The 55,698-nt window shown below is 63.9% G+C and carries 55 protein-coding genes, 3 tRNA genes and 1 pseudogene (1 of these 59 only partly in view); 36 read left to right on the top strand and 23 right to left on the bottom strand.

From position 1 onward, the window contains the following. The first annotated feature begins 116 nt into the window (after positions 1–116). Positions 117–1,292 carry a DUF2336 domain-containing protein gene (locus XH88_RS24540; protein WP_271670828.1) on the top strand — a complete coding sequence of 392 codons (1,176 nt, stop codon included), beginning with the start codon at positions 117–119 and terminating at the stop codon, positions 1,290–1,292. 121 nt (positions 1,293–1,413) lie between these two features. Here the strand turns inward: XH88_RS24540 and XH88_RS24535 are convergent, their stop codons facing one another. The 3 genes from XH88_RS24535 to XH88_RS24525 all read right to left on the bottom strand — a co-directional run bounded on the left by XH88_RS24535 (position 1,414) and on the right by XH88_RS24525 (position 3,445). After that, positions 1,414–1,992, bottom strand: a complete 579-nt coding sequence (locus XH88_RS24535; RefSeq protein WP_271670827.1) for an Hpt domain-containing protein — start codon at positions 1,990–1,992, stop codon at positions 1,414–1,416. Between the two features lie 30 nt (positions 1,993–2,022). Continuing rightward, positions 2,023–2,568: a response regulator gene (locus tag XH88_RS24530; protein WP_008133731.1), complete on the bottom strand. Its 546-nt coding sequence runs from the start codon at positions 2,566–2,568 to the stop codon at positions 2,023–2,025. A gap of 97 nt (positions 2,569–2,665) precedes the next feature. Further along, on the bottom strand, positions 2,666–3,445 hold the full coding sequence (locus XH88_RS24525) for an NAD kinase (protein ID WP_271670826.1): 780 nt from the start codon (positions 3,443–3,445) through the stop codon (positions 2,666–2,668). 246 nt (positions 3,446–3,691) lie between these two features. On the opposite strand from XH88_RS24525, the gene XH88_RS24520 reads away from it, so the two are divergent. Continuing rightward, positions 3,692–5,251, top strand: a complete 1,560-nt coding sequence (locus XH88_RS24520) for a S10 family peptidase (RefSeq protein ID WP_271670825.1) — start codon at positions 3,692–3,694, stop codon at positions 5,249–5,251. Here XH88_RS24520 and XH88_RS24515 read toward each other — a convergent pair. Together XH88_RS24515 and XH88_RS24510 are read right to left on the bottom strand one after the other, a co-directional pair. Continuing rightward, positions 5,238–6,626, bottom strand: a complete 1,389-nt coding sequence (locus tag XH88_RS24515) for a serine hydrolase domain-containing protein (protein ID WP_271670824.1) — start codon at positions 6,624–6,626, stop codon at positions 5,238–5,240. The two genes, XH88_RS24520 and XH88_RS24515, sit on opposite strands and share 14 nt — an antisense overlap. Before the next feature lie 109 nt (positions 6,627–6,735). Next, positions 6,736–7,278, bottom strand: a complete 543-nt coding sequence (locus XH88_RS24510) for a tetratricopeptide repeat protein (protein WP_271670823.1) — start codon at positions 7,276–7,278, stop codon at positions 6,736–6,738. Positions 7,279–7,533: 255 nt separating this feature from the next. On the opposite strand from XH88_RS24510, the gene XH88_RS24505 reads away from it, so the two are divergent. The 4 genes from XH88_RS24505 (at position 7,534) to XH88_RS24490 (ending at position 9,990) form a co-directional block, all read left to right on the top strand. Then, positions 7,534–7,893, top strand: a complete 360-nt coding sequence (locus XH88_RS24505) for a His-rich protein BRANT (RefSeq protein ID WP_271670822.1) — start codon at positions 7,534–7,536, stop codon at positions 7,891–7,893. Between the two features lie 194 nt (positions 7,894–8,087). Next, positions 8,088–8,510, top strand: a complete 423-nt coding sequence (locus XH88_RS24500; protein WP_271670821.1) for a hypothetical protein — start codon at positions 8,088–8,090, stop codon at positions 8,508–8,510. A 284-nt stretch (positions 8,511–8,794) separates the two neighbouring features. Continuing rightward, positions 8,795–9,502 carry an outer membrane protein gene (locus tag XH88_RS24495; protein WP_271670820.1) on the top strand — a complete coding sequence of 236 codons (708 nt, stop codon included), beginning with the start codon at positions 8,795–8,797 and terminating at the stop codon, positions 9,500–9,502. Positions 9,503–9,747: 245 nt separating this feature from the next. Further along, positions 9,748–9,990: a DUF6719 family protein gene (locus XH88_RS24490; RefSeq protein ID WP_271670819.1), complete on the top strand. Its 243-nt coding sequence runs from the start codon at positions 9,748–9,750 to the stop codon at positions 9,988–9,990. A gap of 74 nt (positions 9,991–10,064) precedes the next feature. Here XH88_RS24490 and XH88_RS24485 read toward each other — a convergent pair whose 3' ends face one another. Further along, positions 10,065–10,319: a hypothetical protein gene (locus tag XH88_RS24485; protein ID WP_271670818.1), complete on the bottom strand. Its 255-nt coding sequence runs from the start codon at positions 10,317–10,319 to the stop codon at positions 10,065–10,067. Between the two features lie 297 nt (positions 10,320–10,616). Continuing rightward, a complete protein-coding gene (locus XH88_RS24480) occupies positions 10,617–10,985 on the bottom strand; it encodes a hypothetical protein (protein ID WP_271670817.1) in 369 nt (122 codons plus the stop codon). A gap of 105 nt (positions 10,986–11,090) precedes the next feature. Between XH88_RS24480 and XH88_RS24475 the strand changes: the two genes are divergently transcribed. Both XH88_RS24475 and XH88_RS24470 read left to right on the top strand, forming a co-directional pair. Then, on the top strand, positions 11,091–11,255 hold the full coding sequence (locus tag XH88_RS24475; RefSeq protein WP_271670816.1) for a hypothetical protein: 165 nt from the start codon (positions 11,091–11,093) through the stop codon (positions 11,253–11,255). A 214-nt stretch (positions 11,256–11,469) separates the two neighbouring features. After that, the gene (locus XH88_RS24470) at positions 11,470–12,189 is read left to right on the top strand and encodes a class I SAM-dependent methyltransferase (RefSeq protein ID WP_271670815.1); all 720 of its coding nucleotides are present in this window, start codon (positions 11,470–11,472) and stop codon (positions 12,187–12,189) included. 11 nt (positions 12,190–12,200) lie between these two features. On the opposite strand, the gene XH88_RS24465 is transcribed toward XH88_RS24470, so the two are convergent. Further along, the gene (locus XH88_RS24465; protein WP_271670814.1) at positions 12,201–12,644 is read right to left on the bottom strand and encodes a dienelactone hydrolase family protein; all 444 of its coding nucleotides are present in this window, start codon (positions 12,642–12,644) and stop codon (positions 12,201–12,203) included. A gap of 88 nt (positions 12,645–12,732) precedes the next feature. On the opposite strand from XH88_RS24465, the pseudogene XH88_RS24460 reads away from it, so the two are divergent. Further along, positions 12,733–13,421, top strand: a pseudogene (locus XH88_RS24460) (class I SAM-dependent methyltransferase). 133 nt (positions 13,422–13,554) lie between these two features. Here XH88_RS24460 and XH88_RS24455 read toward each other — a convergent pair. Then, positions 13,555–13,629 (bottom strand) — tRNA-Thr (locus XH88_RS24455). A 154-nt stretch (positions 13,630–13,783) separates the two neighbouring features. Further along, entirely contained in the window at positions 13,784–14,233 is a 450-nt protein-coding gene (locus tag XH88_RS24450; RefSeq protein WP_271670813.1) for a hypothetical protein, read from the bottom strand. 277 nt (positions 14,234–14,510) lie between these two features. Here XH88_RS24450 and XH88_RS24445 point away from each other — a divergent pair, with 277 nt between their 5' ends. Both XH88_RS24445 and XH88_RS24440 read left to right on the top strand, forming a co-directional pair. Further along, a complete protein-coding gene (locus tag XH88_RS24445) occupies positions 14,511–14,990 on the top strand; it encodes a hypothetical protein (protein WP_271670812.1) in 480 nt (159 codons plus the stop codon). 44 nt (positions 14,991–15,034) lie between these two features. Next, positions 15,035–15,532: a hypothetical protein gene (locus tag XH88_RS24440; protein WP_271670811.1), complete on the top strand. Its 498-nt coding sequence runs from the start codon at positions 15,035–15,037 to the stop codon at positions 15,530–15,532. A 62-nt stretch (positions 15,533–15,594) separates the two neighbouring features. On the opposite strand, the gene rlmB is transcribed toward XH88_RS24440, so the two are convergent. Further along, the gene (gene rlmB / locus XH88_RS24435) at positions 15,595–16,425 is read right to left on the bottom strand and encodes a 23S rRNA (guanosine(2251)-2'-O)-methyltransferase RlmB (protein ID WP_271670810.1); all 831 of its coding nucleotides are present in this window, start codon (positions 16,423–16,425) and stop codon (positions 15,595–15,597) included. A gap of 207 nt (positions 16,426–16,632) precedes the next feature. On the opposite strand from rlmB, the gene XH88_RS24430 reads away from it, so the two are divergent. After that, a tRNA-Tyr gene (locus XH88_RS24430) sits at positions 16,633–16,718 on the top strand. An 898-nt stretch (positions 16,719–17,616) separates the two neighbouring features. On the opposite strand, the gene XH88_RS24425 is transcribed toward XH88_RS24430, so the two are convergent. Beyond that, positions 17,617–18,135, bottom strand: coding sequence for a hypothetical protein (locus tag XH88_RS24425; RefSeq protein ID WP_271670809.1), 519 nt, complete (start codon positions 18,133–18,135; stop codon positions 17,617–17,619). 723 nt (positions 18,136–18,858) lie between these two features. Here XH88_RS24425 and XH88_RS24420 point away from each other — a divergent pair. After that, entirely contained in the window at positions 18,859–19,242 is a 384-nt protein-coding gene (locus tag XH88_RS24420) for a DUF1330 domain-containing protein (protein ID WP_271670808.1), read from the top strand. Positions 19,243–19,697: 455 nt separating this feature from the next. Here XH88_RS24420 and XH88_RS24415 read toward each other — a convergent pair whose 3' ends face one another. The 3 genes from XH88_RS24415 to XH88_RS24405 form a co-directional block, all read right to left on the bottom strand. Continuing rightward, positions 19,698–20,729: an LLM class flavin-dependent oxidoreductase gene (locus tag XH88_RS24415; protein ID WP_271670807.1), complete on the bottom strand. Its 1,032-nt coding sequence runs from the start codon at positions 20,727–20,729 to the stop codon at positions 19,698–19,700. A 97-nt stretch (positions 20,730–20,826) separates the two neighbouring features. Further along, positions 20,827–21,807: an NADPH:quinone oxidoreductase family protein gene (locus tag XH88_RS24410; protein WP_271670806.1), complete on the bottom strand. Its 981-nt coding sequence runs from the start codon at positions 21,805–21,807 to the stop codon at positions 20,827–20,829. A 55-nt stretch (positions 21,808–21,862) separates the two neighbouring features. Then, complete coding sequence (locus tag XH88_RS24405; RefSeq protein ID WP_271670805.1) at positions 21,863–23,920, bottom strand: ATP-dependent helicase; 2,058 nt, start codon at positions 23,918–23,920, stop codon at positions 21,863–21,865. A gap of 126 nt (positions 23,921–24,046) precedes the next feature. Here XH88_RS24405 and XH88_RS24400 point away from each other — a divergent pair, with 126 nt between their 5' ends. After that, positions 24,047–24,649, top strand: a complete 603-nt coding sequence (locus tag XH88_RS24400; RefSeq protein ID WP_271670804.1) for a TMEM175 family protein — start codon at positions 24,047–24,049, stop codon at positions 24,647–24,649. A 9-nt stretch (positions 24,650–24,658) separates the two neighbouring features. Here XH88_RS24400 and XH88_RS24395 read toward each other — a convergent pair whose 3' ends face one another. After that, positions 24,659–25,045 (bottom strand): YciI family protein, encoded by a 387-nt coding sequence (locus XH88_RS24395; protein WP_271670803.1) that lies wholly within the window; start codon positions 25,043–25,045, stop codon positions 24,659–24,661. A gap of 203 nt (positions 25,046–25,248) precedes the next feature. On the opposite strand from XH88_RS24395, the gene XH88_RS24390 reads away from it, so the two are divergent. Further along, the gene (locus XH88_RS24390; protein ID WP_271670802.1) at positions 25,249–25,434 is read left to right on the top strand and encodes a hypothetical protein; all 186 of its coding nucleotides are present in this window, start codon (positions 25,249–25,251) and stop codon (positions 25,432–25,434) included. A gap of 10 nt (positions 25,435–25,444) precedes the next feature. Here XH88_RS24390 and XH88_RS24385 read toward each other — a convergent pair whose 3' ends face one another. After that, positions 25,445–26,158: a substrate-binding periplasmic protein gene (locus XH88_RS24385; protein WP_271670801.1), complete on the bottom strand. Its 714-nt coding sequence runs from the start codon at positions 26,156–26,158 to the stop codon at positions 25,445–25,447. A gap of 331 nt (positions 26,159–26,489) precedes the next feature. On the opposite strand from XH88_RS24385, the gene XH88_RS24380 reads away from it, so the two are divergent. Both XH88_RS24380 and XH88_RS24375 read left to right on the top strand, forming a co-directional pair. Next, the gene (locus XH88_RS24380) at positions 26,490–28,889 is read left to right on the top strand and encodes an ATP-binding protein (RefSeq protein ID WP_271670800.1); all 2,400 of its coding nucleotides are present in this window, start codon (positions 26,490–26,492) and stop codon (positions 28,887–28,889) included. A 349-nt stretch (positions 28,890–29,238) separates the two neighbouring features. Beyond that, a tRNA-Gly gene (locus XH88_RS24375) sits at positions 29,239–29,312 on the top strand. A gap of 31 nt (positions 29,313–29,343) precedes the next feature. Here XH88_RS24375 and XH88_RS24370 read toward each other — a convergent pair. Together XH88_RS24370 and XH88_RS24365 are read right to left on the bottom strand one after the other, a co-directional pair. Then, positions 29,344–30,192, bottom strand: a complete 849-nt coding sequence (locus tag XH88_RS24370; RefSeq protein WP_271670799.1) for an IclR family transcriptional regulator — start codon at positions 30,190–30,192, stop codon at positions 29,344–29,346. Then, entirely contained in the window at positions 30,189–30,587 is a 399-nt protein-coding gene (locus tag XH88_RS24365) for an acyl-CoA thioesterase (RefSeq protein ID WP_271670798.1), read from the bottom strand. Before XH88_RS24365 ends, XH88_RS24370 begins: the two co-directional genes overlap by 4 nt. 167 nt (positions 30,588–30,754) lie before the next feature. Between XH88_RS24365 and XH88_RS24360 the strand changes: the two genes are divergently transcribed. From XH88_RS24360 to XH88_RS24320, 9 genes are all read left to right on the top strand, one after another. Beyond that, positions 30,755–31,903, top strand: a complete 1,149-nt coding sequence (locus XH88_RS24360; protein ID WP_271670797.1) for an FAD-dependent monooxygenase — start codon at positions 30,755–30,757, stop codon at positions 31,901–31,903. Positions 31,904–31,918: 15 nt separating this feature from the next. Continuing rightward, positions 31,919–33,556 carry a benzoate-CoA ligase family protein gene (locus XH88_RS24355; protein WP_271670796.1) on the top strand — a complete coding sequence of 546 codons (1,638 nt, stop codon included), beginning with the start codon at positions 31,919–31,921 and terminating at the stop codon, positions 33,554–33,556. Positions 33,557–33,628: 72 nt separating this feature from the next. After that, positions 33,629–34,984 carry an MFS transporter gene (locus XH88_RS24350; RefSeq protein ID WP_271670795.1) on the top strand — a complete coding sequence of 452 codons (1,356 nt, stop codon included), beginning with the start codon at positions 33,629–33,631 and terminating at the stop codon, positions 34,982–34,984. Positions 34,985–34,998: 14 nt separating this feature from the next. Beyond that, complete coding sequence (gene gtdA, locus XH88_RS24345) at positions 34,999–36,075, top strand: gentisate 1,2-dioxygenase (protein ID WP_271670794.1); 1,077 nt, start codon at positions 34,999–35,001, stop codon at positions 36,073–36,075. Continuing rightward, positions 36,068–36,775, top strand: coding sequence for a fumarylacetoacetate hydrolase family protein (locus XH88_RS24340; protein WP_271670793.1), 708 nt, complete (start codon positions 36,068–36,070; stop codon positions 36,773–36,775). The genes gtdA and XH88_RS24340 overlap by 8 nt, the downstream gene beginning before the upstream one ends. 425 nt (positions 36,776–37,200) lie before the next feature. After that, positions 37,201–38,646, top strand: coding sequence for a xylulokinase (xylB, locus tag XH88_RS24335; protein ID WP_271670792.1), 1,446 nt, complete (start codon positions 37,201–37,203; stop codon positions 38,644–38,646). Between the two features lie 120 nt (positions 38,647–38,766). Further along, positions 38,767–40,290, top strand: coding sequence for a sugar ABC transporter ATP-binding protein (locus XH88_RS24330; RefSeq protein ID WP_271670791.1), 1,524 nt, complete (start codon positions 38,767–38,769; stop codon positions 40,288–40,290). Then, complete coding sequence (locus XH88_RS24325; RefSeq protein WP_271670790.1) at positions 40,283–41,323, top strand: ABC transporter permease subunit; 1,041 nt, start codon at positions 40,283–40,285, stop codon at positions 41,321–41,323. Before XH88_RS24330 ends, XH88_RS24325 begins: the two co-directional genes overlap by 8 nt. Positions 41,324–41,444: 121 nt before the next feature. Next, on the top strand, positions 41,445–42,392 hold the full coding sequence (locus XH88_RS24320; RefSeq protein ID WP_271670789.1) for an ABC transporter substrate-binding protein: 948 nt from the start codon (positions 41,445–41,447) through the stop codon (positions 42,390–42,392). A gap of 27 nt (positions 42,393–42,419) precedes the next feature. On the opposite strand, the gene XH88_RS24315 is transcribed toward XH88_RS24320, so the two are convergent. After that, positions 42,420–42,641, bottom strand: coding sequence for a hypothetical protein (locus tag XH88_RS24315; RefSeq protein WP_271670788.1), 222 nt, complete (start codon positions 42,639–42,641; stop codon positions 42,420–42,422). 20 nt (positions 42,642–42,661) lie between these two features. After that, positions 42,662–43,702: a lysophospholipid acyltransferase family protein gene (locus XH88_RS24310; RefSeq protein ID WP_271670787.1), complete on the bottom strand. Its 1,041-nt coding sequence runs from the start codon at positions 43,700–43,702 to the stop codon at positions 42,662–42,664. A gap of 332 nt (positions 43,703–44,034) precedes the next feature. Between XH88_RS24310 and gmd the strand changes: the two genes are divergently transcribed. The 5 genes from gmd (at position 44,035) to XH88_RS24285 (ending at position 48,128) form a co-directional block, all read left to right on the top strand. Then, positions 44,035–45,105, top strand: a complete 1,071-nt coding sequence (gene gmd / locus XH88_RS24305; RefSeq protein WP_271670786.1) for a GDP-mannose 4,6-dehydratase — start codon at positions 44,035–44,037, stop codon at positions 45,103–45,105. Then, positions 45,086–46,045 (top strand): GDP-L-fucose synthase, encoded by a 960-nt coding sequence (gene fcl, locus XH88_RS24300; protein ID WP_271670785.1) that lies wholly within the window; start codon positions 45,086–45,088, stop codon positions 46,043–46,045. Before gmd ends, fcl begins: the two co-directional genes overlap by 20 nt. A gap of 63 nt (positions 46,046–46,108) precedes the next feature. Continuing rightward, complete coding sequence (locus XH88_RS24295; protein WP_271670784.1) at positions 46,109–46,561, top strand: DUF2231 domain-containing protein; 453 nt, start codon at positions 46,109–46,111, stop codon at positions 46,559–46,561. Next, entirely contained in the window at positions 46,558–47,895 is a 1,338-nt protein-coding gene (locus tag XH88_RS24290; protein ID WP_271670783.1) for a PQQ-dependent sugar dehydrogenase, read from the top strand. The genes XH88_RS24295 and XH88_RS24290 overlap by 4 nt, the downstream gene beginning before the upstream one ends. Before the next feature lie 29 nt (positions 47,896–47,924). Then, positions 47,925–48,128, top strand: a complete 204-nt coding sequence (locus XH88_RS24285) for a hypothetical protein (protein WP_271670782.1) — start codon at positions 47,925–47,927, stop codon at positions 48,126–48,128. 5 nt (positions 48,129–48,133) lie between these two features. Here the strand turns inward: XH88_RS24285 and XH88_RS24280 are convergent, their stop codons facing one another. Beyond that, on the bottom strand, positions 48,134–49,069 hold the full coding sequence (locus XH88_RS24280) for a sugar kinase (protein WP_271670781.1): 936 nt from the start codon (positions 49,067–49,069) through the stop codon (positions 48,134–48,136). After that, entirely contained in the window at positions 49,053–50,096 is a 1,044-nt protein-coding gene (locus tag XH88_RS24275) for an SPFH domain-containing protein (RefSeq protein ID WP_271670780.1), read from the bottom strand. The genes XH88_RS24280 and XH88_RS24275 overlap by 17 nt, the downstream gene beginning before the upstream one ends. 102 nt (positions 50,097–50,198) lie before the next feature. On the opposite strand from XH88_RS24275, the gene XH88_RS24270 reads away from it, so the two are divergent. The 5 genes from XH88_RS24270 to XH88_RS24250 form a co-directional block, all read left to right on the top strand. After that, on the top strand, positions 50,199–50,927 hold the full coding sequence (locus XH88_RS24270; protein WP_271670779.1) for an NUDIX hydrolase: 729 nt from the start codon (positions 50,199–50,201) through the stop codon (positions 50,925–50,927). A gap of 266 nt (positions 50,928–51,193) precedes the next feature. Then, positions 51,194–52,591 carry an MFS transporter gene (locus tag XH88_RS24265; protein ID WP_271670778.1) on the top strand — a complete coding sequence of 466 codons (1,398 nt, stop codon included), beginning with the start codon at positions 51,194–51,196 and terminating at the stop codon, positions 52,589–52,591. A gap of 113 nt (positions 52,592–52,704) precedes the next feature. After that, a complete protein-coding gene (locus XH88_RS24260) occupies positions 52,705–53,532 on the top strand; it encodes a 3-keto-5-aminohexanoate cleavage protein (RefSeq protein WP_271670777.1) in 828 nt (275 codons plus the stop codon). Positions 53,533–53,677: 145 nt separating this feature from the next. Further along, entirely contained in the window at positions 53,678–54,883 is a 1,206-nt protein-coding gene (locus XH88_RS24255) for an MFS transporter (RefSeq protein WP_271670776.1), read from the top strand. Positions 54,884–55,040: 157 nt separating this feature from the next. Then, positions 55,041–55,698, top strand: partial view of a CaiB/BaiF CoA transferase family protein gene (locus tag XH88_RS24250; RefSeq protein ID WP_271670775.1) — the 5' portion only. 572 nt of this gene lie beyond the right edge of the window; only the first 658 of its 1,230 coding nucleotides appear in the window; the start codon lies at positions 55,041–55,043; its stop codon lies beyond the right edge, outside the window.

The following is a 55,698-nucleotide window of genomic DNA, read 5'->3' as shown; positions in this document are numbered from 1 at the left end:
AATCATCAATAAAACCAGCCGGTTATGGTGAACGCTTTGTTAAGCGTCGTGGTTTATTTTGTGTTGCAGGTGACGGGCCGTCACCATTTTCGTTTGTTGTGTAAGCCGGAAGCAGCATGATTGTTCGGCAGTTCATCAATTGGATCAGGACGGCGCCCGCCGGTGAGCGGGCGGAGGCTACGCGGGCGTTGGCCCGGGCCTGGCTGATCTCAGACCTTTCGCATGATGACCGCGTTGCGGCCGAAGGCGCGCTGCTGATGCTGCTCGACGATCCGTCGCCGCTGGTGCGGCAGGCGATGGCCGAGGCCTTTGCACGCAGCCTCGATGCGCCGGCGTCGATCGTGCGGGCGCTGTCGACGGACCAGCCGACCGTGGCGCTGCCCGTGCTCGAACATTCGCCGCTGCTGGTCGACGCCGATCTCGTCGACATCGTCGCGACTGGCAACGAGGAGGTGCAATGCGCGGTCGCGCGCCGGATTGCGCTGCCGGTCTCGGTCTGTGCCGCCATCGCCGAAGTCGGTTGCGCGGCGGCCTCACTCGAGCTGATCGAAAACCCTCACGCGGAGCTCGCACCGTTCTCCTGGAATCGCATTGTCGAGCGTCACGGCCATCTCGCCGCGATCCGCGAGGCGATGCTGGTGCTGGACGACATTCCGGCCGCAACGCGCGCCGCGCTTGTGGCAAAGCTCTCCGAGACGCTGGCCCAATTCGTCGTGGCCCGGAACTGGCTCAGCGCCGACCGTGCCGAGCGCATGACGATCGAGGCGCGCGATCGCTCCACCATGAACATCGCAGCGCGCTCGCGCGGTGACGATATGCAGGATCTGGTCAAGCATCTGCGGATCACCGGCCAGCTCACCGCGGGACTGATCCTGCGCGCGTTGTTGTCGAGCAATCTCGACCTGTTTGATGCCGCGCTCGCCGAACTCGCTGACCTGCCGCTGGCGCGCGTTTCCGCACTGCTGCACGATCGCGGCGGCAACAGCCTGCACGCGCTGCTTCGCCGCGCCGGGTTGCCGGAGGCGACGTTTGCCGCGTTCCAGGTCGCGCTCGATGCCTGCCACGAGCAGGGCTTTGTCGACACCGACGACACCGCAGCGCGCTTGCGCCGGCGCATGGTCGAGCGCGTGCTGACCCATTGCGAGACCGACCGCGGCGCTACCGAGCCCCTGATGGTCCTGCTGCGCCGCTTCGCCACCGAATCTGCGCGGGAAGAGGCAAGGCTGTTCTGCGACGAACTGGTCGCGGAGGATGCAATTGATCCCATGTATGACGATCTGATTGCGGCGTAGTTCGAGCTGGACCGGCAAACCCAGTCATTGCGAGCGCAGCGAAGCAATCCAGAACCCCTCCGCGGGGACAGTCTGGATTGCTTCGCTGCGCTCGCAATGACGGGGAGAGAGAATCGGGGCCTTACTCCGCCGGCGCGATGCTCGGCGCCAGGACCGCTTCGAGATGTTCGGGGCGGTCGCGGTTGACGTCCGTGAGATAGTCGTCGGCCACCTTGCGCAGACGGTGGCTGAGCTCGGCGGAGACGCTGATGCTGTCGAGCCGGGTGTTCTCGTGCACGATGGCAATGATCGCGTTGATGTGGTGCGTGAATAGCTCGGCCGGGACCTTCTCGAAATCCGGCGCGTGCTCGATGATGCGGCAGAGGCTCTCGGCGACGCCCGCTGCGGCCGGAAAGCCAAACGTGGCAGCGTCGCCCTTGATGTCGTGGGCGGCATGGAACAGCTCGTCGCGCCGTTCCTTGGTGAAGCCCTCGTTGCGGATGGCGGCATGGGCGGCCGACAGACGGTTGACCTCGGTCGTCATCCAGTCCTTGAACTCGCTGGAGAGGCCGGCCAGCGCCTTCTCGGCGCGGCCAATCGGATCGTCCATGTCCTTTTCTTCGACACGGCGCAGCACCTTGCGCAGCGGATTGGGCTGCGTAATGACGTGATGCGTGGCGAAGGCCTTGACCTCGATGTCCCTTGCGCTGTTCTTCGCCATGATGCCTGCCTCGTCGTGTGAGACCTTGCGCTAGATGGAGGAGCGGGCCTTGTCGAGCAGCGAGGGCTGCTGAAGCACTTCGTGCTTTTCGCCGACGCGGCGCTCCGGGCCCATATAGGCCGAGTTGGTGTTGCGGCGCCGGTCCGGGCCGAAATAGGTCTTGGTCTTGATGAAGGGCCGGGGACTGGCGACCACGTTGAGAATCCGCTGGTAGAGGCCCTTGGCCGAGATCGGTTTGGCCAGGAATTCGGTGACGCCGGCATCGCGGGCGACGGTGACGCGGCGCTTCTCGGAATGCCCCGTCAGCATGATGATCGGCGCATAAGGGTTGCCCTTGGATTCCGGCTGCCGGATCATCTGTGCAAGCTCGAGCCCGTCGAAGATCGGCATCGCCCAGTCGGTGATGACGATGTCCGGCACGTAATGGCTGTACATTTCGAGCGCCGTCGCGCCGTCCTCGGCCTCATAGACCTCGCGCGCGCCGAACGAATGCAGCAGCGTCCGCAGGATGCGGCGCATGTGCGGATTGTCGTCGCAGACGAGGAAGCGCAGCTTGTTGAAGTCGATACGGAACATGACGTCCGGCCAAAGCGGTCAACCGTCGTTAACCATATCGCGCCGGAGGTTAATGAAGCGTTGCGAACGACGTCAGGCGGCCCGCGGGGCAGGTGGTTCAGGCGCCGAATTGCTCGCGCAGAATTCGCTCCTCCAGGCTGTGGCCGGGATCGAACAGCATCCGCATCGAAATGGTCTTGTCGGACAACACCTCGACGCGGCGGACATCGCGCACCTCGTCGTGGTCCGCGACCGCGGCCACCGGGCGCTTGTCGCCCTCAAGAACCTCGATCACGACATAGGCCGTGTTCGGCAGGAGCGCGCCGCGCCAGCGGCGGGGACGGAAGGCGCTGATCGGCGTCAGCGCCAGCAGCGCGGCGTTGATCGGCAAGATCGGTCCCTGGGCAGACAGATTGTAGGCGGTGGATCCTGCAGGTGTCGCCACCATGATGCCATCGGCCATCAGTTCCGGCATGCGCTCCCGCTCGTCGATCACGATGCGCAGGCGCGCCACCTGATAGGTCTGACGGAACAGCGCGACCTCGTTGATGGCGTGGTGCAGGTGGACGCGGTCGTTGATGTCGGTCGCGCGCATCAGGAGCGGGTTGATCTCGGATTCCTGCGCCGCCGCGAGCCGCGCGCGCAGATCGTGCGTCGAGTATTCGTTCATCAGGAAGCCGACCGTGCCACGGTGCATTCCGTAGATCGGCTTCCCCGTGTGCATGTGCTGGTGCAGGGTCTGGAGCATCAACCCGTCGCCGCCGAGCGCCACCACGACGTCGGCTTCGTTCGGGTCGCAATTGCCGTAGCTCTGGGTGAGCTGCCTGAAGGCGGTCTGCGCTTCGTTGCCTGGGCTGGCGACGAAGGCGATCCGGTCGTATCGCAATGGCTTGGTCATGGCTTCCAGGCAGGTGTCGCTGGCTGAGAAAGTTCCGCCGAGGTCGTCTATACGACCTGGGCCTCTATTGTCGAGGATGACCGGCCGGCAAGGCAAACGCCCGCGAGCCAGGGCGTCTCGTCTGAAGGCAAAAACCGGGGTTGATCGGGCCCGGAAAGCCGGTCTCCGGCCTCGGATCCCCAAACTGTCGCATTTGCCGGTTAGAACTACGGGCCAGAAATTTGCGGGCGGGCAGGGAGAATAAGGATGGCTTTGAGCTTGCCGATGCTGCGCCGCGCGGGCCTGGTCCTGGCGCTGTCTGCTTTCGCCTTCGCGGGGCTGGCGCGCGCGGACGATCCACCGCAGCCGCGCAGCGAGGGGACGGCGCCCGCGGGCCAGAAGGGCGGGCGCGGCGGCAATGCGGCGCAGGGCTCGCTGTCGGCCGCCGAGCAGCATCGTTTGCCCGGCGACTCGACGACGAAGCAGAGCCTCGACCTGCCGGGCCGAACGCTCAATTTCGCTGCGACTGCGGGCTCGATCCGCGTGTTTGACGACAAGGGCGAGCCGCTGGCCGACATCGCCTATACGTCCTACGAACTCGATGGCGCCGATCGCGCCACGCGCCCGGTGACGTTCCTGTTTAACGGCGGGCCGGGTGCGTCCTCGGCGTGGCTCCAGTTCGGCGCGGTCGGGCCGTGGCGGCTGCCGCTCGACGGCGAGAGGCTATCTCCGTCGACTTCGCCCGAGGTGAAGCCCAACGCGGAGACCTGGCTCGATTTCACCGATCTCGTTTTCATCGATCCCGTCGGCACCGGCTACAGCCGTGTCATCGCGAGCGGCGAGGATGCGCGAAAACGGTTCTATTCGGTCAACGGCGACGTCAATTCGATTGCGCTCGTCATCCGCCGCTGGCTGGAGAAGCACAACCGCCTGACCTCGCCCAAATACGTCGCGGGCGAAAGCTATGGAGGCATTCGTGGGCCGAAGGTGGTGCGTCAATTGCAGCTTCAGCACGGTGTCGGCGTCAGAGGATTGATTCTGGTGTCGCCGCTGCTGGATTTCCGCGAATTCACGGGCACCAGCCTTCTGCAATATGTCGCGACCTTGCCGAGCTATGTTGCGGTGGCGCGCGCAGCCAAAGGGCCGGTCAAGCGTGCCGATCTCGCCGATGTGGAGGCCTATGCACGCGGCGAGTTTCTGGCCGACCTCGTCAAGGGAGAGGCGGACAAGGAGGCGACCAATCGTCTCGCCGACAAGGTCGCGGAGCTGACCGGCATCGACCAGGTGGTAAGTCGCAGGCTCGCTGGCCGCTTCGATGTCGGCGAATTCCGCCGCGAACTCGATCGCAAGAACGGCATGGTGACCGGTCGCTACGATGCTTCCGTACGCGGCTTCGATCCTTATCCGGATTCGAGCAGCTCGCATTTCGGCGACCCCTCGGGCGATGCGCTTCAGGCGCCGCTGACGAGCGCCGCGGTCGATGTGCTCACGCGCAAGCTCAACTGGCGGCCGGCCGGCTCCTATGAAGTCCTCAACGGCGCGGTCGAGCACAACTGGGATTTTGGCGGCGGTATCAACCCCCCACAATCGCTATCCGAGCTCCGCCAGATCCTCGCTACCGATGCAAAACTGAACGTCCTGGTCGCGCATGGCCTGTTCGATCTGGCTACGCCCTATTTCGGCACGAAACGGGCGCTCGATCAGCTGCCTGCTTTCGCAACGTCGCGGGTGAAGTTCGTGGTCTATCCCGGCGGCCACATGTTCTATTCGCGCGACGGCTCGCGTCAGGCGTTTCGCGGGGAGGTCGAGGCGCTCATTCGGGAGTAGGGCGTTTCTTGCGTGGCGGGTAGCGCCGCGCGATCTCGCGTGCCACAACAGTCGCGGGCTTGACGTTGGCGCCGGCAAGCCAGATGTCGCTGATCCTCCCGCGCTTGTCGCGGACGCGCCGCACCGGCTCGCCATGGCTGGAATAGCCGGCCGCCCAGGCGAGCCTGCCGGTGTCCCGGCCGGTGACCTCGATCTCGGCGGCATCCATCAGCGGATTGTTGAACTGCGGATTGGCGACGAGCACGCGGTTGCCGGCGGGCACGAGGTCGGTCGCGCCCCAGATCGTCCACCAGCGACCGGTCCAGTCGCGCACGCGCCGGTCGGGGGCACCGCGTGTCTTGAAGACCCGCAGGATCTGCATCGCACCGTCCATCCAGAACGGTGCCGCACCGTCGATGGAATTGCTGAGGATGCTGATTGCGAGCTCGCACGCGGGAATGGAGCAGGTTCGGGAGATATAGCCCTGGAAGCCGCCGCCATGGCCGAACCAGTCCCAGCCGTCGGTCTTGCCGGCGCTGACGCCGAGACCGTAATAGGCCTCGAAGTTCTGCGGAACGCGCCATTGATGCCGCGTCATCTCGCGGCGGCTCGCGATCGACAGCACGCTCTTCCTGGCGTTGGGCGCAAGCTGGGCGAAGAAACGCGCGGTGTCCGCGGCGGTGGCGACGAAGCCCGCGGCCGACGCCATCGCATGGGCGGGATTGTCGCCGGGAATTACGCAGCGTTCGCCGAGCGGCAGCTTTCGCGTGTGGCCGCGCGCAAACGGCGCACCCTTGGGAAGCTGCGCATTCGGCTCGGTCTCGCGCAAGCCGGCCGGTTCGACGATGTCGCGCTTGATCCATGCGGAATAGGGCTCCTTGGTCGCCGCTTCGATAACGAGGCCCATCAGGCCAAAGCCGTGATTGGAATATTTGAAACGCGTGCCGGGTTCGATCGCGGTCGGCAGCTTCAGTTCCGCGAGCAGCTCTTTCGCATTGAGATAGGGACGGCTGTCGATGAACTGACCGGAATCGGCGCCGTCGCGCGTCAGCCCGGCGCTGTGCGAGAGCACCTGCGCAATGGTCGTCTCGGCGACGCGCGGATGCAAACCGCTAACATATTGGCCGACGGGATCGTCGAGCCGGAGCTTGCGCTGCTCGCGCAGTTTCATGACGCCGGCCGACGTAAAACTCTTGGAATGCGAGGCGATGCGGAAGCGGTGACGCGGCGTCAGCTTCTCGCCGGTGTCGAGATTGGCGAGACCGAACGCATGCTCGGCGACGACTTCGCCGCGGTGGACGAAGGCGACGATGACGCCCGGCTGTTGGAAGCTACTCTGCTGGAATTCGATCCAGGAGCTGATGTAGTCGATCGCGGATCGCAGCCACGTGTCCATTGCGCTACCGGTTTGCGAGGGAATGGGTGCGCGCAGGCTAACTGAGATAGCAGAACGGACACAACCGGTAAGGTTGTGCCCGTTCATTTCATGCGAAGATGCGCTGGGCTTAGTAGACGAGCGTCGCGCCAGTCGGCTTGTCGAGGGCGGCAGCCAGCGAGCGATACTCGGAGCTGTCGGTGCCGGCGAGCGAGGCGATCTTGTTCAGGTGGTATTGCGCCTGTTCGCGATTGCCCTGCTCGAGCTGCCAGAGGCCATAATACTGCCAGGTGCGGACGTGGTTCGGATCGTCCTTAAGCGCGATCTCGTAATAGATCTTCGAGGATTGGTAATCGCCGAGCTTGCGATAGGAGTATCCGATCAGGTTCGCAACGTCGGCGACGTCGTCACGCTTGAGCTGCTTCAGCTGGCCGATCGCGTCCGTATAATCGTGCTTGTCGTAAATCGTGGTGTAGGCAGTGCGATAGGCCGCGAGGAATTTGGGATCGCTGACGGAAGAGCTCTTCTTCTTCCCTTTCTTGGCCGAGCTATCCGACTTCGGCGGCGGCGAGGGATCGTCGCTGCCGGCGGCATAGGCGCTCGTCAGCACCGGTCCGGCCGCCAGCGCCATCGAGACAAGGCCCGGTACCAGAAGCATGGAAAGTCTGCGCATCGAAGTTCTCCCGTATGGAACGTGGCGATCCTACACGATTGCCCAAAGACCGGAACACCCGGCCGGCAGAAACATTCCCGGCACTCCCCCGCCCGTTCGGCGCTCCCCCGGCAACATAACAAACTTGTCATCCAGATGAACGGAAGCCTGCCAGGCGCTTCAGAACGGGTTCAGCGTGCGCCATCTAGGCTCTCCCCATGATCGAAGGGTCGGCGAGAGGGCGCCGCCTCAAGATCCTTCCAAGAGGAGACCACCATGTTGAAGACGATTTCCGCAGCCTTGCTCGCAGCTTCCGTCATCGCAGCCCCGGCCTTCGCCGCTGAGGCCGGCAAGACCACGACCGCACCGGTGATCAAGGCGGATCAGACCCAAACCAAGACCACTGCCGCCAAACCCGACGCCGGCGTCAAGGCCGACGCCAAGACGGCCGACATCAAGTCGGGCGCCAAGGTCGATACCAAGGGCAAGGCGATGAACGCCAACGCCGCGATCACGCCCGACGAGCACAAGACGGTGCGGACGCATCGCCATCACCACAAGCATCTGTCGGCCAAGAAGTCGCTGAAGGCGCAGCCGGATCTCGGCAAGCCGGCAACGACCGAAAAGCGTAGCTGACGACTGATCCCGCGGGGCGGCATCCATTGCCCGCCGCCCCGCGCGGAGTTCAGGCCGGCCCGTTCGTCATGCCGTGTGCGCGAGCGCAAGGTGCTGGCGGCGGGCCGGCGCGTCGTTGATGGAAGAGAATTCCCTTTGTGCAACCTTGGAGCTAGAAGCATCGTGCGAGTCTGGTTCGGCGGAGAATTCAGTCCTTGGGGCAATTGGCGAAACGTGCGGCAATCCTGGTTCTGCCGCTGACTCTGGCGGCGTGCTTCGGCAGCGATGGTGACCGTCCATCCCTGATGCAAGGGACCCAGGCCGGAGGGCCGCAGCCGTTGCCCGACAATTTTCGCGGCGACACGCTGGCCCTGATGCACGCCTATTTGAATGATCCGGTCGGCGTGCGTGAAGCCGGCGTGGCCGATCCCGTGTTGCGAGAGGTCGGAGGGCGGCAGTTCTATGTCAGCTGCCTGCGCTACACGCCGCGCGAGAGCGACGGCAGCTACAAGACGATCCGCGAGCGCGCCGTCGTCTTCGTTAACGGCCGGGGCGACCGCGTCGTCGATCGCGCCAGCGAGCTTTGTGCCGGCGCGGTTTACGCGCCCTTTCCAGAACTGGAAAAGATGACGCGGTAGCGCAAAGCCTGCCTTCATCGCGCGGTGCTAGGAGAGGTACTGCCGGAGCCGCTGGATCACATTTTGGCGAGCTTTGAACGAGGTGGTTTGGCTTGCGACAAATTGTGACGGCAGGTCTTGCGCGGTCGAAAATTGCTGGCCGCAGGCGGACGTGACGGAACAGAATCGCATTGTTGCCGCGCCGTCACAGTAACGAACGATCAACGTTCCGGCATCGCCGTGAAGCAACCAAATTCACGCCACGTTGTTTCCCGAGGGTCGATTTTGAAAGAACGGGGATGATCATGAAGACGATTTTGCTCGGTGCAGCGGCTCTGCTTGCGCTGGCCGCACCGGCGGCCGCGGCCGATATCCAGCCGCGCACCTACACCAAGGCGCCGGCCTACACGCCGCCGCAGGTGATCTACAATTGGACCGGCTTCTACATCGGCGGCCATGTCGGCGGCGCCTTCGCCGGCGACACCACCTTCCAATCGAGCGACGCCCGCTTCCTGGGCGGCGTGCAGGGCGGCTTCGACTACCAGTTCGCGCCCAATTGGGTGCTGGGTATCGAGGCCCAGTATTCCTGGCTGCCGACCAACAACAACGGTGTCACGTTCCCGCTGGGCACGCAGGTGACGTCCAACACCGACCAACTCGGCTCGGTGACCGGCCGCATCGGCTACACCTGGGGCCCGACGCTGCTGTACGCCAAGGGCGGCTATGCCTGGCGTAATGGTGGTCTTGGCGTCAACATCGCCGGCGTGCCGCAGCCCTTCACCGCCACCGGTAACAGCAAGGACGGCTATACCCTCGGCGCCGGCCTTGAGTACATGTTCGCGCCGAACTGGTCGGCCAAGGCCGAGTACCAGTACTACAATTTCGGCAGCACCACCTTTACCTCCGGTCCGGCCGACATCGTCGGCGTTCGCGGCCGGGACGACGAGCATACCGTCAAGGTCGGTGTGAACTACCGCTTCGGTTGGGGCGGGCCGGCGGCCTCGCGCTATTGACCTGCCGAGTCCGGGCACGATCACCATCTGACGAAGGCCGGCGCTCCGCCGGCCTTTTGTTTTCTTGCCTCGCAGCTTGCATCGCGTGAACCATCTGGCGCGTCATTTGCACGCAAACAGTCCGGCGCGCGCCTTTCTCATGCGTGTCACGAGTGGCGAGTAAAGCAAAAATAATTTTTGCGACGTACGGAACTCGCGCTTCGGAAGGCGTATTAGTGCATTGCCGGGCTGGTGGGATATCGAACATGCGTATGTTGGCGTCGGTGATGGTGGTCTCGTGCTTCGTTGCCCTGCCGTGCTCTGCCCAAACAATCCTCAAATCCGAGCCTCTGATGTTGGCACCTTACGAGGTCGCGTTCGTGAAGGACGCCTCCTGTCCGTCAGGGAAGGTCCTCAAGGTGACCGGGGCGATCCGCGGGCTGCACCGTCGCAAGGCCTGCGTGGCGCTCCCCGGTGAGCAGGCTTCCCTGGCGACCGCGACGCCCTGAGGCATGATCCGGGAAAGTGCGAAGCGGCTTTCGGGCAAGCCCATGCCACCTGGCTGCCGGCCTTTGGCCGGGTCTTACGAGTTGAGCTGAAGCTCCATCCTGGATTCCCGCTCGGCGTCCGCTTTGTTCTTGGCCGGATCCTCGCCTTGGGCGGCCCGGCAGGATTTGATCTCATAGTCGTTGTCGAGCATCCGGCGCGGACCGTGCCGTTCCCCATCGGTGCCGACGTCCACGACCAGACCGCTCCGTTGTGCGAGTTTCCAGACGTCGGCTTCGCTCGGATAGGCTTTGCTGATCTGGCTGTCGTTGCAGAACAGGGCGTAGGGCATTTGCTTTCCGCTCCCGGAAAGCGCGTTAACGAAGTGATGCGGCGAGGGGTTCCAGATTAATCACGGGGCCGTGATCGAGGGCGCCACATAGCCGGGTCCTGAGTCCTTAACGAGTCCTGAATCGCCAAAAAAAGAAACTTTGGGACTCGTTCGGCGGAATCAGCGGATGTTTCCAGCCATGACGACCGATCTGAAAACCTGTTGCGGGCACATGCTCCTGCCACTGACGCTGGCACTGCTTGGCGCCTGCGCGGCCAATCTCTGGCTGGTTTGGTCGTGGTTATAGGCGGTCCGGCCCTACTTCGGGGCTGGCGGCGGGGCCGCGTCGCGGATTGCGGCGCGTAGCCTGGTCAAAGTTGCCGCACAATAGTCCTCGCGCTCGCGCTCAAAACGTTCCTGATGTTTTCTGAAACTGGCAATGCGGGCCTGCATCTCGCTGCGGAAATCACTTGCCGAGGGCGGGGGAACGGGTTGGGGCGACGGGGCAACCTGCGGCGGCGGATCGGCCTGCGGCGGTTCGAACGCGACTGTCACCGCCTGGACCGAGGTGACTTCTGCAGCCGCAGTGGTATCCCGTTGACGAAAATCGTCCTTCCTGCCGGACACCGACTGCACAAAGGCCAGTGTCTGCGCGATCAGTGCGTCGCGCTCCCTGATCCACTTCATGGTCCACCACCCTGTTCGAGCTATTCCACCAAAGCCCGGGCGGCGAATCAAGCGGGCCGTCCGCAAGGGATTGCATATTTTTCCCGGACGCCCGACATTAGAGCAATGGATTCCAAGCTCGAACCGTCAGACGAAGCGCAGGGCCTGCGGCTTGTGCGGGCCTTTCTCTCCCTGCCGCCCGAGAAGCGGGCGGAGGTGATCGCATTCGTCGAGGATCTGGTGCGCGCCCAAGCCCGGTCTGAGGATGGCAAGGAGGTCTCGCCGGTTTGATCGCTCCGGCGCGATCCGGAAAAGCGCGTAGCGGTTTTTCCGGGCGATCATGCTCGAACGACACCAAACGCGCGATGAATGCATCGATGCGGCTCTTGAGCGCTTTTTGACATGCGGACTGCATGCTACCTGATGTTGAACTTGCATTCCGTCTGTGATCAGTAGCCCTCTCGGGCTTTTCGCGCGACGAACGTCCAATCCTGAAGGCCGAGATATGAGCGAGGACGTCAGCGACGGCTGGAGCGCGTCAGCGGCCGCCTGGATCGTCGAGCAGGGTGACGACGGCGACTATGGTCGCCGCTACGTGCTCGATGCGCCGATGCAGGCGCGCGTCGAACACCGCGGCTTCCGCCGTGCGCTGGACGTCGGCTGCGGAGAGGGGCGCTTTTGCCGCATCATGCAGCGCGCCGGCATCCGCACGACCGGCATTGACCCGACCGAAGCGCTGCTGAGGCGCGCCCGGGAGCTGGACCCGCATGGCGACTATCGGCTGGGCCGTGCGGAGACCATGGACGTCGATGCGGATTTCGACCTGGTGGTCAGCTATCTCAGCCTGATCGACATGCCCGATCTCGACGCTGCGATCGCGAAGATGGCGGGGGCGCTGCGGCCGGGCGGCACGCTGCTGATTGCCAATCTCACCAGCTTCAACACCGCCGGCCAGCCGATGGGCTGGACGCGCGACGGCGAAGGCACCGCGCGGTTTACGATCGATCACTACATGGACGAGCGGCCGATCTGGCTGAGCTGGCGCGGCATCCGGGTCCAGAACTGGCATCGTCCCCTCAGCAGATACATGACGCTGTTGCTGGATCAGGGTCTGGTGTTGCGCATGTTCGTCGAGCCGGAGCCTAGCGGAGGCGATCCCGCCAGGATCGCCAGTCATCGCCGCGTCCCGTACTTCCACATCATGGAATGGCAGAAGCCGGATTGAGCCGGTTGCGGTCAGACGGCGAGTTTGACCTGGAAGAACTGTGTGACCCGATTGATCGCGTCCGATGTCATCGGGTCGGTGTCGGAGAAGTCAAAGCCGTGGCCCTTGCCTGGATAGGGCACGAATTCGGTCTCGGCGCCAACCGACTTGCCGAGCGCAACCAGCTCCCGTCCTTCCGAGATCGAGACGTTCTTGTCGGCCTCGCCATGCAATGCGATCAGCGGCGGCAGGTGCTTGACCTTCGCGACCATGGCCGTGGGCATGCCGCCATAGAGCACCGCGAGAGCTGCGATGCGATTGTCGCGCGCAGCGGCCTCGGCGGCGATGTAGCTGCCCAACGAGAAGCCAAGCAGGCCGACCTGTCCCGAACAGTCGGATCGGCCAAGCACGGCGGTCACGGTACGGCGACCGTATACTGCGGCGATGGCGGCCAGAGCCGCGCGTCGGCTGATCACGAGTGGGCTCGCAGGAGAGACGTTTCGGACGCGATGCGTCGCATGTATATTGGGCTTGCGACGGAATCTTGACGCGAGTCTCCAGCCGATGATTTCACACCGTCCCCCTGTGCTCGCCCATCAGCGGTTCGTTGCTGACCGGGCGAACTTTGCTGGCCTCGAGCTCGCTGCGCGCTTCGAGCGGATCGAGCGCACCAATCTCTGGGGGGCGCGACCTCCGTCTCGGGTCTCGGCTCGGAGGATTGCGCCACCGCCGCGATCCGCGAGACTCTGCCTGGCTTGTTGCAACAGCTCGGCGCCCGGTCGCTGCTCGATGCACCCTGCGGCGATGCCCGCTGGATCGGCAACATGGAGCTCGACATCGACTACACCGGCATCGACATCGTGCCGTCGCTGATCGCGGCCAACACGGCGCGCGTGGCGCGCGGCGAGGCGCGCGGCCGCTTCCTCCTTGGCGACATCACGCGCGATGCGCTACCGAGTTGCGATGTCATCCTGTGCCGCGATTGTCTCGTGCATCTGAGCTTTCAGAACATCGCACGCGCTGTCGCCCGCTTCCGCGCGAGCGGCGCGCAATTCCTGCTGGCCACGACGTTTCCTGAATGGCGGGACAATCGCGATTGCGAGGACGGCGACTGGCGCGCGCTCAACATGACGAAGGCGCCGTTCAACTGGCCGTCTCCGCGCAAGGTGATCAACGAGCGTTGCGACGAGGGCGATGGCGGCTGGCGCGACAAAAGCCTCGGGTTGTGGCGGCTGGATGAATTGCCTGACTGATAACAGTCTTGGTCGCTTGGACGCGGAGCGTGGTCGATGATCGATGCCGGATGCTGTTGCGGCGACCTTGCGCTGTCACTCCCAGGGACAAGGAAGTGTGAGGAAGGCGTCGGCCTGAGGGCACATCGGAAGCTGGTGCCGGCTGAGGGGATTGAACCCCCGACCTTCGGTTTACAAAACCGCTGCTCTACCGCTGAGCTAAGCCGGCGACGCCCCTAGGGAAACGGGCAGGGGCCGGCGCGCGCGGGGCTGCCCGCCCGCGCGTCGCAATATCAGACTTGGTTGGAAAGTGCCAGAACCCGCGTGGGCACGAAACAGGCGGCCATGCGGCCGCCTGTTGGCGCGTACGCCACGAAATCGGCTTACTGGCAGATGTGCCGGCGGCCGTCCTCGCCCTTGAACCAGGTACCGGGCGTACAGACGAAGCCGTTCCGCTGGGCGTAGGTTCGCGTGTCCCAGCCACGGTTGTCATAAGCGTAGCTGTTGTCCAACGCGCGGAACGGCGCGGTTGCGATCGCGCCCGCAGTCCCGATCGCAGCGCCGGCGACATCGCCGGCCACGTCGGTCGGCCAGAAGCCCGTATGCGTCCTGTTCCAGTCGTTATTCCAATCGCCATTGCTGTGGCGATAGCTCACCCGGCGATGGCGATAGCCACGTTCGGCATACGGATTGCCCGGTCCGACGTTCGCGCAACTGGCGTTGGGGAATTGCCCCGTGCAGCGCCCCGGAGCGGCCACCGTTTGCGCCATAGCGGAGCCCGCCAACATGGTTGCCGCGATGGCCGTTGCACCGAGAAGTGTCAGCTTTGTCATTGTTCTCTCCCATGTTGTTGATCGGGAGCTAAATGCTGAAGGCGGCTGCCGTTCCGGCGAAACGGGACATTTTGCCGACTTATCCAGTCAAACGGATGTGAGCTGAGCGAGTTCCAGGTGCGAGCGGCAGCCCGTTAACATCTCGCTATTGTCTTGCGCGGCATTTGAGCGGCACGCGATCCTTACGCATTAGGCTTACCGGAAATTGGTGAGGCGCCCTTAACCCTCTCTATGCTGCGATCCGATAGGTTGTGTTCCGGATAACCGGGATACTTCCATGCGCGCATCCGCGCTTGCCGCCTTTCTGATCGGACTGCCTGCGACGGCCTTTGCCGGCGGCGGTTTCGATATCGTCGTGCCCGGCCGTCCCGGCGTGCCGATCATCATCAACAATATCGACGCGTCCTATAGCGTCGTCGAAGGCGTCTGGGGTCTGGGCAAGAACGTCCAGGTGCAGCCCACCATCTATGGCGGACGCTATGTGGCGGAACGGCAGCCCGGCGACGTCGGCCATTATTACCCCAGCATGGGCCTGCAGCCCGGCTATGGCCGTCTCGAAGTCGAGCCGCCCGCGAACCGCAAATTGCCGAAGCCGGCCGAGAGCTATCAGCGTAGCTGGGGCGCATCGTCCGCGCCGCTGCCGCCGCAAATGGATGTGCCGGTCAATCCGCCGCCGGTGATCCTCGCGCCCGAGATCAATGACCATCCGCGGCGGGCGCGACCGCAGACAGAAATGCCCGGCAGGCCGCCGGGTTAAGAAACGTCAAAACCCAACAAGACGAAAATCAACAGGAGAGAGTAATGCGTCAGATGATTTCGGGACTGGTCGCGGCGGCTGCCGTGATGTTCGTGGGCAGCGCACCGGCCATGGCCTGCGGCTTCAATCCGTGCCAGCCGGTTGCGCCGGTCTTCACCGGTTGCGACACCGGCTGCGGCGGTTATGGCTATGGGGTCGGCTATGGTTATGGCTATGAGCGCTTGGCCGAGCCGACGACGCAGTACTACTACGTCAACCAGGGGCCGACCTACACCGGTCCCGGCGCCTTCGCGCCGTATCCGACCTACCAGGAGGACGCGGTCGTCGCGCCCGCGAATTATGGCTACGGCTACGGTTATCGCGCGGCTGTCGCGCCGTACGCCTATCATCACCGCCCGTACTACCGTCCGTATCGCTATGGCTACGGCCCGCGCTACGGCTATCTGCCGCGCACGCATTACGGCTACGGTCCGCGCTATGGCTACAGCCACCGCTACGCGCCGTACTATGGCGGCCATCGCGTTCTGCGCCGCTATTACTGATCTCTGATCGGTCGAGCCAACCAAGCGCCCGTTCGCGTGATGCGGACGGGCGTTTTGTCTTTTTAGCGCTTCATCAGCCCCAGCCGGCTCGCGCCGACATAGAGCGAGAGCACGGCAGCATTCGACACGTTGAGGCTCTTGATCTCGCCGGGCATGTCGAGCCGCGCCACGACACTGCAGGTCTCGCGCGTCAATTGCCTGAGGCCCTTGCCTTCGGCGCCGAGCACCAGCGCGAGCGGCTCGCGCAGCGTGACGTCCGAGAGGTCCTCGCTGCCTTCGCTGTCAAGGCCGACGGTCTGGAAGCCGCGCTCGTTCAAGGCCGTCAGGGCGCGCGCGAGGTTCTGCACCGTCACGACAGGCACCAGCTCCAGCGCGCCGGAGGCGGCTTTCGCGAGCACGCCTGTTGCTTCGGGGCTGTGACGTGCGGTGGTGACGATCGCCTTCACCGCGAAGGCCGCAGCCGAGCGGAGGATGGCACCGACATTGTGCGGATCGGTGATCTGGTCGAGCACCAGCACCATGCCCTCTTGCTTCAGCGTCTCGATGTCGGGCGAGGGCAGGGGATCGGCCTCGGCCAGCAGACCCTGATGTACGGCGTCCGGGGAGAGGAGGCGGTCGATCTCCTGCGGCCGGACGATCTCGGGCGCTATCGGGCTCGCGATGTTTTCGTCCGCGAGCCGCCGTGCGGCGTTCTCGGTCAGCGTCAGCTTGCGGATCCGCCGCTGCGGGTTGGCGAGCGCCATGGTGACGGTGTGCCAGCCATAGAGGATGACGGGGCCGTCGGCATGCGAATCGCGGTCGCGCCAGGCCGGCCGGCCAGCCGATTTCCCGGGCTTCTTAAAGGGCTTAGACCCGCTGCGAGGGCCCTTGGGGACGAATTTTCGATCCTTCATGGGCTCGCTTGTGTCACGGGTCCCGGAATATGGCAATTTGGGTGGCTGCGAGGGCGATTTTAGCTGTTCGCCTCGGTTGACTTTGCCCCACCGCTTCGCCCATAAACGCGCCCGGTCGCGCCCCCATCCGGGCTGTCGCGGCCTTCACGTTCCATGGCCGTCTTCGGTCCGCCGGCAAGGTCCGGCCCGATTGTGCTGCCGTCGAACGGGGGAGTGTCCCGAGTGGCAAAGGGAGCTGACTGTAAATCAGCCGCCTCATGGCTTCGAAGGTTCGAGTCCTTCCTCCCCCACCAGCCTTTTCAACAAGTTAAGAGATAGGTGCTTCCAAAAGGTCTGTGGGCCTCGGCTGGCGGCACTCGCGCTTCTTGGAGAAGATCATGGATGGCAGTCATCTCGCACGTGCGCAAAGCGAGATTGGCATGGCGCATCAGTCTCTAATCGAGTTGGGAGCGACCCAGCATCCCGGCGAAATCGAGCGGCATTGGGCCACTTTCCTCGTCCATTTTAAGCGCATCTTCACCCGACTTGGGGCGGCTTTGGGAGGAAAGGGGGGATGCTTGGGATGGGGGCATCGAGCGGTACCGCAAAGCCGATCCGTTGCTCTCCTACCTGATGCAGGCGCGCAACGCAGACGCGCACGGTCTGGCAATGGTCACCCGACGCGAGCCGGGCTTCGTACGTCCGATTGGCGCACAGCCTGTCGATCCTGCGCGGCCACATGCCGGCATACGTGTTGAACTCGAGATCAGCGATCCGCATGTCGCGTTGATTTCCGTCATCAATCGCGGGCAGACGTATCCTGTGCCCACTTTCGGGGCAACAGCATCGCCAAAGTTCATCCTCCAAATGTCGGGCTACTCGGTCTCTCATACGCGGAGAAGGTCGTCGCGCAGGCCCGAGCGACGAAATAGCTAAAGGGCGGCTGGTCAGTTGACCAACCTCATGTGGTCCGTCGCGCGGATGGCCCAATCGGTCGTGGATTGCGATCGGCGGTCTTAATCAGCGCTATGCCCATGCTTACACGACGACCTGATCCGCACCGGGAGGAATGCTGGCGTAACGGAGCGCAAGTATGGGGCTTGGGGGCGGGGCAAGAGATTTCCTCGACGTTAGTTTCGCGCGCATTGTGCCCGGAGCCCCGTCTTGAAATGCCTCTCAAGACGGAGCCCAGCCTAGACCCCCCAAAGCAACCTATTGTTTCGCGGTGGCAGTGGTCACCTCGTCGTCCGTCATGACTTCAAGGCTAAACCGATTGAACCCCGCGGGTTGAACCGCCCACTTGACCGCCTTTCCAGAGAGCGGCGCAAATACACCAGTCGCGAATTGATAGATCGCCTTTCCCGTGCTTTCGCTTCCGACTGGTTTACCGTCCTTCATCACCACCGAGCCTGCGCCTTCGGTGACGAGTGTGACTCCAATCCCATTGGGCGAGCGCAACAATCCGATCCCATTTAGGTACCGCCCTTTAGGGCCGTCCCATTCACTGGTAGAACTTCCAGTGTATAGCGCTCCTTTCAGGAGGCCCTCAACGCCGGCGCAGGCATATTGCGTACCGACGATCCGATGCCCATCGTGGTCACCGATGGGGTCTTGGCTGGCCGCTCCAACGATGTTGCATTCATATCGCCCGATCGTCTCCGACTGCGCAACTCCGCACGCGCTGATCAAGAGTGTGGAAGCAGCGACCGTCAAGATAAAGCTCTTTCCCATTGAACTACTCCTGCAATCGAGTTTGCCTTGGCATAATCAATCGAGGGCAATAGCCCGAAAAGAGTCGCTTGGCTGAGGACAGCCGCGCTGCCTGCCGATGGCCTTGTCGCTGCCTCCAGATTTCGGCACATCCTCGACGGCAGCTCAAAGTAGCGGGTGAACCATACACCTCTAGAACGGGTCTCGAAAGGTGGATTTGCGGCCTGCCTTCCGTCGCGATCACCGCTGCGAATTGAGGATCAATGTAGAGTCCGGTCATCGGCCGAACATTCTGCCTGTTCAAGGAAGTACAGCATGGCAGCGCGAGACGTTCTCAGAACTTGCTCGCGGATTGGTGGTGTCACCGTGTCGATCGCTTCTTGTGCGTCTTGCCTTTCGGGCGCTTCACTCCCGTGGCCGCTTCGAGCATGCGAAGGACTAGCTCAGCTTCATTGATCGGTATTGATGGCATATTGGCCTCCGATTAGAGCGTGCCGCCCCGGAGCGCAGCCAGCTCCGGGAAACGTCTGTACGGCCACGGCTGACTTAGCGCCAAGGTGTCCTGACACTCAGTCGTAAGTGCCGCTGCGAGCCTGAGCGGACGGTTATTGCTCGGTCGGAGGACTACCATTCGGGACCGACTGCGACTTTTTGACTACGCTTCTTTTCCTGCGGTGGACCAAGGTTGGGCTACAAGCTCTTATCCCCAATCTTGGGGGATGACCGACCAAAGGGAGTACGATAATGAGGATCCGTTATGCGGTAGCGTTGTCGATGCTGGCAGGGTCCGTGATTGGCGCGTCTGCGATCCAGACTCTCCACGCCCAAGCCAAACCGCCCGTTTACATGGTTGCGATCAACGAGATCACAAATCAGGAAGGATACACGAAGCAATACCTGCCCACGGCGCAGAAAACGATCAAGGACCATGGCGGTGTGTACGTGGCTGCTGGAGCCGGAACGCAGATTGATGGCTCCTTCCCAAAAGGTCGCGTTGTTATCTTACGCTGGGAAAGCATGGATGCGCTGAATGGGTGGCGTCATTCATCCGAGTATGAGGCCATCAGAAAGGTTGGCGAAGGGTTCGCTAAGTACAACATCGTTGCAGTCGATGGAGTGAAGCAATAGCAATCCGCCGCCCGATCCAAACGCGCGACCTGTTGGTGCGGCCTCACTGCGATTGCCGTAGTTGAGGCCGCCGGATACTCCTTAAAGCCTAACAAATATCTCCTCGCGGGCGCACGTTGATCCTCATGGCATCTATCTCGTTTGCGGTCAAAGCAAGCCGCGAGAACGTCGCCCCAACGCAATCCCATCGCTTGGGACAACTGGTAGTTCTCCGGGCGGCTTAGATAATGTACTTCCTCACTGCCTGTCTGATTGTGCTTGTCTTGAGTGGCGTGGTTTCGTTTCGGCGATCGAGTTTTCTATCACGAAATGTCTGGGGGTGGCTCGCAGCGCCAGCCTTCGCTCGCTTCGCGAGCTACGGCTCGGCCAGCCAGCCTCGGAACTAAATTAGAGGCGCGAAGTGAGCGAAGGCTGTCACGCCGTAGCCCGCAGGGCGTAGGCGGACTGTCGCGGAATCACCCCATCATCTCCCGCACCATCGGCACCACCTTCCGCCCATAAAGCTCGATGCTTCGCATCAGCTTCTCGTGCGGCAGGGGCCCTGCCGAATACTTCAACTGGAACCGCGCAATCCCAAGCGCCTTCGCGGTCTTGGCGATCTTGCGTGCGACCGTTTCCGGCGAGCCGACATAGAGCGAGCCGTGCTCGGCCTCGCTGACGAATTCATCGCGGCCCATCGGAGGCCAGCCGCGCTCGCGGCCGATGCGGTCGCGCATCGCCTTGTAATCGGGCCACAGCTCCTCGCGCGCCTGCTCGTCGGTTTCGGCGACATAGCCGGGCGAGTGCACGCCGATCGGCTGGGCGGGGCGGCCAAACTCTTTGAAGGCGCGGTGATAGAGATCGACGTAGGGCGTAAACCGCGCCGGATCGCCACCGATGATCGCGAGCATCAGCGGCAGATCGTAGTGCGCAGCGCGCACCACCGATTGCGGGCTGCCGCCGACGCCGATCCAGGTCTTCAGCGCGCCGTTCTCCACGGGCGGATAGACCAGCTGATCCCGTAGCGGCGGACGCAGCTTGCCCTGCCAGGTCACCGGCTCTTGCGACAGCAATGCAGCGAACAGGTCGAGCTTTTCCTCGAACAGCTCTTCATACTTGCGCAGGTCGAAGCCGAACAGCGGAAAGGATTCCGTGAACGAGCCGCGGCCGAGGATCACCTCGGCGCGGCCGCCTGAGAGCGCATCCAGCGTCGCAAAGCGCTGGAATACGCGAATGGGATCGTCCGAGCTCAACACCGTCACGGCCGAGCCGAGATGAATGCGCCTGGTGCGCGACGCGATCGCCGCGAGCACGGTTTCGGGCGAGGAGATCGCAAAATCAGTGCGGTGATGCTCGCCGAGCCCGATGAAGTCGAGGCCGAGTTCGTCCGCCAGCACCGCTTCGTCGACGACATTGCGGATCACCTGCGCGTGCGAAAGCATGCTGCCTGAGGCGTCCTTGGTGACGTCGCCAAAAGTATCCAGTCCGAATTGAAGCGGTGCGGTCATCGATCAAGTCTCTGTGGGGAGGATCGACCAGATCTAATGGACCGCGGCCAAGCGACAAGGCGGCATTCCGGAAATGCTCGGTTTCCGTTTGTGAGGTCTATGGTGCGATCCGCACGACCATCTTGCCAAGCGCAGAGCGTGTCTGCATCGTCCTGAACGCCTCGCGGAAATCCTCGAGCGCGAAGACGTGGCCGACCACGGGCTTCAGCTGCCCGTCGGCAAGCCAGCCCGTCAACTGCGAGATCAGGCGCTTCTGCATGTCGGGCTCGCGCAGCGGAATCTGCGCAAGGTCGACGCCGAGCAGAGCGCCGCCTTTCAGCAGCGGCAGATTGAACGGCAGCGCGGGAATCGCGCCGGCGGCAAAACCAACCACGAGATGGCGCCCGCGCCAGGCGATGGAGCGAAAGGCCTGCACCGAGATTTCGCCGCCGACGGGATCGAAGATGACGTCCGCGCCGTGTCCGTGCGCCAGCTCCTTGAGAGTGTCGCGCCAGTCCGCTTGCGTATAGTCGATCACAGCGTCGGCGCCCTGTCCGCGCGCGAACTCGCGCTTCTCCGGTGTCGAGGCCGCTGCGATGACGCGAGCGCCGAGCAGCTTGCCGATCTGGACGGCCGCAATTCCGGTGCCGCCGGCCGCACCCAGCACCAGAAGCTGCTCGCCTGCGGCCAGCGTGGCGCGCGCACTCAGCGCGTAGAGCGCCGTCAGATAGTTGGCGCGAAACGAGGCGGCAACCTCCGCCGTGACACCGTCCGGCAAGGCATAGACCGCCTCAGGGTCGACGACGATCTCCTCGGCAAGCGCACCCGACCGCGTCATGCCCATCACGCGCATGCCGGGTTGATAGCCGCCCGGCCTGCCGGGCGCTTCGGCCACGACGCCTGCGAATTCGGTCCCGGGAATGAAGGGCAGGGGATCTTTGGTCTGATAGCGCCCCTCGACCTTCAAACCGTCGACAAAGCCGATGCCCGCCGCTTCCACCCGAATGCGCAATTGTCCGGGCTCCAGACGCGGAGCCGGAACGTCCTTCAGCTGGATCTGATCGACAGGGGCATATTGCTCGACGACGACGGCTTTCATCTCGGACCTCTGGTTTCCTGATATCCTGACAGGTCCCGCGGCCGGACTCTTGCGTCTATCGCCACATCCCTCGCATCTTGGCCCCAATGTCGATCTTCGGCCCCTGCGCCGCGGTTCGGGCGGCGCCGGCGGCGGCCTTCGGCCAGGCGGTGCGCTCGAACAGATAGACCAGCTGCTCCGGGATGAAGCGGGTGCGCGAGGCGTAGACGTGGCGGTCACCCTTGGCGGCCTGGCCGTGGACGAAGAAGCGCTGCGGAACGACGAGATGAAGATCGTCTTTGGCGCGCGTCATCGCGACATAGAGCAGGCGGCGCTCCTCCTCGATTTCGGCGCTGGTGCCGGCGCCGAGGTCGGAGGGCATGCAGCCGTCGACGACGTTGAGCACGAACACCGACTTCCACTCCTGGCCCTTGGCCGAGTGGATGGTGGAGAGGATCAGATAATCCTCGTCGCGGAGCGGTGGACCCGACTTGTCGCTGGTCGCATCCGGCGGGTCGAGCGTGAGCTCGGTCAGGAATTTCTCGCGCGAGGCATAGCCGCTCGCGATCTGCTCGAGCTGCATCAGGTCGGCGCGGCGCGTCTCGGAATCCTCGTGCAGCCGATCGAGATGCGGCTCGTACCAGAGCCGCACGCGCTCGAGATCGACGGGCCATTCCGAATAGCGCAGGTTCTCGATGATGCGCACGAAGTCCGTCCAGTCCGCACCGGTGCGCGCCGGCACCGGCAGCCGGCCGAGTGCGGCAAACGGATCGGTGCTCTCCGCCATCTGGTCGAGCACGCGCTGCGCTGTCGCGGGGCCGATGCCGGGCAACAGATGCAGGATGCGGAAGCCGGCGACGCGGTCGCGCGGATTTTCGGCAAAGCGGAGCAACGCCAGCACGTCCTTCACGTGCGCGGCGTCGAGAAATTTCAGCCCGCCAAACTTGACGAACGGAATGTTGCGGCGGGTCAGCTCGATTTCGAGCGGGCCGGAGTGCGAGGAGGTCCGGAACAGCACCGCCTGGTGCTTGAGCAGCGCCCCTTGCTCCCGGTTCGCCAGCACTTCCTCGACGATGTAGCGCGCCTGGTCGGCCTCGTCGTGCACGGTGACGAGTTGCGGCTTCTGTCCGGCGGTGCGGTCGGTCCAGAGGTTTTTGGTGAAGCGCTCGCGCGCGAGGCCGATGACGCCATTGGCCGCCGCCAGCACCGTTTGCGTCGATCGGTAATTGCGATCGAGCGTGATCATCTCGGCGCGCGGCGAGAAGCTCTGCGGAAAATCCAGGATGTTGCGGACGGTGGCGGCGCGGAACGAGTAGATCGACTGCGCATCGTCGCCGACGACGGTGAGCCCATGCCCGTCGGGCTTCAGCGCCAGAAGGATCGAGGATTGCAGGCGGTTGGTGTCCTGATATTCATCGACCAGCACATGGTCGAAGCGGCCGCCGATCTCCTCGGCGATCAGCGCGTCGCTCATCATCTGCGACCAGTACAGCAGGAGGTCGTCGTAATCGAGCACCTGCTGGGCCTGCTTGGCCTCGACGTAAGCGGCGAACAGGCCCTTCAGCTCGGCGGCCCAGCCGCTGCACCAGGGATAATGCTGGCCGAGCACCTTCTCGATCTCCATCTCGGCGTTGACGCATCGGGAATAGATCGAAAGGCACGTGCCCTTGGCCGGAAAGCGGCTCTCGGTCTTCGACAGGCCGCGCTCGTGCCGCACCAGGTTCATCAGGTCGGCGGAATCCTCGCGGTCGTGGATGGTGAAGGCGGGATCGACGCCGATCCGCTCGGCATATTCGCGAAGCAGCCGCGCGCCGATGCCGTGGAACGTGCCGGCCCAGGTCAGCGCATCGCGCATGATCGCGGCATTGTTCTCGCCCAGCACCTTGCGGGCGATGCGCTCGACCCGGCCCGCCATCTCGGCGGCGGCGCGGCGCGAAAAGGTCATGAGCAGGATGCGACGCGGATCCGCGCCCGCGACGATCAGGTGCGCGACGCGATGCGCCAGCGTATTGGTCTTGCCGGAGCCCGCACCCGCAATGACGAGCAGGGGGGCGCCCACGGTCGCGCCGTCGGCCACGCCATGCTCGACGGCGCGGCGCTGCTCCGCATTGAGCGTGTCCAGATAGGTTGTCACGAATCGCCCCGGTGAAAGACTGAGAATCGGCGATCCGCTCACGAATCGCAATGCGGCTGGACGGAACTGCTGATAACACCTAGGGAAAAGGCGGCCCAAAGTTCCAGCCCCGAAAAGCGCACCGGCATGATTGAGCCCAAGCCCGAACCGAAGCCCGAACAATTCGAGATGCGGCGGCTGGAATCGCTCAGCAACACCATTTTTGGTGTCGCCATGACGCTTCTGGCCTACGACCTGCCCAAGGCCGCGGTGTTCGCCAGCGCGCCCGACTGGAGCGACCTTGCCAAGGTCTATTCCGGCAAGCTCGCGGGCTTTGCGCTCAGCTTCATCATCGCCGGTCTGTTCTGGATCAGCCATCACCGGCGGCTGGCGCGTCAGCCCGTGGGGAGCCGCGGGGTCGTGATCCTCAATCTGCTTTTCCTGCTCTCGATCGTGCTGTTGCCGGTGACCAACGGCCTCTACACCAATTATACCATGAGCAGCGCCGTTGCCGTGCTCTACGGTCTGCACCTCTCGGCGATTGCTGGCCTCAATGCCTGGCTCTGGTGGACCATATTGGGCGGCTGGCGGCGTGAGACGCTGGCCTCATTGTTTCCGCTGCTGGTGTTCGTCCCCGGCACGATCGTTGCGGCGTTTGCGCCTGAGGTCGCGCCGTTCCTGTGGTTCATTGCCTTCGGCGGGCTGCTGATCCGGCGCTTCTATGGGCCACAGGACGAACCGGATGTGTAGGCTTGGTGCTCATTTGCCTGCTGCCGTCGCGCCGAACCCATCGGCGGGCACGTAAAGCTTGACCGGGCGGATTTCGTAAACGGCGCTCGGATTGACCGCGCGCAGCTTCCGCGCCGCGGCGATCGCCTCTTCATCGGTGTCGTATTCGACGAGATGGAAGCCCAGAAGCTGTTCCTTGGTCTCCGCAAACGGGCCGTCCAGCACGATGCCGGCGCCGGGGCCACGCAAGGTGCGGGCCTTTCGCGTGTTATCCAGGCGGGCGGCCGGCCCCAAATGTCCGCTTGCCCTCAGGGGCGCCTGCACCTCGATGACCTTGGCCACGACGGCGGCGTCCTCCTGCGGCGTCCACGCCAGAAGCTCGTCTTCCACATGGTAGGCCAGGATCGCGTAGAGCATCTTCACCTCGCTTCGTTTTTGGGCGCGCCGCTCGAAGGACGTATGATCGCCGCCGTTCCCGACAATCCCGATACCAGATTATTGCGTCTTGGCGACCGCGGCGAAACCATCCTGAAACCCGATTGCCGCCTTCGGCGATGAACGCCGCCCGGAGACACGGCGACTGATGGCCACAGAGCGGTCGAAGCTCATCGGAGGCGGCAATGTCGGGTCATACCATCAAGATCATTTGCGATGCACGGCGGGCAGGGAGGTCGGAGCCTGCCGATCTGCGCGATCAGGCAGGCCATCACCGCTATTACGGCAGCTCCGTCGAGAGTGGCGGCGAGCGCATCGTCGAAAGCCGCAGCGGCAAGCGTCCCTCGCTGCTCGCCATCCTCGGTCTCTGAGCCGGCGTTCTCACTGCGCGCTCAGGACCTGCTTGACGAGCGCCTCGCGTAGCGCCGCCAATTCGCCGCTCGCCTCCATCTGCTCGATCACCTGTCCAACCCTCGGCACGAGATCGCGGTGGCGCTCGTGCAGATAATGGTAGATGCGGATGCGCTCGAGCGGCGGGGAGAGCGGATAGATCCTGGTCTGCAGATTGAGCTTGCGGACCGCGGCCAGTCCGCTGAAGAGGTCGGTGACCATCACGTCGAAACGATCGGCGTCGAGCATCCTGATCATGTTCTCGAGGCTCGTGGTCGCCGTGACGCGGTCCATGCCGCGCGTGCCGGCTTCCGACGAGCCGACGCCGCGGACGATACCGATGCTGTAATTCCTGATCGAATTCCAGCCGTCCACCTCGAAATGGAGCTTGGTCGTGAACACGGCGGGTTCGATGTAGTTGATCGCCGGCGTGACCTGGAGCAGCGTCGGATAGTCGCGCGACAGCGTTCCGATCCGCTGGATTTCGCCGTCGACCTCGCCAGCGCTGGACAGCGCCAGCGCCCGCTTGCCGGGAACGTCCTCAAATTCAAGCTTGATGTTCAGCTTGGCGTAGACGGCCCGCAGCATCTCGCCGCCGACATATTGATCCGGGATGTCGGCGATCCGCGCCAGCCGGATGACCGACTGCGCGGCGGACGAGCCTGCTGTGAACAGCGACAGGCAAATGACGAGTATCCGCCACATGGTGCCCCTCAGCTCGGCGCTTGCTACCACTAGCTTCCTGCGTCCGCACGATCCACCGAAGATGGCACTCACGCCGGTCAAAAACCTGACGGTCGCCTGCCATGCAGGCGACTCCGGATTTTCACCGATGTCATTCTAGCACGGAGGGTGGTAGTTTGCGCGGAAATCCTGCTGCTGGGCGCAAGATATGACCCCACCGACCTCAGATCGCCCAAGGGCCGACAGGATTGCCGCGCGCATCGCGTGCTGAGGGGGTATCAAAACCGTCGAATTGCGCGTGGCTGCGACCGGCAGGCCGGAGAGGGTGTCGCCGTATTCGAGGGCGGGATGCATGGGCAACGCAGGTGACAAGAATCCCGATCGCGGCCGCGCTGCTGCGCCGATGGCTGCGAAGCAGGATTTGAGCGGCGGCGCAGCCGCGTTCGCGTCGCCGATGCTCGTGGCGCCGCTGTCGCGGATTTTCAACTGGTCGCGCAGCGGCATCGGGCCCCGCCTGCTTGCCGCCGTACTGCTGTTCTCCTCAGTCGTGACGCTGACACTGACCGCGCTCCAGCTCTATCTGGACTACGAACGCGAAGTCGGAGTGATTGAGACGCGGCTCGAGGAGGTCGGCCGCAGCACCACCGCGAGCCTCGGCGAGAGTCTGTGGAATCTCGACCAGAACCAGCTCGAGCTCCAGCTCGACGGCATCCTGCGGCTGCCCGATATCCGGGCCGCCGAGGTTCGCGAGATTGCCGATCGCCCCAATCCCATCCGTGTCGCCGTCGGCGAGCGAAAGAGCCGCTCGGTGGTGACGCGCGACTATCCGCTGACCTATGCCGTGCAGGGGAGCGCGCACACCATCGGCGTGCTCCACGTCGAGGCGACGCTGAGTGATGTGTATCAGCAATTGCTGCACCGGGCCCTGGTCATCCTGGCAAGCCAGGCGGCAAAGACGTTCGTCGTCTCACTGTTCATCATCTACATGTTCCACATTCTGGTGACGCGGCATCTGGTCGCCATCGCAGAGTTCGTCAGCAAGTACAGCCTGGCGAGGCCGCCGCCGCCTTTGCATCTGGAGCGACGGGCGTTTCACGACGCCGACGAGCTGGACAAGGTGGTCGACGCATTCAACGCCATGTGCGTCAACCTCGGTCGCGCCTATGGCGAGCTGCGCGAGGCCAATGCGAATCTCGAACGCGATCTGAAGATCCGCCGTCGTGCCGAAGAGGATGCGCGTGCGAGCGAGCAGCGCTTTCGCGACTATGCCGAGACCGCATCCGACTGGTTCTGGGAAACCGGGCCAGATCATGTTTTCACCTACATATCGGACCGGGCCGGCGCTTTCGGCATGAACCCTGAGGCGCTGATCGGCAAGCGGCGTCCGGACGCGGCGTTCGATCACGACGCGGAAGTGCAGAAATGGCACGACCACATGGCGACGCTCGATCGCCACGAGCCGTTCCGGAAATTCGAGTATCGCGGCCGCGATGCAGCCGGGCACCTGCATTGCTTCAGCGTCAACGGTCAGCCGGTGTTCGCCGACGACGGCCGTTTCATGGGCTATCGCGGCTCGGCCACGGATCTTACCGCGCAGCACGAGACCGAGGAGCGGCTTCGCCAGTCCCAAAAGATGGACGCGATCGGCCAGCTCACCGGCGGCGTCGCGCACGACTTCAACAATGTGCTGACCGTCATCACCGGAACCATCGAGATCATCCAGGAGGAGCTTGCGGACAAGCCCGAGCTCGCAGCGATCGCCCAGCTCATCGATGATGCGGCCTCGCGCGGCGCCGAGATCACGTCGCAGCTGCTCACCTTCGCGCGGCGCCAGCCGCTGGAACCGCGCGAGATCGACGTCAATGGTCTCGTGGTCGAGACGGCGAAGCTGTTGCGGCCGATCCTCGGCGAGCACGTCGAGATCGTGACACGGCTTGCCGACGATACGTGGCCGGCGATGGCCGATCCGTCGCAGCTTTCGTCGGCGATCGTCAATCTCGCCGTCAATGCGCGCGATGCGATGCCCGGTGGCGGCAGGCTCACGCTCGAGACCGCAAACCGGCAGGTCGACGGTGCCGGCGAAGGCGACGGCGATGCCGGCTCCTTTGTCATGGTCGCCGTGGCCGACACCGGCCATGGTATTCCGGCCGACATTCGCGACCGCGTGTTCGAGCCGTTCTTCACCACCAAGGGGGTCGGCCGCGGCACCGGGCTCGGCCTGAGCATGGTTTACGGTTTTGTCAAGCAGACCGGCGGCACCGTCGCGATCGAGAGCGAGGAGGGCCGCGGCACGGTGGTACGGTTGTTCTTGCCGCGATCGGCGGGTGGGGCGGGAGCCAGGTCCGGGCCGGTTGAGGCGCCAGCACCGGCGCGCGGACACGAGACCATCCTCGTGGTCGAGGACGATCCGCTGGTGCAGGGCTACGTCATCGCCCAACTCGGCAGCCTCGGCTATCGCACGCTCACCGCCGGCGATGGCGCAGCCGCGCTCGCGCTGGTCGACCAGGGCGCGAGCTTCGATCTCCTGTTCACCGACATCATCATGCCCGGCGGCATGAACGGGCGGGAATTGGCCGAGGCGGTCCGGCTCCGCCGACCGGGCGTGCGGGTGCTCTACACCTCCGGCTATACCGACAATACCCTCGTCCACGAGGGACATCTCGATCCTGGCGTCGCGCTGCTTCGGAAGCCGTACAGGAAGGCGGACCTGTCGCAGAAGATCCGAGAGATGCTCGCGGGCGAAGGGCCCTGAGCCGGGCCCCATCCGGCGGGGAAGCGATCAGAGCAAAGAAAAGGCGCGGCGGGAGAACCCCGTCGCGCCCGATTTCTTGCTCGCTGGTCCAGGGCTGGAAGCGCCCCGATGCCAAGCCTTGACGAGAGCTTAGCGGGCGATCCCAGCGAGGTGACAGCGCTTGAGATAAGACACTGGATCACCTCCTTTCGTTGGTTTCGGGATGCTGAATATAGGGCGCAACGCTGCCGCTGTTAAGGGCCGGCGGGGACAGCGCGGAACTGGACTGTGTGCAAGGGCCGGAAAGCCGGCAAAAGCGGTCCCAGGGGCAGTTGAGACCGCCGCCCGACCGTGTTAGGGAGCCCCTGTCGCGGGTGTAGCTCAATGGTAGAGCAGCAGCCTTCCAAGCTGAATACGAGGGTTCGATTCCCTTCACCCGCTCCAAGGGTTGTATGCCGTCAGGCCCTCGTGCCAGCTAGCGCACTTGTGCGCCGCGCGGCTTGCCCAACTGAGCCGGTGGGGCGATCGAATGGCGGGAGGCGAAATCGATCAAGGCACTTCGCGCGGGACTTTCGGGCTGCAGCAAATCCTTGTGCGTGCCGAACAAGGTCGCGGCGACTTCGATCTCGCCCTGCCAGTTCGTGATCGCTGACGAAATTGCGACCAGCCCGGGAATGTAACGTCCGTCAACATACGCAACACGCTCCCGCCTGACTTTCATCGTCACGGCCTCGACACTTGCCAGATCGGGATTGAGATCCGGCCAGCTCACGCCGGCTGAAGCGGCGCGTTCGAGTTCGTTTTGCAGCCGCACGGCCAGCTGCGGCGACGGCAGATAGGACAGGAAGACGCGTCCGGTCGCGGAATCCAGCAAGGGAAACGTACTGCCGAGACCGATCGACGTGGTCGTCAGATGCGGCCCTCTCTCCAATCGGACGACGGTTGGGCCATTGTGGCTCCAGACGGCAAGCAGTGCGGCCTGCCCGGTCACCGTGGCCAATTCCTCGAGCTCGTCGGAGGCACGGACGACGAAGTTGTTCCGGCTGATGGCCGCGACCCCTAGCTCAGCTGCTTCGCGGCCGAGGTCGTAGCGGCCGGAACGCTCCTTCTGTACGGCAAGGCCTGCATGAATGAAGCTTGCCAGGTAGCGATGGACTTTGCTCGGCGGCATGCCGGCTTCGCGCGCGATATCCGACAGCGTCGCCGGCCCATCAAAGGATCGGAGGACTCGCAGGACAGAGAGTGCAGCGTCGAGAGCCTGGATGCCGCCGGGGGCTGTCCCGCCGCTCTCGTCATCAGTCTCTTTCGCCCGCGTTCGTTTCATCTCAACATGTCCCTGAACTCTTGCGGCACGCTCGCGCCGCGGAGTTCGCCTGTGTCCGTCACCGCTGCCCAGGCGCGCTGCTCGAAGCCGCTGGCAATCTGCACGTTCCCGACCGACAGCTTGTAGTCGATTCGAAACCGTCGCTCTTGCCACTCGGCGACCACTGCGCGGATCACCAGCTCATCGTCATAGCGCGCCGGCCCGACAAACTGGGCGCCGACATTGACCAGCGGTGTGACGCTTCTAAAGCGGCGCTTGAGTTCCCGTTGACTCAACCCATGCGTCCGCAGCCAGCGCTGATAGGTGCAGTCAAACCAATAGAAGTAATTGGGATAAAAGACGATTCCGGCTTCGTCGCAATCGCCCCATTCGATCGTGAAAGCTGTCTCAAACATCCGAATTCCTCCTTCAGCTCAACGTCGGCCATAAGTCTGATAGCGGTCGCTATTTCCATATACGGAAAATATTTCCCTATAGCGCAAGAAATATCTTGCGTATTACGAAATTGATTGCATAATACGCAATAAGAACAGCGACCAAAAGCAACAGGGAAGGGAAGCTCATGCGGCTCAGTCGCATTGCAGTGATGGGGGGCGGGCCTGCGGGCCTGTATTTCGCAGCCCTCTGGAAGCGTCGGCATCCCGAGGCCCATATCGATGTCTTCGAGCAGAATCCCGAAGGCGCGACCTGGGGCTTTGGCGTCGTCTTCTCCGACAAGGCGCTCGACTTCCTTCGCGCCGACGATCCGGAAACCGAGCAAGCCGTCTCGGCCCGCATGGAGACGTGGCGCGACATCACGCTCGTTCATCGCGGCGAACGCGTCGTGCTCGACGGCGTCGGATTCTCCGCGGTCGGGCGGCTCGATTTCATCACGCAATTGACCGGGCGTGCACGATCCGCCGGCGCGAATCTGCAGTTCGGGAAGCTCGTGCGCTCCGTTGACGAGCTCGCGGGATACGATTTGATCGTCGCCGCCGACGGTGTGAACTCGCTGGTGCGACGGAGCTATGAAGGCGATTTCAAGACCTCCCTGTCCTATGACGACAACAAGTTCGCCTGGTACGGCACCACCAAGCGCTTCGAGACCCTGACCCAGACCTTCGTCGAAACTGAATTCGGCTGCTTCAACGCCCATCACTATCGCTACTCTCCGGGCATGAGCACGTTCATCGTCGAGTGCGATCGGGCCACCTGGCTGCGCGCCGGCTTTGCGGAGAAGACGGAGGAAGAGAGCAGGGCGCTTTGCGAGAAGGTGTTTGCCGACACGCTCGACGGGCACCCGCTCGTCAACAACAAGTCGGTTTGGCGCAATTTTCCCTGGCTGTGGAACGACCGCTGGTCACATCGCAACATGGTTCTCGTCGGCGATGCGCTCCACACCGCGCATTTCTCGATCGGATCAGGCACGCGCCTTGCCCTCGAGGATGTCATTGCCCTCGTCAATGCGTTGGACGCTGAGCCCGGCAATCTCCGCCGTGCGCTGGAGAGCTACGAGGCCGTGCGCCGCCCGGTGGTGGAGAAGCTGGTCAAGGCCGCAAGGACCAGCGCAGCCTGGTATGAGCGCTTTGCCGACCACATGACTCTGGTTCCGCTGGATTTCGGCTACAGCTACATCACCCGTTCCGGCCGGATCGACGACAGTCAGCTCCGCGCGATGTCGCCGCGCTTCATGGCGCGCTACGACGCGCATTCCCTGGTCTCCAGCATCTAGTTGAGGAGCGCTCCCATGACGGACGGAATCGACCACGCGATCGTGGATCACGTGCCCGACGATGCGCCCTGCGCGCACGAGATCGGCTTCGAGATCGCCACGCGCTACAACGCCAGCGAGATCCTGTTCGACAATCTCGGCGCGGGCCGCGCCGACAAGGTTGCGATCTACACCGCGACCGGCAACACCAGCTATGGCGAGTTGTGCGCCAGGGCCGCCCAATGTGGCAACGCGCTTGCATCGCTCGGGCTGCGCCGTGGCGACCGCGTGCTCCTCCTGCTGAACGATACGGCGTCCTATCCTGCGGTGTTCTTCGGTGCGGTCCGTGCCGGCTTCGTGCCAATGCTGATCAACACGCTGTCACCCAAGGACCTCATCGGCTTCTACCTGCAGGATTCGGCCGCGCCGGTGGCCGTCATCGATGCCGAATATGCCGATCTTTTTGACCGGGAAACGGTCGGGCCAACGCAGCTGCATACCCTGGTGGTGCTCAACGGCGAGGTCGCGGGCGAGCCCCCGGTCAAGGTTATCGATGGCGACCGATGGTTTTCCCAATTTCCTGCCGAGCTGGATGCCGCGCCGACGTCCCGCGATGACATGGCGTTCTGGATGTACTCCTCCGGCAGCACCGGCCGGCCGAAGGGCATCGTGCATCTCCAGCACGACATGGCTTACACGGCCGACAGTTTCGGCCGTCACATCCTCGGCATCACCGAGCGCGACATCTGTTTCTCCGTGCCGAAGATTTTCTTCGCCTATGGTTTCGGCAATTCGATCACGTTCCCGTTCTCAGTCGGCGCCAGCACGGTGCTGCTCGCCGGGCGACCCGAGCCGGTGGGCGTTCTGGACATGATCGAACGGTTCAAGCCGACGCTCTTTTTCGGCCTGCCGACGCTCTACAACGCGCTGCTGCATCATCCACGCATCGAAACTGCCGACCTGTCGAGTGTGCGTCTCTGCCTGTCGGCCGCCGAAGTGCTGTCGCAGGACATTTTCAACGACTGGAAGCGGCGCTTCGGGCTCGAGATCGTCGAAGGGCTCGGATCGACCGAGGTGCTGCACATCTATCTGTCGAACACGCGCGAGCAGAAGAAGACCGGAACCGCCGGCAAGCGCGTGCCGGGCTATGAGATCCGACTAACCACGCCCGAAGGGAATCCCGTCACGCAAGGCGAGGAAGGCGTGATGTGGGTCCGCGGTCACTCCAATGCGCCGTGCTACTGGAACAGGACCGACAAGACCGAGCAGACCATGCGCGAGGAGGGATGGATCTGGACCGGCGACCGGCTGGTTGAGGATGCCGACGGCTTCTTCACCTTCGTCGGCCGCGTCGACGATCTCATCAAGGTGAGCGGCCAGTGGATCTACCCGGTCGAGATCGAGCTCTGCCTGTCCGACCATCCGGCGGTGCGCGAATGCGCGGTCCTTGGTCTCGAGCTTCCCGATCGCCGCATGACCACGAAAGCCTTCGTGATCCTTCGGGACGGTCATGCTGCGAGCGACGTGCTGACGCGGGAACTGCAGGACCACGTCAAGTCGAAGCTCCTTCCCTACAAATATCCACGCCTGATCGAATACCGGTCCGACCTGCCGAAAACGGGCACGGGCAAGATCGACCGACAACAGCTGCGTAGCGCACCGTTGGTGGCCTGAACGCCCAGCCGCCTTCTCCCAAGTCTTCTGAAAAGTCACCCGCCTGGAAACCCACGCTCACTGGAGTTCGTGATGTCCGCCGCTGATATCGTAGACGTTACCGAGGTCATCGAAGAGGCGCGGTTCGGACGCCTCCAGCTTCTGATCCTCGTGCTTTGCGCGTGGATCGCGCTGCTCGACGGTTTCGACACCCAGGCGATCGCCTATGTCGCGCCTGTCATCGCCGAGCAATGGGGGACCGCCATGGCCGGCTTCGGTCCGATCTTCGGCGCGGGCCTGGCCGGGCTCGCTGTAGGTGCCTTTGTCCTGAGCCCGGCGGCCGACCGGTTCGGCCGCAAGAGCGTGATCCTGCTGTCCGTGCTGCTGTTCGGCGTGTTCGCACTGATCACGGCGCGCGCGACCACGCTGAACGAGCTGCTGGTCTACCGCTTCCTGACCGGCCTCGGCCTCGGCGGAGCCATGCCCAACATCGTCGCGCTGACCAGCGAATACGCGCCAAAGCGAATGCGCGCGTTGCTCATTGCCATCATGTTCTGCGGCTTTCCGTTGGGCTCGACGATCGGCGGCCTGGTCAGCGCGCCACTGATCGGCACATTCGGCTGGCAGGCCGTGTTCGTCGTGGGCGGCGTGCTTCCGCTTCTCACCCTCATCGTGCTGTTCGCCTGGCTGCCTGAGTCGATCCGCTATCTCGTGACGCGCGACGTTGCGGACATCAGGATCGCGAAACTGCTCGCCAGGCTCGATCCGAACATCTCCGCGACCGCGGCCAGCCGCTATGTCGTGCATGGCTCGCAAGCGTCAGGATTCCCGGTGACGAAGCTTCTCGCCGAAGGCCGCGCATCCATGACGGTGCTGCTCTGGGTCGCGTTCTTCATGAACCTGCTCGTGATGTACTTCCTCGTGAACTGGATGCCTTCGCTGCTCAAGGCGAGTGGCTTGCCGCTCAACATCGCGATCCTCTCGACGGTGGTGCTGAACGCAGGGGGCGTCGTCGGTGCGATCGTTCTCGGCCGCTTCGTGGATCGGCTCGAGCCGTATCTGGTGCTCGGCGGCGCCTATCTGGCCTCGGCGCTCTTCATCGCGGGGATCGCATTCGGCTCGGCTAGCGTCTTGACGCTGATGATCTCGACCTTCCTCGCCGGCTTCGGCGTCGTCGGGGCGCAGATCGGCATGAACGCGCTGGCCGCCGGCCTCTATCCGACCGAGATCCGGTCCACCGGCGTGGGCTGGGCGCTGGGCGTGGGGCGCATCGGTTCGATCATCGGCCCGGTCGCGGGAGGCGTCCTGCTTGGCTTCGGATGGACTGCGCAGTCCGTCGTCCTGACCGCTGCGCTGCCGGCTGTGCTGGCGGGCCTCGCGGTGATCGCCCTGCGCCGGCGGGAGCCGTCGCTCAAGCTCGTGCCGTCCGCCGCGACGCTCCATCACTAACAGTGAGACAGACCATGTCCCATCAAGCCATCATGGCACCGACCGCCGACACGCCGGAGCGCCGCGCTTTCTACGACAAGATCGACAAGAGGAATCTGACGGCCCTGTGGCTGTCGCTGGCCGATCTCGTCACGCCCGAACCGAGAAGCGCGTGCCGCCCCGCGTCCTGGCGCTTCGACGAGATTCGCGCCTACATGCTCGAGGCCGGAGGCCTCATCACGGCCAAGGAGGCGGAGCGCAGGGTTCTCGTTCTCGAAAATCCGGGCTTGCGGGGCCAGTCGAAGATCACGACGGATCTCTATGCCGGCGTGCAGCTGGTAATGCCGGGCGAGGTCGCGCCGGCGCATCGTCATACCCAATCCGCGCTGCGCTTCATCCTCGAAGGCGAGGGCGCTTACACCGCGGTGAACGGCGAGCGCACCATCATGCACGAGGGCGACTTCATCATCACGCCGCCCTGGGCTTGGCACGATCATGGCAATCCCAGTGCCGATCCCGTGTTCTGGCTGGACGGCCTCGACATTCCCGTCATCCAGATGCTCGATACATCCTTCGCCGAACATCTCGACGTCGATGAACAGCCGATCACACGGCCGGTCGGCGACAGCGACGCCCGCTACGGCGTCAACCTGCTTCCGGTCGATCACAAGGGTGGTGGCGGCACCTCGCCGGTGTTCAACTATCCCTACGCACGCACGCGCGAGGCGCTCGAACGGCTGCGGCGCGCCGCCGCCTGGGATCCCTGTCACGGGCTCAAGATGCGCTACACCAATCCGATCACGGGCAATCACGCCATGGCGACCATGGCGACCTTCATCCAGCTCCTGCCCAAGGGCTTTGCGACCGCTTCCTACCGCTCGACGGATGCCACCGTGTTCGTGCCGATCGAGGGCAAGGGCCGCAGCGTCATCTCGTCGCGATCCGGCGAGGACATCGTGGTCGAGTGGGGCAAGCGCGACATTTTCGTCGTTCCTTCCTGGCATCGCGTGCGTCACGAGGCGGTCGATGGCGATGCTGTGATCTTCTCCTATTCCGATCGACCCATTCAGGAGGCCCTGCATCTTTTCCGAGAGGACCGCGGCAATGCCTAACGCCAATATGCACTCCGATTTCGTTCTGTCCCCGCCGCCGCTGGCGTCCGTCGCGGTCCACAATTCGGCGGCGCGCTTTCCGGTGCGTCGGATCATCTGCGTCGGCCGCAACTACGCGGCGCATGCCCGCGAGATGGGGCGCGATCCCGATCGCGAGCCGCCATTCTTCTTCATGAAGCCCGCCGATACCGTCGTCGACGACGGAACGACCGTCCCCTATCCGCCGCAGACCAGCAATTTCCACTACGAGATCGAGCTGATCGTCGCGATCGGGCAGGGCGGCACGGACATTCCTGTCGCGCGCGCGCTCGATCACGTCTGGGGCTACGGCGTCGGCATCGATCTGACCCGCAGGGATCTGCAGCTTCAGGCCCGCGAGCAGGGCCGTCCCTGGGACTGGGGCAAGGGCTTTGATCTGTCGGCGCCGATCGCCCCGCTGCGGCCGGTCTCGGAAGTCGGTCATCCCAACGCCGGCCGCATCTGGCTCGCCGTCGATGGTGCGCTCAAGCAGGACTCCGATATCTCCAAGCTGATCTGGCCCGTGCCGGACATCATCTCGATCTGCTCGCAGGCGATGGCTCTCAAGCCAGGCGACATCATCATGACCGGCACGCCCGAGGGCGTCGGCCCCGTTCAGCGGGGGCAAGTGATGACAGGCGGGATCGAGGGACTGGGCGAAATCAGAATACGCGTGGAATAGGACTGATAAAATTGACCAGAGCCGGGATTTCCGAAACGAGGTCGACGGCGGATAGGCCGTATCAACGATAGAAGCGTGTCGAACTGCTTGATTCCTTTCCCGCCATGGTGCTGCCGAATCCACGATCGAGAGGAGAAACCATGGGCAACTCGATATGGAGCGATAGCTTGCTGGCTGCTGAAGTATGGAAAGCGAGCAAGGGGCGAGGCGCCTCGACGGTGGTTTACACGCGATGAAATGAAGACCCGCCACGTGATTCCACTGGCGGGCCCGGCAGGACTCGAACCTGAATCCTGTTGCTTGCTCGGGGTCGGGTTTCACCAAACGACATCCGCGACCAGCTTGCTCCGTCCGGAGTTGATGATTTTCCGGCGTGATGGATGCATTGTATCGTTTGGCCGCTGAATCTGGGAGCCTCCTCCGTCATGTATCTCGGCATCGATCTCGGCACCTCCGCGGTCAAGACCGTTCTCGTCGACGCCAACCAGCGCGTGATTGCAAGCGAGAGCCGGGCGCTGACGATGGCATCGCCGCGTCAGGGTTATTTCGAGCAGGACCCCGCGCAGTGGATCGAGGCGACCTTTGCCACGCTGGACGCCTTGAAGGCGTCGCACGGGAAAGAGCTGGCGGCGGTGGAAGGCATCGGACTGTCCGGCCAGATGCATGGCGCCACGCTGCTCGATGCGAGCAATACGCCGCTGCGGCCTTGCATCCTCTGGAATGACGGACGCTCCGCCGCGGAATGTCGCATTCTGGAGCAGCGCTGGCCGGCCTTGCGGACCACCACAGGCAACAAGGCGATGCCAGGCTTCACGGCGCCAAAATTGCTGTGGATCGCCGCGCACGAACCCGAGATTTTTGCGGCGACGAGGCGCGTCCTGATGCCGAAGGCCTATCTGCGCCTGGTGTTGTCCGGCGAGGCGATCGAGGATGTCTCGGACGCCTCGGGCTCGCTGTGGCTGGACGCCGCGCGCCGGGACTGGTCGGATGCGGCATTGGCCGCGACCGGCCTGTCGCGCGCGCACATGCCGCGTCTGGTCGAGGGCTGCGCGCCCGCGGCCACGCTGCGCCGCGAGCTCGCGCAACGTTGGGGCATGGCCAAGCCGCCGACAATCGCGGGCGGCGCCGGCGACAATCCCGCGGGCGCCATCGGCATCGGCGCGATCAAGCCCGGAACCGCGTTCATCTCGCTGGGTACCTCGGGCGCGCTGCTGGCGCCCACCGACCACATTGCCGCCAATCCGGATCGTGTGGTCCATACCTTCTGCCACGCCATCCCCGGCATGTGGATTCAGGCCGGCGCGATCCTCTCGGCGGCCTCCTGCCTGGCCTGGGCCGCGCGCCTGTTCGGCGCCCCGGAGACCGAGCTGCTGGCGCCACTTGGCGCGCGGCCGAAAATGCCGTCCCCCGTGAGCTTCCTGCCTTATCTTGCGGGCGAGCGGACCCCGCACGATGATCCGACCGTCCGTGGCATGCTCGATGGTTTGAGCCACGCCACCGACCGCACGGCGATCGTGCAGGCCGTGCTCGAAGGCGTCGCCTTCGCGCTCGCCGATTGCCGCGACGCGCTCGGCGATGCCGGCATCGCGGTTGCGGAGGCCGATGCCATCGGCGGCGGTTCACAGTCGGGATTCTGGCTCGCGGTGCTCGCCGGCGTCTTGAATATTCCGATCCATCGTTTCGCCGACGGAGAAACCGGGGCGGCGTTCGGTGCGGCGAGATTGGGGCGGCTTGCGGTCACGGGCGAGGCAATCGCATCCGTCTGCACGCCACCGCAACGCATCGAGACCTTCGAGCCTGACCGCGTGCTGGTCGACGCGTACGCGGCGCGCCTGCCCGCATGGCGCGAACTGTATCGGCGGCGCCACTAGCATCACTTTGCGTCTGCATTTCTGTCTGTTCGCTGTTGCCCTGCGCTGCAGCCTTTTGTTTAATGCCCGGACCGCAAACGAAACGCGGACAGGGAAACGCATTGTGCGCCGGGAGGCACGATGAACGATCCAATCCTCGAGATGCGGGGAGTTTCAAAATCCTTCTTCGGCATCAAGGCGCTGCGCGCGGTTGACCTGACGGTCTATCCCGGCGAGGTTCACGCTTTGATGGGCGAGAACGGCGCCGGCAAATCGACTTTGATGAAAATCCTGTCGGGCGCCTATCGGCCCGATCCAGGCGGCGAAATCCGCATCGAGGGCAAGCCGGTGCGGATCGAAGGTCCGCTCGGCGGCCGGGCCGCCGGCATCTCGATCATCTATCAGGAACTGTCTTTGGCCCCCAATCTGAGCGTTGCGGAGAACATTTATCTCGGCCGCGAGATGTCGCGGTCGGGTTTGCTGGCGCGGGGGGCCATGCGCGAGGGCGTGGGCCCGATCCTGCAGCGGCTGGGCGCGGACTTCCTGCCGTCGACCCTGGTGGCGCATCTCTCCATGGGCCAGCGTCAGCTCGTCGAGATCGCGCGAGCGCTGCACGCGCGATCGAAAATCCTGATCATGGACGAGCCGACCACCGCGCTCTCGGCGGGCGAGAGCGAGCGGTTGTTTGCGCTGATCCGTCAGCTCCGCGCCGAGGGGCTCGCCATCATCTACATCTCGCACCGCATGGACGAGGTCTATGCGCTCGGCGACCGCGTCACCGTGCTGCGTGATGGCCGTCTGGTCGGCTCGCTCGACAAGCAGGACATCCGCGCTGATAGCATCGTCCGTATGATGGTCGGTCGCGACGTCTCGTCTTTCTACAAGAAGGACCATGATCCCAACGCCGGGAAGGGACACCCCGTGCTCACCGCGGTCGACATGGCCGACGGGCGGCGAGTCAGAGGCTGCTCGCTCACGGTGCACGCGGGCGAGGTGGTGGGGCTTGCCGGCCTGATCGGAGCCGGCCGCACCGAGCTTGCGCATCTCATCATCGGCGCGGCGCCGAAGATCTCGGGCCGTCTCGAACTTGAGGGCCAGCCAATCGACATCCGCACGCCCGGCGAGGCGCTGGAGGCGGGCATTGCCTATCTGACCGAGGACAGGAAGGCGCTCGGCCTGTTTCTCGACATGTCGTGTCTGGAGAATATCAATCTCGCCGTGCTGGGGCGCGATGCCAGGCTCGGCTGGTTCCTGGACCGCGACAAGGCGCGCGAGCGCGCCGACAGGGCCTTTGCGGGATTGAGCATCCGCGCCGCCAATGTCGGCGTTCCCGCAGGTGGCCTCTCCGGCGGCAACCAGCAGAAGCTGCTGTTGTCGCGGCTTCTCGCCATTGCGCCAAAGGTCCTGATTCTGGACGAGCCGACGCGCGGCGTCGACGTCGGCGCCAAGTCGGAGATCTATTCGATCATCGACAATCTGGCCAAGGTCGGCACCGCGATCCTTGTCATCTCGTCCGATCTACCTGAAATCATCGGGATCTGCGACCGCGTCATCGTGATGCGATCGGGGGCCATCGCGGGCGAGGTCATCCGCGGCCCGACTTCGCCGCTCACACAAGAGGACATCATGGCGCTTGCCACGGGGATGGAGCATCTCGATGCCTGACAATGCTGCTTCGAAGGCTCAACCCGCCCCGACGATGACCAATGGGGGCGCCGCAGAGGCGAAACGCCAGCGGGTGAGAGTGCTGATCAGTGCACTCGGCATGCTGCCGGTGCTGCTGATCCTCTGCATCGGTTTTCACTTTCTGTCCGACGGCCGTTTCTTCACCGGACAGAATCTCGGCATCGTCCTCCAGCAGGCCGCGGTGAACACCGTGCTCGCCGCCGGAATGACCTTCGTCATTCTCACCGGTGGCATCGATCTGTCGGTCGGCTCGATCCTGGCGGCGTCGGCAATGGCCGGCCTGACGATTTCGAAACTGCCCGATCTAGGTGCGCTTTGGCTGCCGGTCGCCGTTCTCACCGGTCTTGGCTTCGGCGTCGTCAATGGTGCGCTGATTGCGCTGTTGCGCCTGCCGCCTTTCATTGTCACCCTGGGCTCGCTCACCGCTGTGCGCGGCCTGGCGCGGCTGCTCGGCGCCGACACCACGGTGTTCAATCCGTCCATCCCCTACGCCTTCATCGGCAACGGTTCTCTGACGCTCGTGCCAGGCGTCGCGTCGATCCCGTGGCTCTCGGTGATCGCGCTGCTTGTCATCTTCGTCTCGTGGCTCGTGCTGCGACGGACCGTGCTCGGCGTGCACATCTATGCGGTGGGGGGCAATGAGAGTGCGGCGCGGCTTGCCGGCATCAAGGTCTGGGGCGTCCTGATCTTCGTCTATGGCGTGTCGGGATTGCTGGCGGGATTGGGCGGCGCCATGCAAGCGGCGCGACTGTATGCGGCCAACGGCCTGCAACTCGGCCAGAGCTACGAGCTCGACGCCATCACCGCGGTTATCCTCGGGGGCACGTCTTTCGTCGGCGGCATCGGTTCGATCTGGGGGACGCTGATCGGCGCGCTGATCATCGCCGTGCTCTCGAACGGCCTGATCCTCGTCGGTGTCTCCGACATCTGGCAATATGTGATCAAGGGCCTCGTGATCATTGGCGCCGTCGCGCTGGATCGCTATCGGCTGCAAGGCTCTGCCAGAACTTGAAGGCTCCGCCAGAAACCTGAAGGCTCCGCCGGAGCCTGAAGGGACCACGATGTGATACGAAATTCCGCTGCGGCAACTGGTCTGCCGTGCCGGGCTTGAAGACAGACCAGGGAGGAAGCAAATGTTGAAGAAGACCACGCTCGCCGGCGCCGCGATGGCGCTCGTCCTGACCACCGCGCCGTCCTTCGCCAAGGAGCTCAAATCGATCGGCGTCTCGCTGGGGTCGATGGGCAACCCGTTCTTCGTGGCGCTATCGAAGGGCGCCGAGTTCGAGGCCAAGAAGACCAATCCCAACGTGAAGATCACCACTGTCGGTTTCGAATACGACCTTGGCAAGCAGGTGACGCAGATCGACAATTTCATCGCCGCTGGCGTCGACCTGATCCTGTTGAACCCCGGAGATCCCAAGGCGATCGGACCTGCGATCAAGAAGGCACAGGCGGCAGGCATCGTCGTCGTTGCTGTCGACACCGCGGCCGAGGGCGCCGATGCCACCGTAACCACCAACAACGTCCAGGCCGGAGAGATCTCGTGCCAGTACATCGTCGACAAGCTCGGCGGTAAAGGCGACGTCATCATCGAGAACGGACCGCAGGTCTCCGCCGTGATCGACCGCGTCACCGGCTGCAAGAACGTGTTCGCGAAAAATTCCGGTATCAAAGTGCTGTCCAGCGACCAGGACGGCAAGGGCTCGCGCGAAGGCGGTCTCACTGTCGCCCAAGGTTATCTGACCCGCTTCTCCAAGATCGATGCCATCTTCGCCATCAACGATCCGCAGGCGATCGGCACCGATCTTGCGGCGAAGCAGCAAAACCGCAGCGGCATCATCATCACCTCTGTCGACGGCGCACCCGACATCGAGGCGGCGCTCAAGGATCCGGCATCGCCGCAGATCCAGGCCTCAGCCTCGCAGGATCCGTTCTTCATGGCACGGCGCGCCGTCCAGCTCGGCGTCGGCATCCTCAACGGGCAGAAGCCGGCCTCGCCTGTCGAGCTGCTGCCGTCGAAGCTCGTCACCCGCGACAATATCAAGGATTACAAGGGCTGGACCTCGGATCGTTCGCAGTAGAACGGGCTGCGAGAAGCGGCGATCCTCTCACGGGATCGCCGTCCATTCGTATGGCGTGGAGGCCACGAGCACCGGCGTGACGACGAATTGCGTGAGCGCATGCAGCGCCAGCAGCGTCCCGTAGAGCGCAGATACGTTATCCGTGCCGGCTATGACACGCAGCAGGTTTGGCAGGGTCGGGAAGATCAGCGCGATGCCTGATGCCTCGAGGGCGGCGCAAGCGAGGATCGCGACGAGCGGCCGGCTCACGGGATTTCGTCGCCGGTCAGTCAGCTGACGGTTTCCGGAAGCGCTGATGATGCAAGCGACAGATCCTCCGCGGAGCGAATGGGGGCGCTCATGTCAGGCGCAGTCCAGCTGACGCCCGCAGCTTCCACCGCGAGAGCGACGGCCTCGTCATTTTCGGCTGGCATCGCGGTCAGGATGTCCGGGCGCTGGCGTTGCGCGATCGCGAAATAGGGATCGTTGGGGACGGGGTGCCAGAGCCAATAGGCCACGGGCTGCGCTGCCGTGAAGCCATCGACATGAGCCGCGACCTCTTGCGTGAATTCGGACGCTGCGGCCTGAACAGGCATCCATGTCCGATATGCGATCGGGGCGAGAATGTTCATCGAAAACCCCGTCGCATCACGGCGCGACGCAAAGCCGGGCAGAACCAGGGTGCCTGTCCGTGCATAGCGCGCAGGCCCGGGTGGATAGCGAAAATCGGAGTCATGGCTCTTGACGGTGATCCCGGCGTATTTGCCACTCGGGTAGACGTCCACGACCATGAAGACGACGCCGTTGTTCTGGAGGACCCTCGAGATCTCGGCTCCGGTGTTGCGACGTGCGAACGCGATCGGAGTGGCCGCGGTCGCGCTTCGCCCGGCGTAAATCCACCGCTCGGTCGGGGTCGGCTGCCGGCCGATCGAATAGACGAAGCCGACGTTGAAGCCACGGTCTTTGAGATGTGCCGCGAACAGTTCGAGGCTCCCGATGTGGGGCACGGCAATGATGCAGCCGTTACGCGATTGTGAGAGCGCCCGCGCGAGACGATCGAGCGCCTTTTTCGGAATCCTGGCTTCGAGCCCCATGGCCCTGTCGCGATCCTGCTGAAGATTGGCGAGGTCGAACAGGACGGTGACCCAGGCAGCCAAACCGTCGATCACATGATCTGATGTCGCAGTGCCGCGGCGAATGATGCTCTGCCGCAGGAACATGTTGTTGCCCATCGTGCTCGGCATGCTCGCGATCAGACTTGCGATCTCGCGCGCAACCTCGATCTGGCGCGCAACGGGAACGATGGCGGCCAGCCGATCGACGAGGTTCACGACGGCAGTCTGGATGTCCCCGGGCTCACGGCGAAACGGGCGCGGATTCGCCTCGCGCGGTTCGATCCCTGCCGTTGCTTCCCGCAGCGTCACTGGCCCCCCGAATTCGCCCAAATATCTCGGGAAAATCACATCATACAAATGTTACCAGCTTCTCAAGGTCTTGCCTTCAGCGAGCGGCGGCAGCTTTGGCCTCGCGGCTGGAATCCTCGGAAAGAGAACGGTTTAGCGCCATAGTGGGTTGACCCCGGCGGACGATGTGTCAGAGAAGGACAGCTTTCGGCCGGAGCTGGAAGTAGGCCCGGTCGGGCAGTTTGGGAGCATTTGCGGATATGGCTGAGCGGATCGCTCTCATCACCGGCGTGACCGGGCAAGACGGGGCTTATCTCGCCGAGCATTTGCTGTCGCTCGGCTACGTCGTCCACGGCATCAAGCGGCGCTCGTCCTCGTTCAACACCGCGCGCGTCGATCACCTCTACCAGGATCCGCATGTCGGCAACGTGCCGTTCCTGATGCATTACGGCGACATGACGGATTCGACCAATCTGATCCGGCTGATGCAGCAGATCCGCCCAACCGAGATCTACAATCTCGCCGCCCAGAGCCATGTCGCCGTCAGCTTCGAGAGCCCGGAATACACCGCCAACGCTGATGCCATCGGCGTGCTGCGCCTGCTGGAAGCAATCCGCATCCTCGGCATGGAGAAGGAGACGCGGTTCTACCAGGCCTCGACCTCCGAGCTTTACGGTCTCGTGCAGGAGATCCCGCAGAAGGAGACCACGCCGTTCTATCCGCGCTCGCCTTACGGCGTCGCCAAACTCTATGGCTATTGGATCACGGTGAACTACCGCGAAGCCTACGGCATGTTTGCCAGCAACGGCATCCTGTTCAACCATGAGAGTCCGGTCCGTGGCGAAACCTTCGTCACCCGCAAGATCACCCGCGGCGTCGCGCGAATCGAGGTTGGGCTGGAGGAGACACTCTATCTCGGCAATCTCGAGGCCAAGCGCGACTGGGGCCATGCCAAGGACTATGTCGAGGGCATGCATATGATCCTGCAAGCCGACAAGCCCGACGACTTCGTGCTCGCCACCGGCGAGACGCGGTCGGTGCGTGAGATGGTCGAGCGGTCCTTTGCCTATGTCGGCCGCCGCGTCGAATGGCGCGGCAAGGGCGTCGACGAGATCGGCGTCGATGCCATCAGCGGCAAGACGGTGGTGAAGATCGATCCGGCCTATTTCCGCCCGACCGAGGTCGATCTCCTCGTCGGCGACGCCAGCAAGGCGCAAAAGGTGCTCGGCTGGAAACCGAAGCGGACTTTTGTGCAACTCGTCGAAGAGATGATGGCGAGCGATCTGGCTGAGGCCAAACGGGACATTGCAAATGGCAAGCGTACCGTTTGAGCTCGAGGGCAGAAGCGTCTACGTCGCCGGCCATCGCGGCATGGTCGGCAGCGCGATCGTACGCCGGCTGGCGCGGGAGAATGTGAATCTCGTCACCGTCGAGCGTCGCGAGGTCGATCTCTGCAACCAGGCCGCCGTGTTCGATTGGTTCGCGCGCGTGCGGCCGCAGGTGATCTTCCTAGCCGCGGCCAAGGTCGGCGGCATCGTCGCCAATAACACGCTGCGCGCCGAGTTCATCTACGACAACATCGCGATCGCCGCGAACGTGATCCACGCCGCGCATGTGAACCGCGCCGAGAAGCTGATGTTCCTCGGCTCGTCCTGCATCTATCCGAAGCTGGCGCCGCAGCCGCTGCGCGAGGACTCGGTGCTTTCAGGCCCGCTGGAGCCCACCAACGAGCCTTATGCGATCGCCAAGATTGCCGGCATCAAGATGGCGGAAGCCTATCGCAGCCAATATGGCAGCGACTTCATCAGCGTGATGCCGACGAATCTCTACGGTCCCGGCGACAATTATCACCCTGAATTGAGCCACGTCGTCGCGGCGCTGATCCGGCGCTTTCACGAGGCCAAGCTGTCGGGCGCAAAGACCGTCGCGGTCTGGGGCACCGGCACGCCCCGGCGCGAGTTTCTCTATGTCGACGACATGGCGGATGCCTGCGTCCATTTGATGAAGACCTATTCCGGCGCGGAACTGATCAACATCGGCACCGGCGAAGACATCGCCATTGCCGAGTTCGCGCGCATGGTCGCCGAGATCGTCGGCTATCGCGGCGAGATCGGTTTCGACACCTCGCGTCCCGACGGCACGCCGCGCAAGCTGCTCGATATCAGCCGCCTCGACAAGCTTGGCTGGCGCGCGACGACGTCGCTTCACGACGGCTTGAAACGCGCATACGAGGCGTATCAGGCGACTGTGCCGGTTCCGGCGCAGTCCTAGGAACCTTCACTGCAAGCAGGAGTTGGCGGCTCGGGCAGGACGAAAAGTCACACGAGGCCGTCAGTGCAAGACATCGTGCGCGTGCGCTCGACCGCGCAAATCGCGGGCCATCCCATTCATCCGATGCTGGTGCCGATCCCGATCGTGTGCTTCATCGGTGCGCTGCTGACCGACATCACCTATGTCGTGTCTGCCGAGATCATGTGGGCGGATTTCTCCGCCTGGCTTCTCCTCGCCGGAGTTATCTTCGGCGCACTGGCCGCGATCGCCGGCCTGACCGACTTCCTCGGCAATCGCCTGGTGCGTGCGCGGGCGCCGGCGTGGCCGCATCTGATTGGCAACGTCGCGGCGATGATCCTTGCGATCATCAATGCGCTCATTCACACGCGTGATGCCTGGACTTCGGTGTGGCCATGGGGGCTCGTTCTTTCGGTCCTCACCGTGCTGATCCTGCCGGTTACCGGCTGGCTCGGCTGGGCCATGGTGTACCGCCACGGTGTGGGAGTTGCGCGATGATGCCTTTCGTTATACGCGCGCTGTTGTCCGCTTCACTCCTGGGCCTGCTCGCCGGCTGCAATGACGGCAGTGGCGATCCGAAGGCGCAAGTTGGCGCCAATCCCGTACTCCCCGATATCCAGCAATACCTGCTGCCGCCGATGCACATCGCCCGCATCGTTGGCTGGAAGAAGGACGAGACGCCTGATGTCGCGCAGGGCTTGCAGGCCAAGGCGTTCGCGACCGGCTTGCAGCATCCGCGTTCGCTCTACGTGTTGCCCAACGGCGACGTGCTGGTGGTCGAGTCCAAGGCGCCGAAGGCTGCCGCGATCAAGCGGCCCAAGGAGATCGTGATGGGCTTTGTCGAATCCTGGGCGACCTCCGGCGGCGACACCGGCGAGAGCAACCGCATCACGTTGCTGCGCGATAGCAACGGCGACGGCGTGCCTGATACGCGAAGCGTCTTCCTCGATCACCTCAACTCGCCGTTCGGCGTCGCGCTTGTCGGCAACGATCTCTATGTCGCCAACACCGACGCGATCGTGAAATATCCCTACACCGAAGGCGACACCAGGATCACCACGTCGGGCACGGTGTTGACCCCGCTGCCGGGCGGCCCCATCGACCATCACTGGACCAAGAGCCTCGTCGCAAGTCCCGACGGCTCGAAGCTGTACGTCGGCGTCGGCTCCAACAGCAACATCACCGAGAACGGCATGGAGGCCGAACACAATCGCGCCGACATTCTCGAGGTCGACCGCGCCAGCGGCCGCTGGCGCATCTTTGCCAGCGGCCTGCGCAATCCCAACGGCCTCAGCTTCGAGCCGCAGACCGGCGCGCTGTGGACGGTGGTGAACGAGCGCGACGAGCTCGGTCCCGATCTCGTGCCTGATTACATGACCTCGGTGAAGGACGGCGGCTTCTATGGCTGGCCCTACAGTTATTTCGGCCAGCACGTCGATCCGCGCGTCAAGCCGCAGCGGCCGGACCTGGTCGCCAAGGCGATCGTGCCCGATTATGCGCTGAGTTCGCATGTCGCCCCGCTCGGGCTTGCTTTCTCCAGCGGCAGCAAACTGCCGGAAGCGTATCGCAACGGCGCCTTCGTCGGCGAGCATGGCAGTTGGAACCGGCAAGTCCTGAACGGTTACAAGGTCGTCTATGTGCCATTTACGGATGGCAAGCCGAGCGGCCCCGCGCAGGACGTCGTCACTGGTTTCCTCGACAAGGACAACCATGCACGCGGCCGTCCTGTCGGCGTTGCCTTCGACAAGTCAGGCGCACTGCTGGTCGCCGATGACAGCGGCAATACGGTGTGGCGGGTGACGGCGGCGCATCCGCAAGTGACGCAGCGATAGGCAAGCCGCGCAGCGACAGGAGAGGGACGATGGGCCTTGCCCAATACGCGATTGTGCCGGTCGAAAACGAGTGGGGCGTGCTTCATGACGGCAACGTCAAGAGCAAATACGCCACCAAGGAAGCCGCGTTCGAGTCGGCGGTTGCCGCAGCCTCCCTGGCACTTCGTGAGGGCCACGAGGTGCATGTCAGCGTGCCCGGCCGCGAGGTGGACGAGAACGCGCTCGGAATCTAGCTACCTCACACGATCAGCCGGCCGCGCCGCCTGGCAATTCCGATCGTGACCTCGGCGCCCGCGTTGAAATCAAGACGGTCGGTTTCGACGCCGTCGCTGAAGATGACGCCGTTCTCCGCCATCAGCGATCGGATGCGCAACTGCTCATCGGAGACGAGGCGGCCGCAGACGAGATGGGTCTGCGAGTGCCGGCTCGGGAAGGGCTCGCGCACTGCAAAGCGCAGCTCCGCGGCGTCCCAGGGCAGGGCCTCGTACTCGCCCCGCGAGGAAGGCTGGCCAAAGCTTCCGGCGATGGCCAGCGAGCCGGTGACGATGCTCTTGAACCAGGCGGTCGATCCGAGCCCGGTCGAGACGATCAGCCCACTCGAGGATTGTCGCTCCGTCATTCCGCCGGCCGCGATCTCGTAGATCGCCGAAACATGCGTGCGGGCGCCGATGAAGAGGTCGTTCACGGCATGGAGCACCTGCCCATCGCTGAGCCGGGCTTCCGCCATTGTCACGGCCTGGCTGTTGCGCTTGTCGGCGGCGACGTCAGGCAGCAGTTTGGCGAGGTCGCGCGGTGCAAAGGGAAGCAGGATACCGTCGTAGCGTGTGGAATCCGGGTTGAGGCCGATCAGCGGATGGCCATCGAGATATTTCATGGTGTTGGCGACGACGCCGTCCTGGCCGAGCGCGACCACGATGTCATCGGGCGCAAAGATGAAGTTCGGCAGGAAGCCGCGCTCGATCACCTGATAGCGCCCCCATTGCTCGAGCACCTGAAGCGTCGCGTGCCGCTGCGCCTGATAGACCTCGTGCTCCCTCTCATAGTCGGAGAAATCGGCGCCGAGATGCTCGACGTAGAAGCGCGCCTGCGCCGCCGTCAGGTAACGCGCGACCAGGTCTTCCAGCCTGGTCCTGCGCGTTACCAGTACGATCTTGCGGTCATTGGCGGCGGACATTGGCGGCCTCAGGCTTCGGCTTTTCGATCAACTGGCTGAGCAGGTCGGGCGAGACATTGAGCTGGCCGATCTTCTCGGCCTTCTCGGCGATGCCGGAGAAGGCCTGTGCGATCAGCTGGCCCGGCTGCATGCCGGCGGCGGCGAGCGCCTGGATCACGCGGGTGTCGACGCCCTCGAAGATCTTCATCAGCGCGCCGACACGATAGGCCTCGGCGTCGGCGAGCGTCCGGGTGTTCTCGGCGTTGAGGCCGACGAAATCCTTGCGCTTGCCTTCCAGCACGATATCGGCGGCCATGCCGGCCTGGCGTAGCTCGTTGCGCTTGGCGGCAACGCTCGCCTCGGCATCCATCTGGGTCTCGCGAATGGACCTCTTCTTCTGCTCGACTGCGATCTCGGTGTCGAGCTCGCTCTCGCGAATGGCGCGCTCCTGCTCGACGGCGAAGTTGCGCCGCGCGAAGATCGCCTCGTCCGCGTTCTTCAGGATCGCTTCCCGCGCCTGCGCCTCCAGCGCCTTGGCGGTATCAGGCGTCGGCTTGATGCCGCGGATCGAGACGCCCAGGATTTCGAGGCCGAGCGCTTCGATGTCGGCGCGGCCCCGCAAGCCGCCGGCGATAATATCGGCGATGCGGTCGGACGCCTGCAGCGCGTCCTTCAACGTCAGCTCCTTGATCGCCTGCTGCGCGAGCACCTCGACCGTGCCGAGAATGCGTTCGGGCAGCTTCTCCGGATCGTCGGTCTCATAGGTCTTGCCGTCCGGCTTCAGGGTGAAGTCGAGCATCGAGGCCGCCTTCTTCGGCTCGCTAACGCGATAGGTGACGTGGCCTTGCACGGTCAGGGTCTGAAAGTCGCGCGCGATCTGTTGGAAAATGAAGGAGGCGTCGCGGCTGCCAACGGGCACGGCGACGAGGGTGGTCACCGGCGCATAGTACAGGGTGGAGAGGCCGGTGCCCTCGGCGACGACGGCGCCGGCGCGATACTTCATCAGGTAAGTGGTGGGCTGGGCCTTGATAAATCGGATGCCGAACATGGCTGTCTCCAATGATGTGTATAAGTTGGTCTGAGCAACTAAGTAAGTTGGACTGTACAACTAACTATGGTACTGTCAATGCCGAACAGGGGAGGCTGGCCGATGGCGGGTGAGGGCCGGACGGAAGGGTCTGGGAAATCAGGGCAATTGGACTTTCCTCGGCCGCTGACCACGGTCGACGTGGTGATCTTTGCGATTCTCGACGACCGGCTTCAGGTGCTGCTGGTGCAGCGCCCGGCCGGCGAGGGCGAGCCGTTTCCGCTCAGTCTGGCGCTGCCGGGTGGCTTCGTCGACGTCGCGAAAGATCGTGATCTCGCCGCCTGCGCGGCGCGCAAGCTGCAGGAGAAGACCGGTGTCACCAGCCCTTACCTCGAGCAGCTCGGCAGCTGGGGAAGCGCGACGCGCGATCCGCGCGGCTGGTCGGCGACACACGCCTATTTCGCGCTGGTCCCCACACAGGCAAGCGTGCTGACATCAGATGCGCGCTGGTGTCCGATCAGCGGCGGAAGGCTGAAGGAGAAGCTTGCCTTCGATCACGGCGACATCCTGGCAACCGCAATCCAGCGCCTGCGCAACAAGGTGGAATATACTTCGCTGCCCGCTTACCTGATGCCCGCGGAATTCACGCTGCCCGATCTGCAGCGCGTCTACGAGATCGTGCTCGATCGTCCGCTGGAGAAGAGCGCCTTCCGCACCCGGATCCTGTCGGCCGACATGATCGAGCCGGTCGCGAAGATGCGGCGCGGCCCAAACCGCCCGGCGCAGCTCTATCGCCTCAAGAAGAGCAAGGAGCCCGTGTATTTCGTGCGGACGTTCAATCCGCCGGAGTGAGGTCGCGCTGCGCCGTGTCTGCTGCGGGCTTGTGGGCATGGTCGCCGCGCGTCCGAGTGCTCCATAACATCGTGTTAGGTTTATCGCACAACTGGGTAATTGTGTTATCCCGGCGAAAGCCTATTGTCGTCCTCACCCAAGACACCGACCGGCAGTGCCAAGCGTTCGCGGAGCTCCGCAGAGCGTCCGGGAATTGTTGTCCAATTGTCCAGCGAAGCCCGTCCAACGGGACGTCAACAAACAACAGATCGGGAGGAATTGTTCTTATGGCTACGACGCGCGCGATCCATGACATGAGTCAGTCCGGAAAAGCTGCTGCAAGCGGCTGGATCGGCTCGGCCCTCGAATATTATGACTTCTTCATCTATGCGACCGCCGCGTCGCTGATCTTCCCGCAGATCTTCTTTCCGTCGGACAATCCCACTGTTGCCATCGTCGCTTCGCTGGCGACCTATGGCGTTGGCTATGTGGCCCGGCCGATCGGGGCCTTCGTGCTCGGACATTGGGGTGATACCCATGGCCGCAAGACCGTGCTCATCGTCTGCATGTTCCTGATGGGCATCTCGACCATGGCGGTCGGTGTTCTGCCGACCTATCAGCAGGTCGGCATCCTCGCGCCGACCTTGCTCGTGATCCTTCGCCTGGTGCAGGGCTTTGCCGTCGCCGGCGAAATCTCTGGCGCGAGCTCGATGATCCTGGAGCACGCGCCGTTCGGTCGTCGCGGTTTCTTTGCAAGCTTTGCCCTGCAGGGTGTGCAAGCCGGACAGATTCTGGCGGCGGCCGTCTTCCTGCCGCTGGCGGCCTATATGCCGACCGAGGCCTTCAACAGCTGGGGTTGGCGGATTCCCTTCCTGCTCAGCTTCTTCGTCATCATCGCTGGCTACATCATTCGCCGCGAGGTCGACGAGACCCCTGCCTTTGCCCGCGAGGACGAGCGCGGAGTGACGCCGCGCGCGCCCGTCATTCAGGCCATCAAGCTGAACTGGCCCGACATGCTCAGGGTCATCTGCATGGCGCTGATGAACGTCATCCCGGTGGTCGCGACAATCTTCGGTGCGGCCTATGCGGTCCAGCCGGCCTATGGCATCGGCTTTGCCAAGGACGTCTATCTGTGGATCCCGGTGCTCGGAAACATGGTGGCCGTGTTCGTCATTCCCTTCGTCGGCCATCTCTCCGACAAGGTCGGTCGCAAACCTCCGATCATCATCGGTGCGCTGCTGTCCGGCTTGCTTGCCTTCCTCTATCTCTATGCGATCAGCATCAGGAACGTGCCGCTGGCGATCCTGGTCTCGCTGCTGATGTGGGGCGTCGTCTATCAGGGTTACAACGCGATCTTCCCGAGCTTTTATCCGGAGCTGTTCCCGACACGCACCCGCGTCTCGGCGATGGCGATCTCGCAGAACGTCGGGACGACCATCACGGCGCTGCTTCCGGCGCTGTTCGCGACCGTGGCGCCTCCCGGCTCGGCCAACATTCCTTTGACGGTGGGGGCGATCGCGTTCGGCATCACTGTTATCGCGGCGCTGGCGGCGATCACGGCCCGGGAAACCTATCGGATCCACATCGACGATCTCGGCAATCCCAAGGCGGCTCCAATGGCGCGGACCGACTACGAGCGGCAGCGTGCGGGGGCGGAGAGCGGTCCCGCCGCAATCCGGACCTGACGGTTGGGAACAATGCCGCTGCGATGACGCTCGCAGCGGCAAGGCTTCGCGGTATAAGCTGACGGTCGATCGAAGTTCTGTGCGCGTGAGCGCGATCATGATGAGGTTGCAGGATGAATCCCGCTGTTGTTGCCGTCGCCATCACCGGCTCCGTGCCGCGCAAGAAGGACAATCCCGCGGTGCCTATCTCGCCGGCGGAACAGATCGAGTCGACGCATGAAGCGTTCGAGGTCGGCGCGACGCTTGCACATATCCATGTGCGGAACGACGACGAGACACCGTCATCTGATCCCGAGCGTTTTGCCCTCGTGCAGCAGGGCATCAGGAAGCATTGTCCTGACATGATCGTGCAGTTCTCGACCGGCGGGCGGGGCCGCGATCCCTCGGCGCGTGGATCCTCCCTCTATCTGAAGCCCGACATGGCTTCGCTCTCCACCGGATCGGTGAACTTTCCGACCATCGTCTATGAGAACAGCGCTGCTCTGGTCGAGACGCTGGCCACCGGCATGAAGGAAAATGGCATCCGTCCGGAAATCGAGATCTTCGATCTGTCGCATCTGCACGGCGCCCGCCGCCTGATCGAGGCAGGGTTGATCGACGCGCGTCCGCATGTACAATTCGTGATGGGCGTCAAGAACGCGATGCCGGCCGACGAGCACGTGCTCGACATCCTGCTGGCCGAGCTCCGGCGGTTGATCCCGAAGGCGACCTGGACCGCGGCCGGAATCGGACGCCATCAAGTCGAGGTTATGGGCTGGGCCCTGGCGCGCGGCGCCGATGCGGTTCGCACCGGGCTCGAGGACAATATCAGGATCGACAAGACGCGCCTTGCCCGCAGCAATGCGGAGCTCGTGACCATCGCCGCTGAAGCCGTCACGCGCCACGGCCGGCGCGTGGCCACCGCGGCCGAAGCGCGATCCTTGCTCGGGATCGCGGGGTAGGGACGACAGGCCTGCGCCTGACATCTGCCTGACATGCTCCTGGCTGCCTTCTGCCATTCGGCGCGCGGCGTTCCCGCGTGCTGAGTCTCCGGCTAAGACAGCACCACAGGCGTGATCGGCGCCTGCCGGGCGGGCGACGACTGGAATGCGGTTCTTGAAATCAGACAGCAGGCTCATCGGAGTCCTGCTGGTGCTTGCGATTACCCAACTGATTGGATGGGGTACGATCGGCCTTCCGGCCGTGATCGGTCGCGATCTCGGGGCCGATCTCGGTATGAGCCTGCCGGCGGTGTTCGCGGGCAGCTCGGTTCTCTACGTCACCATGGGCCTGTGCGCGCCCTGGCTCGCTAAAGCCTTTGCGCGGCACGGCGCGCGCAGAGTGATGATGGCGGGGACTGTGGTCTCGGCGCCGGGTTTTGTCGTTCTGTTTTTCGCACGCGAGCCGGTGCTCTATTTCATCGGCTGGGTGATTCTCGGCATGGGCGGCAGCGCCACGCTGTCGACCGGCGCCTACATCATGTTGAACGAGGTCGCGGGGCGGGGCGCCAAGAATGCCATCGGCGGGCTGATGCTGGTGACCGGGCTCTCCAGCAGCATCTTCTGGCCGACCACCTCGTTCCTCAGCGGCCTGCTCGGCTGGCGAGGGACCTGTCTGGTCTATGCGGCGACGATGCTCGCCATCAACTTTCCGCTCTATGCGTTTGTCGCGCCGCGCCGGAAGGTTGCGACGGACGATCGTGGCGAGGCGATCAAGACCGTATCGCCGCCTGCGATTCCAAGAAGCACCTTCGGTCTCGTCGCGGGCGTGATCACGATGAATGCCTTCGTCAATTTCGGCATCAGCGCCATCCTGATCGAGCTGTTGCGGGCGGAAGGCCTTGCGCCGGCACAGGCGCTTGCGTTCGGCTCGATGCTCGGCGTGATCCAGGTCAGCGCCCGCGGCCTTGACTTTCTCGGTGGCGGCCGGTGGGACGGCATCACCACCGGCCTCGTCGCCGGCACCGCGCTCCCTGTCGCCATGGTGCTGCTGATGTTGAGCGAGGGGGCGACCTGGGCGGTTGCGACCTTCATCCTGCTCTATGGCGCCGGCAGCGGCGCGATGGCGGTGGCGCGCGCGACGATCCCGCTCGTCTTCTACGACCAGGCTGAATTCGCCAAGGCGATGTCGATGATCGCATTGCCGCTCAATCTGGCCTCGGCGATCTCGCCGCCGCTGCTGGCCGGCCTGCTCACCCAGTTCGGCAGTCGCGGCGCGCTTGGGCTCACCCTTCTCTTTTCCTGCGCGACGGTGCTGATCCTGGTGCTGCTCGGCCGGCGGCGGCCGGGAATGGTGGTGGCCCGCGCGGCGTAGGAGTTATTCGCGATGCGGAAATAGGACTGCGGCGGCCGCCGAGATATGGCCGTATGCCCAGAGTGCAGTGCTCAGAACGCCAAAATGGTGTATCCGCAGGGAGCGCGGCTTGGCTGAAGCCGCCGCGCCAAGATCCAGTTCCCCGGAGGAAATCGACATGTCGGCCTTGCCGCTCTCAGGCATCAAGATCCTTGACCTCACGCGTGTGCTTGCCGGGCCCTTGTCGGCCCAGATGCTCGGCGATCTCGGCGCCGAGGTGATCAAGATCGAACGGCCCGGCACCGGCGACGACGCGCGCGCCTTCGGCCCGCCTTATCTGGCCGATCCCGAAGGGAAGGCGAACAACAACAATTCGTTCTATCTGTGCGCCAACCGCAACAAGAAGTCGGTCACCGTCAACATTGCCAAGCCGGAGGGGCAGGCGATCATCCGCGAGCTCGCCAAGGATGTCGACGTCTTCATGGAGAACTACAAGGTCGGCGATCTCAAGCGCTACGGGCTCGACTACGAGACCATCAAGGCGATCAATCCCAAGATCATCTATTGCTCGGTGACCGGCTTCGGCCAGACCGGGCCTTATGCGCCGCGCGCCGGCTATGACGCCATCCTGCAGGCGATGGGCGGCCTGATGAGCGTCACCGGCCATATGGACGGCGAGCCGGGCGAGGGGCCGATGAAGGTCGGTCCGTCGATTGTGGACTACATGACGGGCATGAATACCTCGATCGGCATTCTGTCGGCGCTCTACCATCGCGATGCCAACGGTGGCGTGGGACAACACCTCGACGTCTGCCTGTTCGACACCGTCATCGCCT

The organism is Bradyrhizobium sp. CCBAU 51627 (assembly GCF_028128765.1).
GTDB lineage: Bacteria > Pseudomonadota > Alphaproteobacteria > Rhizobiales > Xanthobacteraceae > Bradyrhizobium.
This window is presented reverse-complemented; position numbering and strand designations above follow the sequence as displayed.

Coding starts and splice junctions, on each gene's coding strand:
- XH88_RS24540 (WP_271670828.1), top strand. CDS start 117: ATGATTGTTCGGCAGTTCATCAATTGGATCAGGACGGCGCCCGCCGGT.
- XH88_RS24535 (WP_271670827.1), bottom strand. CDS start 1,992: ATGGCGAAGAACAGCGCAAGGGACATCGAGGTCAAGGCCTTCGCCACG.
- XH88_RS24530 (WP_008133731.1), bottom strand. CDS start 2,568: ATGTTCCGTATCGACTTCAACAAGCTGCGCTTCCTCGTCTGCGACGAC.
- XH88_RS24525 (WP_271670826.1), bottom strand. CDS start 3,445: ATGACCAAGCCATTGCGATACGACCGGATCGCCTTCGTCGCCAGCCCA.
- XH88_RS24520 (WP_271670825.1), top strand. CDS start 3,692: ATGGCTTTGAGCTTGCCGATGCTGCGCCGCGCGGGCCTGGTCCTGGCG.
- XH88_RS24515 (WP_271670824.1), bottom strand. CDS start 6,626: ATGGACACGTGGCTGCGATCCGCGATCGACTACATCAGCTCCTGGATC.
- XH88_RS24510 (WP_271670823.1), bottom strand. CDS start 7,278: ATGCGCAGACTTTCCATGCTTCTGGTACCGGGCCTTGTCTCGATGGCG.
- XH88_RS24505 (WP_271670822.1), top strand. CDS start 7,534: ATGTTGAAGACGATTTCCGCAGCCTTGCTCGCAGCTTCCGTCATCGCA.
- XH88_RS24495 (WP_271670820.1), top strand. CDS start 8,795: ATGAAGACGATTTTGCTCGGTGCAGCGGCTCTGCTTGCGCTGGCCGCA.
- XH88_RS24490 (WP_271670819.1), top strand. CDS start 9,748: ATGCGTATGTTGGCGTCGGTGATGGTGGTCTCGTGCTTCGTTGCCCTG.
- XH88_RS24485 (WP_271670818.1), bottom strand. CDS start 10,319: ATGCCCTACGCCCTGTTCTGCAACGACAGCCAGATCAGCAAAGCCTAT.
- XH88_RS24480 (WP_271670817.1), bottom strand. CDS start 10,985: ATGAAGTGGATCAGGGAGCGCGACGCACTGATCGCGCAGACACTGGCC.
- XH88_RS24475 (WP_271670816.1), top strand. CDS start 11,091: ATGGATTCCAAGCTCGAACCGTCAGACGAAGCGCAGGGCCTGCGGCTT.
- XH88_RS24470 (WP_271670815.1), top strand. CDS start 11,470: ATGAGCGAGGACGTCAGCGACGGCTGGAGCGCGTCAGCGGCCGCCTGG.
- XH88_RS24450 (WP_271670813.1), bottom strand. CDS start 14,233: ATGACAAAGCTGACACTTCTCGGTGCAACGGCCATCGCGGCAACCATG.
- XH88_RS24445 (WP_271670812.1), top strand. CDS start 14,511: ATGCGCGCATCCGCGCTTGCCGCCTTTCTGATCGGACTGCCTGCGACG.
- XH88_RS24440 (WP_271670811.1), top strand. CDS start 15,035: ATGCGTCAGATGATTTCGGGACTGGTCGCGGCGGCTGCCGTGATGTTC.
- rlmB (WP_271670810.1), bottom strand. CDS start 16,425: ATGAAGGATCGAAAATTCGTCCCCAAGGGCCCTCGCAGCGGGTCTAAG.
- XH88_RS24425 (WP_271670809.1), bottom strand. CDS start 18,135: ATGGGAAAGAGCTTTATCTTGACGGTCGCTGCTTCCACACTCTTGATC.
- XH88_RS24420 (WP_271670808.1), top strand. CDS start 18,859: ATGAGGATCCGTTATGCGGTAGCGTTGTCGATGCTGGCAGGGTCCGTG.
- XH88_RS24415 (WP_271670807.1), bottom strand. CDS start 20,729: ATGACCGCACCGCTTCAATTCGGACTGGATACTTTTGGCGACGTCACC.
- XH88_RS24410 (WP_271670806.1), bottom strand. CDS start 21,807: ATGAAAGCCGTCGTCGTCGAGCAATATGCCCCTGTCGATCAGATCCAG.
- XH88_RS24400 (WP_271670804.1), top strand. CDS start 24,047: ATGATTGAGCCCAAGCCCGAACCGAAGCCCGAACAATTCGAGATGCGG.
- XH88_RS24395 (WP_271670803.1), bottom strand. CDS start 25,045: ATGCTCTACGCGATCCTGGCCTACCATGTGGAAGACGAGCTTCTGGCG.
- XH88_RS24390 (WP_271670802.1), top strand. CDS start 25,249: ATGTCGGGTCATACCATCAAGATCATTTGCGATGCACGGCGGGCAGGG.
- XH88_RS24385 (WP_271670801.1), bottom strand. CDS start 26,158: ATGTGGCGGATACTCGTCATTTGCCTGTCGCTGTTCACAGCAGGCTCG.
- XH88_RS24380 (WP_271670800.1), top strand. CDS start 26,490: ATGGGCAACGCAGGTGACAAGAATCCCGATCGCGGCCGCGCTGCTGCG.
- XH88_RS24370 (WP_271670799.1), bottom strand. CDS start 30,192: ATGAAACGAACGCGGGCGAAAGAGACTGATGACGAGAGCGGCGGGACA.
- XH88_RS24365 (WP_271670798.1), bottom strand. CDS start 30,587: ATGTTTGAGACAGCTTTCACGATCGAATGGGGCGATTGCGACGAAGCC.
- XH88_RS24360 (WP_271670797.1), top strand. CDS start 30,755: ATGCGGCTCAGTCGCATTGCAGTGATGGGGGGCGGGCCTGCGGGCCTG.
- XH88_RS24355 (WP_271670796.1), top strand. CDS start 31,919: ATGACGGACGGAATCGACCACGCGATCGTGGATCACGTGCCCGACGAT.
- XH88_RS24350 (WP_271670795.1), top strand. CDS start 33,629: ATGTCCGCCGCTGATATCGTAGACGTTACCGAGGTCATCGAAGAGGCG.
- gtdA (WP_271670794.1), top strand. CDS start 34,999: ATGTCCCATCAAGCCATCATGGCACCGACCGCCGACACGCCGGAGCGC.
- XH88_RS24340 (WP_271670793.1), top strand. CDS start 36,068: ATGCCTAACGCCAATATGCACTCCGATTTCGTTCTGTCCCCGCCGCCG.
- xylB (WP_271670792.1), top strand. CDS start 37,201: ATGTATCTCGGCATCGATCTCGGCACCTCCGCGGTCAAGACCGTTCTC.
- XH88_RS24330 (WP_271670791.1), top strand. CDS start 38,767: ATGAACGATCCAATCCTCGAGATGCGGGGAGTTTCAAAATCCTTCTTC.
- XH88_RS24325 (WP_271670790.1), top strand. CDS start 40,283: ATGCCTGACAATGCTGCTTCGAAGGCTCAACCCGCCCCGACGATGACC.
- XH88_RS24320 (WP_271670789.1), top strand. CDS start 41,445: ATGTTGAAGAAGACCACGCTCGCCGGCGCCGCGATGGCGCTCGTCCTG.
- gmd (WP_271670786.1), top strand. CDS start 44,035: ATGGCTGAGCGGATCGCTCTCATCACCGGCGTGACCGGGCAAGACGGG.
- fcl (WP_271670785.1), top strand. CDS start 45,086: ATGGCAAGCGTACCGTTTGAGCTCGAGGGCAGAAGCGTCTACGTCGCC.
- XH88_RS24290 (WP_271670783.1), top strand. CDS start 46,558: ATGATGCCTTTCGTTATACGCGCGCTGTTGTCCGCTTCACTCCTGGGC.
- XH88_RS24285 (WP_271670782.1), top strand. CDS start 47,925: ATGGGCCTTGCCCAATACGCGATTGTGCCGGTCGAAAACGAGTGGGGC.
- XH88_RS24280 (WP_271670781.1), bottom strand. CDS start 49,069: ATGTCCGCCGCCAATGACCGCAAGATCGTACTGGTAACGCGCAGGACC.
- XH88_RS24275 (WP_271670780.1), bottom strand. CDS start 50,096: ATGTTCGGCATCCGATTTATCAAGGCCCAGCCCACCACTTACCTGATG.
- XH88_RS24270 (WP_271670779.1), top strand. CDS start 50,199: ATGGCGGGTGAGGGCCGGACGGAAGGGTCTGGGAAATCAGGGCAATTG.
- XH88_RS24265 (WP_271670778.1), top strand. CDS start 51,194: ATGGCTACGACGCGCGCGATCCATGACATGAGTCAGTCCGGAAAAGCT.
- XH88_RS24260 (WP_271670777.1), top strand. CDS start 52,705: ATGAATCCCGCTGTTGTTGCCGTCGCCATCACCGGCTCCGTGCCGCGC.
- XH88_RS24255 (WP_271670776.1), top strand. CDS start 53,678: ATGCGGTTCTTGAAATCAGACAGCAGGCTCATCGGAGTCCTGCTGGTG.